This is a genomic window from Segeticoccus rhizosphaerae (assembly GCF_005222685.1).
In the GTDB taxonomy this organism is placed as follows: Bacteria; Actinomycetota; Actinomycetes; order Actinomycetales; family Dermatophilaceae; genus Segeticoccus; species Segeticoccus rhizosphaerae.
On the sequence record NZ_SWMA01000009.1, the window covers coordinates 57672 to 112994 of the forward strand.

The 55323-nt window shown below is 67.4% G+C and carries 54 protein-coding genes and 2 pseudogenes (2 of these 56 running past the window's edge); 28 read left to right on the forward strand and 28 right to left on the reverse strand.

The features are described from left to right. Positions 1-2033: the 3' portion of a tetratricopeptide repeat protein gene (locus FCN22_RS08780; RefSeq protein WP_137121172.1), read on the forward strand. 886 nt of this gene lie to the left of the window's left edge; the window shows 2033 of its 2919 coding nt (coding positions 887-2919); its start codon lies off the left edge, out of view; its stop codon occupies positions 2031-2033. A gap of 644 nt (positions 2034-2677) precedes the next feature. Here FCN22_RS08780 and FCN22_RS08785 read toward each other — a convergent pair. Together FCN22_RS08785 and FCN22_RS08790 are read right to left on the reverse strand one after the other, a co-directional pair. After that, positions 2678-3583 carry a VOC family protein gene (locus tag FCN22_RS08785; RefSeq protein ID WP_137121173.1) on the reverse strand — a complete coding sequence of 302 codons (906 nt, stop codon included), beginning with the start codon at positions 3581-3583 and terminating at the stop codon, positions 2678-2680. A 43-nt stretch (positions 3584-3626) separates the two neighbouring features. Further along, the gene (locus FCN22_RS08790; protein WP_238384619.1) at positions 3627-4082 is read right to left on the reverse strand and encodes a VOC family protein; all 456 of its coding nucleotides are present in this window, start codon (positions 4080-4082) and stop codon (positions 3627-3629) included. Positions 4083-4250: 168 nt separating this feature from the next. Between FCN22_RS08790 and FCN22_RS08795 the strand changes: the two genes are divergently transcribed. Beyond that, positions 4251-5009, forward strand: coding sequence for a trypsin-like serine protease (locus tag FCN22_RS08795; RefSeq protein ID WP_137121174.1), 759 nt, complete (start codon positions 4251-4253; stop codon positions 5007-5009). A gap of 60 nt (positions 5010-5069) precedes the next feature. Here the strand turns inward: FCN22_RS08795 and FCN22_RS08800 are convergent, their stop codons facing one another. Continuing rightward, a complete protein-coding gene (locus FCN22_RS08800) occupies positions 5070-5939 on the reverse strand; it encodes an EamA family transporter (RefSeq protein WP_137121175.1) in 870 nt (289 codons plus the stop codon). Between the two features lie 253 nt (positions 5940-6192). Here FCN22_RS08800 and FCN22_RS08805 point away from each other — a divergent pair, with 253 nt between their 5' ends. Further along, positions 6193-7392 carry an MFS transporter gene (locus FCN22_RS08805; RefSeq protein ID WP_137121176.1) on the forward strand — a complete coding sequence of 400 codons (1200 nt, stop codon included), beginning with the start codon at positions 6193-6195 and terminating at the stop codon, positions 7390-7392. A gap of 354 nt (positions 7393-7746) precedes the next feature. After that, a complete protein-coding gene (locus tag FCN22_RS08810; RefSeq protein ID WP_137121177.1) occupies positions 7747-8172 on the forward strand; it encodes a hypothetical protein in 426 nt (141 codons plus the stop codon). 15 nt (positions 8173-8187) lie between these two features. Here the strand turns inward: FCN22_RS08810 and FCN22_RS08815 are convergent, their stop codons facing one another. Then, the gene (locus FCN22_RS08815; RefSeq protein WP_137121178.1) at positions 8188-8811 is read right to left on the reverse strand and encodes an NADPH-dependent F420 reductase; all 624 of its coding nucleotides are present in this window, start codon (positions 8809-8811) and stop codon (positions 8188-8190) included. A 168-nt stretch (positions 8812-8979) separates the two neighbouring features. On the opposite strand from FCN22_RS08815, the gene FCN22_RS08820 reads away from it, so the two are divergent. Continuing rightward, entirely contained in the window at positions 8980-9600 is a 621-nt protein-coding gene (locus tag FCN22_RS08820) for a TetR/AcrR family transcriptional regulator (RefSeq protein WP_137121179.1), read from the forward strand. On the opposite strand, the gene FCN22_RS08825 is transcribed toward FCN22_RS08820, so the two are convergent. The 4 genes from FCN22_RS08825 to FCN22_RS08840 form a co-directional block, all read right to left on the reverse strand. Continuing rightward, the gene (locus tag FCN22_RS08825) at positions 9583-10611 is read right to left on the reverse strand and encodes a patatin-like phospholipase family protein (protein ID WP_137121180.1); all 1029 of its coding nucleotides are present in this window, start codon (positions 10609-10611) and stop codon (positions 9583-9585) included. The two genes, FCN22_RS08820 and FCN22_RS08825, sit on opposite strands and share 18 nt — an antisense overlap. A gap of 100 nt (positions 10612-10711) precedes the next feature. After that, positions 10712-11638 carry an NADP-dependent oxidoreductase gene (locus FCN22_RS08830; protein ID WP_238384620.1) on the reverse strand — a complete coding sequence of 309 codons (927 nt, stop codon included), beginning with the start codon at positions 11636-11638 and terminating at the stop codon, positions 10712-10714. Between the two features lie 150 nt (positions 11639-11788). Further along, positions 11789-13030 (reverse strand): MFS transporter, encoded by a 1242-nt coding sequence (locus FCN22_RS08835; protein ID WP_137121181.1) that lies wholly within the window; start codon positions 13028-13030, stop codon positions 11789-11791. A 50-nt stretch (positions 13031-13080) separates the two neighbouring features. After that, positions 13081-13566, reverse strand: a complete 486-nt coding sequence (locus FCN22_RS08840) for a peroxiredoxin family protein (RefSeq protein ID WP_162308165.1) — start codon at positions 13564-13566, stop codon at positions 13081-13083. 387 nt (positions 13567-13953) lie between these two features. Between FCN22_RS08840 and FCN22_RS08845 the strand changes: the two genes are divergently transcribed. Further along, positions 13954-14262, forward strand: coding sequence for a GNAT family N-acetyltransferase (locus FCN22_RS08845; protein WP_137121183.1), 309 nt, complete (start codon positions 13954-13956; stop codon positions 14260-14262). 460 nt (positions 14263-14722) lie between these two features. Then, positions 14723-15367, forward strand: coding sequence for an RNA polymerase sigma factor (locus FCN22_RS08850; RefSeq protein ID WP_162308166.1), 645 nt, complete (start codon positions 14723-14725; stop codon positions 15365-15367). Positions 15368-15434: 67 nt separating this feature from the next. Here FCN22_RS08850 and FCN22_RS08855 read toward each other — a convergent pair whose 3' ends face one another. From FCN22_RS08855 to FCN22_RS08875, 5 genes are all read right to left on the reverse strand, one after another. Continuing rightward, positions 15435-15899 carry a DUF5709 domain-containing protein gene (locus FCN22_RS08855; protein ID WP_137121185.1) on the reverse strand — a complete coding sequence of 155 codons (465 nt, stop codon included), beginning with the start codon at positions 15897-15899 and terminating at the stop codon, positions 15435-15437. A gap of 81 nt (positions 15900-15980) precedes the next feature. Further along, positions 15981-16703 carry an FAD-binding oxidoreductase gene (locus tag FCN22_RS08860; RefSeq protein WP_137121186.1) on the reverse strand — a complete coding sequence of 241 codons (723 nt, stop codon included), beginning with the start codon at positions 16701-16703 and terminating at the stop codon, positions 15981-15983. Beyond that, positions 16703-17305 carry a sulfite oxidase-like oxidoreductase gene (locus FCN22_RS08865; protein WP_137121187.1) on the reverse strand — a complete coding sequence of 201 codons (603 nt, stop codon included), beginning with the start codon at positions 17303-17305 and terminating at the stop codon, positions 16703-16705. The genes FCN22_RS08860 and FCN22_RS08865 overlap by 1 nt, the downstream gene beginning before the upstream one ends. A 162-nt stretch (positions 17306-17467) precedes the next feature. Continuing rightward, positions 17468-18025 carry a peptide-methionine (S)-S-oxide reductase MsrA gene (gene msrA / locus FCN22_RS08870; protein WP_137121188.1) on the reverse strand — a complete coding sequence of 186 codons (558 nt, stop codon included), beginning with the start codon at positions 18023-18025 and terminating at the stop codon, positions 17468-17470. A 124-nt stretch (positions 18026-18149) separates the two neighbouring features. Further along, positions 18150-18920: an SDR family NAD(P)-dependent oxidoreductase gene (locus FCN22_RS08875; RefSeq protein WP_137121189.1), complete on the reverse strand. Its 771-nt coding sequence runs from the start codon at positions 18918-18920 to the stop codon at positions 18150-18152. A gap of 270 nt (positions 18921-19190) precedes the next feature. Between FCN22_RS08875 and FCN22_RS08880 the strand changes: the two genes are divergently transcribed. Next, a complete protein-coding gene (locus FCN22_RS08880) occupies positions 19191-19823 on the forward strand; it encodes a TetR/AcrR family transcriptional regulator (protein ID WP_202911483.1) in 633 nt (210 codons plus the stop codon). A 204-nt stretch (positions 19824-20027) separates the two neighbouring features. Here the strand turns inward: FCN22_RS08880 and FCN22_RS08885 are convergent, their stop codons facing one another. After that, on the reverse strand, positions 20028-20495 hold the full coding sequence (locus FCN22_RS08885; protein ID WP_137121190.1) for a hypothetical protein: 468 nt from the start codon (positions 20493-20495) through the stop codon (positions 20028-20030). Positions 20496-20584: 89 nt separating this feature from the next. Here FCN22_RS08885 and FCN22_RS08890 point away from each other — a divergent pair, with 89 nt between their 5' ends. The 7 genes and pseudogenes from FCN22_RS08890 to FCN22_RS08920 form a co-directional block, all read left to right on the forward strand. Next, positions 20585-21664 carry a sigma-70 family RNA polymerase sigma factor gene (locus tag FCN22_RS08890; protein WP_137121191.1) on the forward strand — a complete coding sequence of 360 codons (1080 nt, stop codon included), beginning with the start codon at positions 20585-20587 and terminating at the stop codon, positions 21662-21664. Further along, the gene (locus FCN22_RS08895; RefSeq protein ID WP_137121192.1) at positions 21665-22543 is read left to right on the forward strand and encodes an STAS domain-containing protein; all 879 of its coding nucleotides are present in this window, start codon (positions 21665-21667) and stop codon (positions 22541-22543) included. Continuing rightward, the gene (locus FCN22_RS08900; protein ID WP_238384621.1) at positions 22540-22962 is read left to right on the forward strand and encodes an STAS domain-containing protein; all 423 of its coding nucleotides are present in this window, start codon (positions 22540-22542) and stop codon (positions 22960-22962) included. The genes FCN22_RS08895 and FCN22_RS08900 overlap by 4 nt, the downstream gene beginning before the upstream one ends. Beyond that, complete coding sequence (locus FCN22_RS08905; protein ID WP_137121193.1) at positions 22959-23282, forward strand: phosphatase RsbU N-terminal domain-containing protein; 324 nt, start codon at positions 22959-22961, stop codon at positions 23280-23282. Before FCN22_RS08900 ends, FCN22_RS08905 begins: the two co-directional genes overlap by 4 nt. A 326-nt stretch (positions 23283-23608) precedes the next feature. Beyond that, positions 23609-24001: an ABC transporter substrate-binding protein gene (locus FCN22_RS08910; RefSeq protein ID WP_238384622.1), complete on the forward strand. Its 393-nt coding sequence runs from the start codon at positions 23609-23611 to the stop codon at positions 23999-24001. Between the two features lie 433 nt (positions 24002-24434). After that, complete coding sequence (locus FCN22_RS08915; RefSeq protein WP_137121233.1) at positions 24435-24863, forward strand: Hsp20/alpha crystallin family protein; 429 nt, start codon at positions 24435-24437, stop codon at positions 24861-24863. A 668-nt stretch (positions 24864-25531) separates the two neighbouring features. Continuing rightward, positions 25532-25681 (forward strand): annotated as a pseudogene (locus tag FCN22_RS08920) (IS481 family transposase); the annotation flags it as partial. On the opposite strand, the gene FCN22_RS08925 reads toward FCN22_RS08920, so the two are convergent. Genes FCN22_RS08925 through FCN22_RS08945 form a run of 5 tightly spaced genes read right to left on the reverse strand, consistent with a single transcriptional unit; the run spans position 25678 to position 32442 of the window. Next, positions 25678-26628, reverse strand: a complete 951-nt coding sequence (locus FCN22_RS08925) for a hydroxymethylglutaryl-CoA lyase (RefSeq protein WP_137121194.1) — start codon at positions 26626-26628, stop codon at positions 25678-25680. The pseudogene FCN22_RS08920 and the gene FCN22_RS08925 sit on opposite strands and share 4 nt — an antisense overlap. Next, positions 26625-27239, reverse strand: a complete 615-nt coding sequence (locus tag FCN22_RS08930; protein ID WP_137121195.1) for an isochorismatase family protein — start codon at positions 27237-27239, stop codon at positions 26625-26627. The genes FCN22_RS08925 and FCN22_RS08930 overlap by 4 nt, the downstream gene beginning before the upstream one ends. Before the next feature lie 28 nt (positions 27240-27267). Next, positions 27268-29142 carry a hydantoinase B/oxoprolinase family protein gene (locus FCN22_RS08935; RefSeq protein WP_137121196.1) on the reverse strand — a complete coding sequence of 625 codons (1875 nt, stop codon included), beginning with the start codon at positions 29140-29142 and terminating at the stop codon, positions 27268-27270. 3 nt (positions 29143-29145) lie between these two features. After that, a complete protein-coding gene (locus FCN22_RS08940; protein WP_137121197.1) occupies positions 29146-31227 on the reverse strand; it encodes a hydantoinase/oxoprolinase family protein in 2082 nt (693 codons plus the stop codon). Positions 31228-31236: 9 nt separating this feature from the next. After that, positions 31237-32442 carry a CaiB/BaiF CoA transferase family protein gene (locus FCN22_RS08945; RefSeq protein ID WP_137121198.1) on the reverse strand — a complete coding sequence of 402 codons (1206 nt, stop codon included), beginning with the start codon at positions 32440-32442 and terminating at the stop codon, positions 31237-31239. A 150-nt stretch (positions 32443-32592) separates the two neighbouring features. On the opposite strand from FCN22_RS08945, the gene FCN22_RS22780 reads away from it, so the two are divergent. The 4 genes from FCN22_RS22780 to FCN22_RS08965 all read left to right on the forward strand — a co-directional run bounded on the left by FCN22_RS22780 (position 32593) and on the right by FCN22_RS08965 (position 38855). Further along, positions 32593-33351 (forward strand): GntR family transcriptional regulator, encoded by a 759-nt coding sequence (locus FCN22_RS22780; RefSeq protein ID WP_137121199.1) that lies wholly within the window; start codon positions 32593-32595, stop codon positions 33349-33351. Between the two features lie 182 nt (positions 33352-33533). Next, positions 33534-35858 carry a hypothetical protein gene (locus FCN22_RS08955; RefSeq protein WP_137121200.1) on the forward strand — a complete coding sequence of 775 codons (2325 nt, stop codon included), beginning with the start codon at positions 33534-33536 and terminating at the stop codon, positions 35856-35858. Continuing rightward, positions 35855-37486 (forward strand): hypothetical protein, encoded by a 1632-nt coding sequence (locus tag FCN22_RS08960; protein WP_137121201.1) that lies wholly within the window; start codon positions 35855-35857, stop codon positions 37484-37486. The genes FCN22_RS08955 and FCN22_RS08960 overlap by 4 nt, the downstream gene beginning before the upstream one ends. 124 nt (positions 37487-37610) lie before the next feature. Further along, on the forward strand, positions 37611-38855 hold the full coding sequence (locus FCN22_RS08965) for an MFS transporter (RefSeq protein ID WP_137121202.1): 1245 nt from the start codon (positions 37611-37613) through the stop codon (positions 38853-38855). An 89-nt stretch (positions 38856-38944) separates the two neighbouring features. Here FCN22_RS08965 and FCN22_RS08970 read toward each other — a convergent pair whose 3' ends face one another. The 4 genes from FCN22_RS08970 to FCN22_RS08980 all read right to left on the reverse strand — a co-directional run bounded on the left by FCN22_RS08970 (position 38945) and on the right by FCN22_RS08980 (position 41898). Continuing rightward, on the reverse strand, positions 38945-39691 hold the full coding sequence (locus FCN22_RS08970) for an HAD-IA family hydrolase (protein WP_137121203.1): 747 nt from the start codon (positions 39689-39691) through the stop codon (positions 38945-38947). After that, the gene (locus FCN22_RS08975) at positions 39691-40494 is read right to left on the reverse strand and encodes a sodium:solute symporter family transporter (protein ID WP_274381567.1); all 804 of its coding nucleotides are present in this window, start codon (positions 40492-40494) and stop codon (positions 39691-39693) included. The genes FCN22_RS08970 and FCN22_RS08975 overlap by 1 nt, the downstream gene beginning before the upstream one ends. After that, the gene (locus FCN22_RS22530) at positions 40452-40931 is read right to left on the reverse strand and encodes a sodium:solute symporter family transporter (RefSeq protein WP_274381568.1); all 480 of its coding nucleotides are present in this window, start codon (positions 40929-40931) and stop codon (positions 40452-40454) included. The genes FCN22_RS08975 and FCN22_RS22530 overlap by 43 nt, the downstream gene beginning before the upstream one ends. Before the next feature lie 106 nt (positions 40932-41037). Next, positions 41038-41898, reverse strand: a complete 861-nt coding sequence (locus tag FCN22_RS08980; RefSeq protein ID WP_162308167.1) for a MurR/RpiR family transcriptional regulator — start codon at positions 41896-41898, stop codon at positions 41038-41040. A gap of 82 nt (positions 41899-41980) precedes the next feature. Here FCN22_RS08980 and FCN22_RS08985 point away from each other — a divergent pair, with 82 nt between their 5' ends. Next, positions 41981-43210, forward strand: a complete 1230-nt coding sequence (locus tag FCN22_RS08985; protein ID WP_137121205.1) for a metal-dependent hydrolase family protein — start codon at positions 41981-41983, stop codon at positions 43208-43210. A gap of 2 nt (positions 43211-43212) precedes the next feature. Further along, positions 43213-44388, forward strand: a complete 1176-nt coding sequence (locus tag FCN22_RS08990; RefSeq protein WP_137121206.1) for a metal-dependent hydrolase family protein — start codon at positions 43213-43215, stop codon at positions 44386-44388. Positions 44389-44642: 254 nt separating this feature from the next. Here FCN22_RS08990 and FCN22_RS08995 read toward each other — a convergent pair whose 3' ends face one another. Together FCN22_RS08995 and FCN22_RS22785 are read right to left on the reverse strand one after the other, a co-directional pair. Next, complete coding sequence (locus FCN22_RS08995) at positions 44643-45497, reverse strand: substrate-binding domain-containing protein (protein ID WP_238384624.1); 855 nt, start codon at positions 45495-45497, stop codon at positions 44643-44645. Positions 45498-45602: 105 nt separating this feature from the next. After that, positions 45603-45680 (reverse strand): annotated as a pseudogene (locus FCN22_RS22785) (LacI family DNA-binding transcriptional regulator); the annotation flags it as partial. 124 nt (positions 45681-45804) lie between these two features. Between FCN22_RS22785 and FCN22_RS09000 the strand changes: the two are divergent. From FCN22_RS09000 to FCN22_RS09020, 5 genes are all read left to right on the forward strand, one after another. Continuing rightward, complete coding sequence (locus tag FCN22_RS09000; protein WP_137121234.1) at positions 45805-46539, forward strand: SDR family oxidoreductase; 735 nt, start codon at positions 45805-45807, stop codon at positions 46537-46539. Between the two features lie 76 nt (positions 46540-46615). Next, a complete protein-coding gene (locus FCN22_RS09005) occupies positions 46616-47704 on the forward strand; it encodes a substrate-binding domain-containing protein (protein WP_137121208.1) in 1089 nt (362 codons plus the stop codon). A gap of 28 nt (positions 47705-47732) precedes the next feature. Further along, entirely contained in the window at positions 47733-48515 is a 783-nt protein-coding gene (locus FCN22_RS09010) for an ATP-binding cassette domain-containing protein (RefSeq protein WP_137121209.1), read from the forward strand. A gap of 8 nt (positions 48516-48523) precedes the next feature. Beyond that, complete coding sequence (locus FCN22_RS09015) at positions 48524-49573, forward strand: ABC transporter permease (RefSeq protein ID WP_137121210.1); 1050 nt, start codon at positions 48524-48526, stop codon at positions 49571-49573. Positions 49574-49852: 279 nt separating this feature from the next. Beyond that, positions 49853-50896, forward strand: a complete 1044-nt coding sequence (locus tag FCN22_RS09020) for an ADP-ribosylglycohydrolase family protein (protein WP_137121211.1) — start codon at positions 49853-49855, stop codon at positions 50894-50896. Between the two features lie 544 nt (positions 50897-51440). On the opposite strand, the gene FCN22_RS09025 is transcribed toward FCN22_RS09020, so the two are convergent. Both FCN22_RS09025 and FCN22_RS09030 read right to left on the reverse strand, forming a co-directional pair. Then, positions 51441-51680: a zf-HC2 domain-containing protein gene (locus tag FCN22_RS09025; protein ID WP_137121212.1), complete on the reverse strand. Its 240-nt coding sequence runs from the start codon at positions 51678-51680 to the stop codon at positions 51441-51443. Next, entirely contained in the window at positions 51677-52354 is a 678-nt protein-coding gene (locus FCN22_RS09030; protein ID WP_238384626.1) for an RNA polymerase sigma factor, read from the reverse strand. The genes FCN22_RS09025 and FCN22_RS09030 overlap by 4 nt, the downstream gene beginning before the upstream one ends. A gap of 193 nt (positions 52355-52547) precedes the next feature. Between FCN22_RS09030 and FCN22_RS09035 the strand changes: the two genes are divergently transcribed. Beyond that, entirely contained in the window at positions 52548-53702 is a 1155-nt protein-coding gene (locus tag FCN22_RS09035) for a lactonase family protein (protein ID WP_162308168.1), read from the forward strand. A 128-nt stretch (positions 53703-53830) separates the two neighbouring features. On the opposite strand, the gene FCN22_RS09040 is transcribed toward FCN22_RS09035, so the two are convergent. Then, the gene (locus tag FCN22_RS09040) at positions 53831-54526 is read right to left on the reverse strand and encodes a TetR/AcrR family transcriptional regulator (protein ID WP_137121214.1); all 696 of its coding nucleotides are present in this window, start codon (positions 54524-54526) and stop codon (positions 53831-53833) included. Between the two features lie 52 nt (positions 54527-54578). Between FCN22_RS09040 and FCN22_RS09045 the strand changes: the two genes are divergently transcribed. Then, a protein-coding gene (locus FCN22_RS09045) for an alpha/beta fold hydrolase (protein WP_137121215.1) crosses the window boundary here: on the forward strand, positions 54579-55323 show its 5' portion. Its footprint extends 341 nt past the window's final position; only the first 745 of its 1086 coding nucleotides appear in the window; its start codon is at positions 54579-54581; the stop codon falls past the right edge of the window.

Genomic DNA, 55323 nt, shown 5'->3' on the forward strand with positions numbered 1-55323 from the left:
GAGACATCGTCCGCTACCGGCTGCTCAGCACGGTGCGCGACTGTGGACGCCGCAAACTCGTCGACAGCGGGGAGCTGGACGCGACCGGCTTGGCTCACTTGGAGTACTTCACGTGCCTGGCCGAGGAGTCGGCGCCGCGGCTGACCGGCGAGGGCGTACTGGCTGAGCTTGGCCGGCTCGAGGCAGAAGGCAGCAACCTGCGTGCCGCCCTGAGTTTCGCGCGAGCCAGGGGCGAGCACCTGCTCGGTGTGCGGCTGGCCGCCGCACTGTGGTCACTCTGTTATCTGCGCGGGCTCTACCGCGAAGGCCGTCAATGGCTCGACTGGGCGGTCGAGGTGGGCGGCAACGCACCCGTTGAGGTCCTGGCCGAGGCCCTGCGCGGCAGCGGGACCCTGGCCTTCCTGCAGTGTGACTACGAAATGGCTCAGCGCCGGCTGAACAGCAGCCTGCAGCGTTATCGCCAACTGGATGACAACCAGGGGGTCGCCGAGGTATTGCTCACCCTCGGCAGCGTGGCCAGAGAACAAGGACGATACGCCGACGCACAACGGTTGTACGCCGAGAGTCGGTACCTGGCCACACGCCGGGGCGACACACGCGCGGTGGCTCGGTCGGACAACTACCTTGGCTTCGTCGCATGGCTGCAAGGCGACCTCGACGGCGCGGACGAGCTGTGCGCCAGCACGGGGCCGCTCTTCCAGTCACTGGGTGACACCGAGGGTCTCGTCTGGTCTCTGTTGAGCCGCGGCGTCGTGGCGCGGTATCGAGCCGACCTCACATCCGCGACGCGGCTTTTGACCGAATGCCACCAACTCTCACGAGGGATCGGCTATCGCGAGGGAGTCGCATGGTGTCAGCACCAACTCGGGCTCGTGGCGTGCAAGCAGGGACGACGTGATGAGGCTCGCGATCGACTACTCGAGGCTCTCAAGGGCCACCGCGAGCTCGGTGACCGCTGGCGGACTGCTGCTGTCCTCGAGGACCTAGCGGCAACGCTCGCGGGCACGGGGCCCGAGCGAGCCGCTGCTCTGCTCGGTGCAGCGACCGCTTTACGTCAGGACATCGGCGCACCGGTCGCGCCGGTCGAACGCGACGATGTAGCCGTTACCACGTCCACACTGGCCCGCGGCCTCGGCGGCCGGTTCGCGACAGCCCTGGAGGCTGGACGAGGGCGCCGGCTGGACGACCTGCTCGACTGCTCACGCGGCCTGCTGCCGCTGCCCGATCGCTCACCGGATCCACCTCCTTCGGAGGCCGATGAAGCCGACGAGCCCAAGGACGACGTCCGCGTCGACCGTCGACGCCTGGACGTCCAGGCGCTCGGGACCTCGCGTGTGCGGATCGCTGGACATGACCTTCCCTCCTCCCAGTGGTGGTACGCCAAGCCGCGCGAGCTGTTGTTCCTCCTCGCCGACGGCACCCCACGCACCAAGGAGCAGCTCGGGCAACTTCTGTGGCCGGAGGCCCCGTCCCATCAGTTGCGCAATGCACTGCACACCGCCCTGCGGGACCTGCGCCGTGCCCTCGAAGAGCCCCAATGGTTGGTATATGCGCAAGGGGTCTACCGCTTCGACGCGCGCGGCCAGTGCCGCTACGACGTCGCAGAATTCATGGATGAGCTTCGAGCGGCGCGAAACTCGAAGGACGAAGCACAGCGCCGTCATTTGCGCCGAGCGACCGACCTCTATGCCGGCGACTTCCTTCCCGGCAGCTCTGCCGCCTGGGTGCTGTCCCGCCGCGACGAACTGAGCGGGCGAAACCGCGCGGCACTGTTGGCCCTCGGCCGGCTGCTGCTCGAAGCGCACCTCCTTGGCGAAGCCGCACCGGTCTATCGCCGAGCAATCGCCTTCGACCCGTTCAACGAGGACGCCTACCGGGGGCTGATGACCGTGCTGGGGCAAGCGGGCGAACGAGCCCGCGTGGCGCAGCTCTACCGAGACCTCACCGAACGACTGCACACCGAGCTCGGCGTCGCGCCCGGGTCCGCCACCACTGCGCTCTACCGGAAGTTCACGGCGAACCCGACGCGCTAGGCGCAGGCTCCCCGGCGTTTGCGCCTGCGGCCCCGGCATCTTCCCCCGCGGTGAGGGGCAGGCTTCTGTCACCACCAGCCAGGAGGCCCGATGACGAGCCAACACCATGCACACGTCCCTGCGTCAGGCGCAGTTCCGCAGACTGCCGACCGCCCCTTTGCAGACCAGCACTCACCTGCGTGGCAGGGCCGCGGAACTTCACAGGCGAAGGCACACCATGAACCTCACCAGTGAGCCCAAACGGCCCGGCAGGATCACGTGCGGCGTTGCCGCGGCCCTCATCACGTTCATGAGCGTGGGGGGCTCCACGGGAACGGCTCACGCCCACAGCAGCGGCCCCGAGGCCACCCGCGCGCACAAGCTCGCCCATCTCCGGCAGGGCGGCGGCGCGCGGCTCTTCCACAGACCAGACCCGGAGCACCTTCGTGGCCCACGCTTACTTCTTGGCGCCGACGACCACGCAGCGGCCATGACCTACGTGCTCCGGCTCGAACTGGACCCCCTCCGCCCTTGAGCCACCTGACTCTGATCCGGGTGCCACTCGGGGCCGATGTTGGGCCCGTGCTCGGACAGCGCCTCGATTTGGGCGCCAACCTCGGTGGCCGCGCAACGTCGACGAAGCGGTCCACCGCTGCGTGGCGCTTTCAGCGACTCAGCGACCCGTGCCCGCTCGGCCCTCCGGGAGCAGGGAGTGTGCGTGGCCTGCTACGGAGTCGCGCGTTCGCGAATGCGATCTCTGCACCGAAAGCTTGGTCCGGGGGGATCACGATGCGGTGGGGAGAGTCCTCGAACGGAATGCGCTCTGCGGCGAGTTGTCGCCCCGTCGCGCCGAGGTCAGGAACACTGACAGTGAACCCGGTGAATCCGGCGAGCCGGTTCTGCCCGGCCGTCGACTCGAGCTCGAGGCGGCCGCCGTGCTCGAGCCCGTAGAGACGTCCGTCGTCCGACGGCCGCCCACCCGTGAACACCCGCAAGAAGCCGGAGTGGTCGGCCGGGTGCTCGACGCGCAGGCAGACGCCGGAGACGTTCGTGGACCCGTTGCCGTGGCGCTGCAGCGGTGGGCTCCAGAACGCCTCAGGATGGTGCTGCTGGCAGACGAAGAAGGAAGCGTGCCGCAGCCGCTCGTCGGTGGCGAACGCGAGGGTGAACGCGACGTGGGTCTCGGTCCCGTCGGCTGCGCGGCCCGAGCGCTCGAAGGTGAACGGCTGATAGTCACCGATGCCCTCGCGTGCGTAGTCGGCCGCATCCGCCTCCGCGTCGGCACTGTCGAGGGCGACCATGGCCAGACCCTGACGTGTGGACAGGTAGTCCCGGATGAACTGTCCGAAGCTGAACGAGTGTGGCGCGTGCGCAGGGATGAGTTCGGCATCGGCGACCGTGATCAGCTCGAGAAATGACGACGCGAACTGGATCACGTGGTTCTCCGTGCCCCACGGGTGACGGTTGCGTGCGCCGACCTGGAAGCCCAGGCGGTCGTAGAAGCCCGCCGCACTGTCCAAGTCGTGAACGGCGAGGACGAGGTGGTCAATGCGGCGGGGATGGTTTGTCATCCGGGTGTCCCTCTCAGGTCGAGGCGCCTGCGATGCAGACTACCTACTCCGCCTCGGAGGTCCCCGGCGTACGGCCCGGCTGAGCCGTGTTCGGGCCGAGCTCCTCGAACAGAGTGAGGTGCACGCCGCCGGGAGCGTCGAGGCGCGCGTTGAGCCAGGCCCACGGCGTCGGTGTCGGCGGCGCGACCACCCTCGCACCACCGCCGACGGCCGCGGTGGCCGCCGCCGCGGCATCATCGACCTCGAGCGCGAGCCGCAAGTGCGGCGAGACTCGCCGGCCGACCTCGACGTCGTCGATCATCTCCACCTGGGCGGTGTTGGCGATCTCGAGAGTGGCCCGGCCAGCATCGAGGATCGCGACCTGCGCGCCTGCATCGCCGGTGTACGCCTCCTGCTCGGACATGCCCAAAACGTCACGGAAGAATCGCAACGTCCCCTCGTAGTCCTCGGCATGGATCACCAATCGCAGCTGTTTCACACCGGTGTTGTCATCGCTCACGACAGCTTCAACTCCGGCCCGCTCACGAAACTTCCGACCCTCAGGCTCGGCTGCGGCACCCGAGGGTGGGCGCACACAGCGCGTCGTCCTTGAATGGGGCCCGCAGGAAGAATTGGCGTGGCACCCGACCTCTGGCGCGAACGGCCGCTACCCGCCATGATGTCTCGCATGATTCGACGCCTCGTCATCGGAGCCACCAGCCTGGCCTGCCTCACCGCGACAGCCCTGCCGGCGGCTGCCATCACCAACGGCCACCCGGACGGGAACGGCCACCCCAACGTCGGAGGACTCGTCGCAGAGCAGGCTTACTCGGACGGCACCTGGACTTACTGCTCGGGCACGCTCATCGCGCCGAGCGTGTTCCTCACAGCGGCACACTGCGGCGAGGGCGAAGGCGAGCAGGTGCGGATCACGTTCGACACGGCATACCAGGACGGTGACCCGGTGTATGCCGGGACCTTCCACGCCGACCCGCAGTACACCCACCAGCAGAACGACCCGCACGACATCGCCGTGGTGACGCTCGAACAGCCGGTGACCGGCATCACCCCGGCGCAGTTGCCCAAGGCCGAATCGCTGTCCCGCCTCAAGCAGGGACAGGAGTTCACCTCCGTGGGCTACGGCGCCTATGAAGTGACGAGCGGTCCCGGCGGCCACGGCTATCTCTACAACGACGTGCGGATGGTGACCAAGGGCAGCCTCGACGCGGTCAACAAGGCTTGGCTGCGCCTGTCGATGAACCCCGCCACGGGCGACGGCGGCACCTGCTACGGCGACTCCGGCGGACCCAATTTCCTGGGCGACACCGACCTCGTGGCGGCGACCACGATCACCGGCGACGCGATCTGTCGCGCCACGAACGTCGACTACCGCCTCGACACGGCAAGCGCACGGGCGTTCCTCTCCGACTACGTGACGCTGCCCTGAGGTCGGGAGCGAAGCACCGGCGTGGGGCAAGGTAGCGCCACGCACGTTTGGCCTCGATCGTCATCCGGAGACCACCATGAGGCCGATCCCCAGCAGGACCGCGCCCGCGCCGATCACCTTGCGCACCGGATCCGACTCCTTGAACAACCACCACGCCAGGAGCGAACCGATGACGATGCTCGATTCTCGCACCGGCGCGACCAGCGAGACGGGGGTCGTGCGCATTGCCTCGAGCACCAAGATGTAGGCCAGAGGTGAGAGGACCGCGACCACACCGACCTGCCGCCAGTGCCGATGCAGCACGGTCCCGAGCCTCGACGTGTCGTGCCGGTGAAGTCCGATACTCAGCATGGCGGTCTGACAAGCGCTGCCGAACGCGAAGTAGGTGACGGGCAACAGGGCCAGGGACGTCATCGCGTGGTCGTCCCACAGCGTGTAGCCCGCGATGGCGGCCCCTGTCAGGACGCCCCAACGCACGCCGAGCATGGCGCGATGTCGGTCGGGGCCGCCGCGACCACCGGTCACGACGACGATGCCGAGCAGGATCGCCAAGGCGCCGAGCACGCCGGTCCGCCCTGGCCGTTCATGGAGGGCGGCCAGGGCAGCCGCCATGGTCAGGAGAGGACCGACGCCTCGCGCGACGGGGTAGACGACTCCGAGGTCGGCCCGGTTGTAGCCGGTCTGCAGCGCCAGTTGATAGACGATGTGAACCGCCGCAGACACCAGTGGCCCGAACAGCAAACCCCAGGACCACGGCCATCCGGCTCGAGCCAACAGGGCGATACCGACCGGCACCCAGAGCAGGGTCGACCAGAGGTCGTACCACCACACGAACAGGTAGCCATCACCGCGAACCCCTTTTGCCGCGACATTCCAGAGCGCGTGACAGATGGCAGCCGTGAGGACCAGAGCGAGCGCGCTACCGCTCACTTCTGGGCCACCTGCAAAGCCATCTGCATCGCCTGACGGAGATTACCGTCACATCCAGTTGGTGGCTCTCGAGCAGGACACGGTGCTGCGACGAGATGGCGCTCGCGTTCGACCGATGACCAACTGTGCCGTGGATTCACGCTTATCCGGGCCGGACGATGGGACAGTTCGCAGGCCTGAGAAGATGCAGCGTGCCCTGGCGCCTCGACTTTGCTCTGTGCGACAGTCGGGCGGCGGATGACTGGGGCTCCCGATGCTAGCGGGCTACCGCGCCGCGTTCCGCGCTCCGGGAACGGTCGCGTTCTGCGCTGCATCGTTCGTGATGCGCATGCCCATTGCCATCTATCCGATCGCCTTGGTGCTGATCGTCTCGGCCCGCACCGGAGAGTACGGCTTCGCCGGCCTGCTCACCGGCGTCTACGTCGCCGCGAACGGCGTCGGGAACCCGGTGCTGGCCCGTCTGGTCGACCGGTTCGGCCAAAGCAGGACCCTCGTACCCGCCTCCGCGGTACACGTCGTCGCAACGGTCGCGCTGGCAGTGTTGATCGAAGCCGGGTTCCCGCAGTGGTCCTTCGTCGGACCGACCGCCGTCTCCGGCTTCTCCTACCTCGCGGTCGGGTCCTTGGTGCGGGCGCGCTGGTCGCACGTGTGGGGCCGACGCCCCGAGCTCAGCACCGCATACTCCTTGGAGGCCACCCTCGACGAGCTGATCTTCACCACCGGGCCACTGGTCGCCACCGCCATCGCCACCACGCTCGATCCGGTCCTGCCCCTCTTGCTGGGTGCGCTGCTGGTGTCGCTCGGCGCCGTGTGGCTGCGCGGCCTGCACAGCACCGAACCCCCGGTGCACGACACCTCGAGTGCGCGGTCGGGCTCCGCGATGCGGACCCGCGGCATGGTGCTGCGCGTGGCCGGGGCCGTCGCCATGGGAATGGTGTTTGCCAGCGCCGAAATCATGATCGTGGCGTTCTGCAGCCAGCAGGGACAACGCGCGCTCAGCGGGGCGGTGTTGGCCTGCCTCGCACTCGGCAGCGCAACCGCCGGCTTCATCTACGGCGCGCGAGCACGCATCGCTCCGGTACTTCAGCGGTACCGGCGACAAGCGATGCTGCTCGGCGGCCTGCCGATCCTGTTGTGGCTCGCGCCCAACGTGCCTGCGCTGGCGGCATGCGCCTTCGTCATGGGGCTCGGTGTCGCCCCTACGCTGATCACCGCCACCGAACTGGTGGAACGCACCGTCGACCGGTTGGTCCTCACCGAAGGACTGGCCTGGCTGGTGACCGGTCTCAACCTCGGGTACGGCGCCGGATCTGCGGTCGTCGGCCAGGTCGCCGACACCCACGGCCCCCGGACCGGGTTCCTCGTCGCCGTCGCCGCTGGGTTGCTGGTCGCGCTCAGCGCCGCACTGCTCCACACCCGGCTCACCAATCCAGTTGCCACGGCCGCCGACTGACGTCGGTCCCCTCCGACGAGCAGGAGCCGGCCTCGTCCTGGCAGGCGAAGAGCTCAGGAGCCGTATGGCGTTCCCCTGCCAGTCCTGGCGAGGAGCTCGATGCTGGACAGGAAGTGGTTCCACGCGGCCACTCAGTCGTCCCAGCAAGCCAGCTGGGGTGTCAGGCCAGCATGCCGAAATCGAAGCTCGGTGCCCTGGCCCCGTGGCCGGCTGTCGATCTCGATCGTCGTGCTCCTGTGCCAAACTCAGCTTGGTTAGGGTACGGATCGAAGCAGTCCTCGTCGCGCTGACCGAAGCCGAACGGAAGCGGTTGGCAGCCGCGGTTCCGCTGCTAGAAAGGATTGCGACCGAGCTATGAGCAATCGCTGGACTGGCCTCGAACCTGCCATCAGCGCGTTCCTGGATGACTTCGACGCCCGCGCTGGTGACCCCGACGGCCGCCCGGGCGAGCTCTTCGCCCCCACCTTCCTGGCTCTGGATCCACGCTACGCGGTGGCGATAACAGCTGAGCAGTTCGCTGCCTCGCTGCCTGCTCGCCGCACGATGTTCGCCGATGCGGGTGTGCGGGACGTGCGGCGTCGGGACGCGCGCCAGCTGCGTCTGGACGACCAGCACGTTCTGGTGGCGGGAGAATGGGCTGCGGAGCGTGACAGCGGGACCGTCGAGCTTTCCTCGACCCTTCTGGTGAGATCCGGTCCGGACGGATACCGCGTTCTCCTCTACTTGAACCACCACGACATCAGCGCGCTTCTCGCCACCCCGAGGGCCGAAGGCGTGTAGCGGGGACCCGTCTACTCAGGCGGGCAGTTGAGTGATGCTGAGGGCGAAGTCAAAGTTCCCCACTCCATTGTTGGCGAGGCCCACCGTGAGCACGCCCGCTCCTTCCAGCCAGTGCGCCATCTTCAGGCCGCCGACGTCCAGCGGGCGCAGTCCGAGGCTCTCGATGAACGTCTCCACACTTGCCTTGGCCTGCGCATCGTCGCCGGCGAGGAAGACATCGGGCTGACCCTTCTCGAGGACCTGACGAAAGATGGTGTTGAAGGCCTTCACCACGCTGGCGCTGGCCGGGGCCGCCTTGGCGGCTTCCTGCGCGATTGAGGTCTGCTCACGGTGGGCCAGCCCGTCGAACGTGGCATTGAATGGATTGCTGATGTCGACGATTACCTTGCCCGCAAGAGCGTCTCCGTAGTGGGCAACGACCGGCACGACACCGTCGGACAACAAGGCCACGATGACGATGTCCCCGCGCGGGGCGGTGCCCCACTCTCCCGTCGTGGCGCCGCCGCCGAGAACCTTGGCCAGGTCAGCAGCCTTGGACTGATCGCGGCCCATGACTTCAACGGTGTTGCCGCCTGCCACCGCCAGTGCGCCGATGGTGCGGGCCATGTTCCCCGTGCCGATGATGCTGATGTTGCTCATGAGATGTCCTGTCCGGGTTGTGGGTTGTGCGGTTTGGCTGGCGGCCGTGGCGCAGGTGATGAGCTCTGAACTTTATGTAAACTGCTCTGTGTGCTTACGCTATCGCTTGGAGGGCCGGGGCGCAAGCTATGTACACCGATCGTTACCCACTTGGGGTAGCATGCAGTCATGACGGAGTTGGAGAAGGGGCCCAAGGGCCGCCGCCGCGGTCGAGGCGCCCGCGAGCGCATCCTCAGCGCGTCCCAGCAGCTGTTCCGCGAGCAGGGCATCAACCGCACCGGCATGGATCAGCTTTGCGCGGAGGCCCAGGTGTCCAAGCGCACGGCCTACCAGCACTTCACCGGCAAGGATGAACTCGTCGCCGAGTACCTGCGCCGGTTCGACCCCTCCGTTCTGTCCGGCGTGTTCGACCGCACCGACCTCACACCCCGCGAACGGCTCCTCGCCGCCTTCGACATCCCGCGCGCCACTCCACTGTGCCCCTACATCGCCGCCGTCGTCGAACTCCACGACCCCCAGCACCCTGCGTCCCAGTACGCGCGCGACTACAAGAAAGCCGTCGCCACGCGGCTCGCCGACACCGCCCGCGAAGCCGGCGCTGCCGACCCTGAACGGCTCGGCGAGCAGCTCGCGCTACTCATCGACGGGGCCGCGGCCCGCACCCGGGTCCTCGACGCCGACGCCTTTCCCACCGCCGCCGCCATCGCCTCCGCCCTCATCGACAACGCCATCCCCGCGACAGCCTGCGATGACCAGCGACGGGAGCAAGCGTCAGGGCGCATCAGCTAGCCCGGCGGCTGCTGTGTCTGGAGAACGGTAGGTCGCGACGTATCGTGCGAAGTCCCAGCCCGGCTGGCTGTCATCGCCGTCCAGGAACGTGCGGGCTGCGTCCTGGCCCGAGGCAAACAGCGCTTGCTGGGTGTCATGGTCGAGGGAGAAGTCGGTGGAGCGCACTCCGAGCGTGTCCACGAAGATCGTCCGCGCCAGGGTGCTCGGCTCGTCCAGGTGCAGGTGGTCGAAGAACCCGGTCATCGTCGAGACCATCGCCCGCGTCATGCTGACCGCCCCACGCACCGGCGGTTCCTGCTGCGCCAAGGCGTTGGCACGTGCCGACAGCTTGATGCCGAACGTCGGCCACCGCGGCGGCACACCATCGGTGCGGTCGAAAACATCGACAGGGAAGTTCGACAGCATCCCGCCATCGACCAGCCACGTGTCCTCACCGGTCGTCTCGTCGCGCAGCTTGACCGGTTCGTAGAAGAACGGGATGGACATCGATGCCCGAACCGCGTCCACGACCGGGACGTCCGAACACGGCATGCCGAAGATCGGGTAGTCCCACGGCAGCCGGCGCAACCGGCGGTGGGACAGGTCGGAGGCCATGATCACCAACCGGTAGGCCCGTTCGGCCGGCAGGTCGCTTCCAGGGTCCTCAAGGAGCAGGTCGGCAAACGTGCGCACCCCATGAGCCGCCAGCGTGTCACCCAGCCAAGCTCGCAGGTACTCCCCCTCATAGATCCCGGACTCCAGCAGCAATGAGGTGGCCTTCCCCAGCGGACCCAGCCGGTCCAGTGGGCTCTCGTCCCGGAAGCTCTCGTAGTCCAAGGAGCGCATCGTCTCCTCGAGTTCGGCGGCGGGAAGGCCGGCAGCCACCAACGCCCCGACGATCGCCCCGGCCGAGGTGCCCGCCACCTTCTGGAACTGATAGCCGCGTTCGGCAAGCATGCTGATGGCCCCGACGAGGGCAATGCCCTTGACACCGCCACCCTCGAGAACCAGATCAGCGTTCAGACCGGTCACCCCACAACGGTAGAACCGCCACGCGACCACGTCCTCAGAATCGTGGAACAACGTCACTTCGGGCCATCGGGTGCTGCCGCCGGTGGATCGACCCTTCGCTTCAGTCGGTCATGGCGATGACCAGCTTGCCCCTGCGCCGGTCGGTCGAGTTGACCGCTGTGACAGCCTCGCTGATGGGCACGACCTGGCCGATGTTCGTGCGGATCCGTCCGTCCCTCACGCGCTGGGCGATCTCACGCAGCTGGGCAGGGACGGACTCGACGACGAAGTCGACTGCGCGTCCGTCGGCCGGGCGCGCCTCGACCGGACCGACAACCGACACCAACACTCCGCCGGGCCGAATGATGTCGGCGGACTGCTTCTGGACATCGCCGCCGATGAGGTCGAAGACCAGGTCGACCCCGCCGACGTCCTCGATCGCATCGTTTTCCAGGTCGACGAACTCGTGAGCTCCGTAGTCGAGCACCTTCTGCCGGTCACCAGCACGACCGGTGCCGATGACGTAGGCGCCGAACTCGCGTGCGAGCTGGGTGACCATCGTCCCGACCGCGCCCGCGGCGCCGTGAGCCAAGACGCTCCGGCCGGCCTGCAGGCGCCCGTGGTCGAACAACCCCTGCCAGGCGGTCAGGCCAGAAATGGGAAGGCTCGCGCCGACCGTGACGTCCACGTCGCCCGGCAGCGGGGCGAGGTTGCGGGCCTCGACGGCGACAGACTCGGCGAGGGTCCCGTCACGGTGCCAGTCGGTGATCCCGAACACCCGCTGTCCCAGCGTCAGCCCCGTCGTCCCGTAGCCGAGCGCAGTCACCAGCCCAGCCATCTCGTGCCCGGGGATGGAGGGCGCCCGGTCACGGCCTGCACGGTCGGTCCACGTGGAAGGCCACTCCATCTCCGTCGGCAAGAACCCCGACGCATGCACCTGGACGATGACATCGTTGATGGCCGCCGGCAGCTCGGGTCGTTCAGTCAGCGTCATCCCGGCCAACCCAGCAGCCTGGTCGTTCACCACGATCGCCTTCATGGAACTCATCTCCTTTTGGTAGGTGCCTCTTGTTGTGAGTTGGTGCTTCGAGAAGGTCAGCGCTTAGGAGAACGCCGAGGATGGTCTCCTCCAGTGTCGCGCCGTGGATGGTGTTCACGTGGCCAAGTGAACGTCGCCCCAGGGTGCCGTTGGCGTTTCTCACAGCGTCGTTTCTCGGTGCCCGAACGACTCAGAGCGCCCCTTTTGGGCCTGCTCGGTCATGCCGGGCGCGCGTGCCGCGACGACAGTGAAGGCGGTGGCGGCGAGGGTGAGGCCGCCGTACCCGAGTGCGATCGTCGGCAATGACACGATGCCGGTGAGCCCGCCGGCAACGAGGCTCGGGAAGGCTGCGCCGCTGTAGGACAGCAGGTAGATGATGCTGAAGATGGGGGCTCGGTCCGGCACCGTGCTGCCGAACAGGAGCCCGCGGACCGTGGCGCTGATCGCGACCCCTTGGCTGGTTCCGGCGAGGACGGTAGCGGCGATAAACAGGAGCAGCCGGCCGAAGGAGATGGCCGTGATGATGCCGGCGATGGCCACCAGGAACGCGAGCATGCCGATGCGCTGCGCGTTCGCCGGTGCGAAGCGCCCTGCGAGCGGGGCACCGAACGCGCTGGACGCCATGTACGAGGCGAACACCAGGCCGAGCGCGAGCGGGCTTGCGGTGTGCAGCTGGTCTTCCACGACGGCGGGCACCAGTGCCTGGTAGAACGACCCCATCGCCCAGGTGGCCAAGAACACGGCCGACGCCGCGGGAACCAGGTGGGTGACCCGGGCGGGCAGGCGCACCCGAGGCCGCAGAGACCGCCAGCCCACCGTCGGGTTCACGGTCTCGGGGCTGACCGCGATGAGCCCAGCAACCACGACGAGCAGGGCGCTGATGACGACGTAGACCAGCCCGCGCGGCCAGGGACCGAACTCGACGAGGGCGCCTGAGCCGACTGCGCCGACGGCAAGGCCGAACATGGGTCCTTGGCTGGAGGCGACCGAAGCCAGCCACGCGGGCCGCGCCGGTGCCGTGTCGACGATGTATGCGGTCACTCCGGTGCTCGCGATGCCGGAGCCCACGCCCATCAGCAGCCGAGCGGCGACGAGCGTGCCCAACTGGTGTACATCCAGCAGCATCAGGCAGCCAAGCACGACAAGGACCAGGCTTGCGATGGCGGTGTGTCGTCTGCCCCAGTGGTTCGACAGGCGCCCCAGCAGCAGGAGTGCCGCGATGGTGCCCAAGGAGTACGCGACGACGGCCAGCGACACTCCCTCGTTGGTGAGGCCGTCCTGACTCCGGTAGATGTTGTACAGGGGCACCGGGGCAGCGTTGGCGGCGAACGAGATCGCCAGGGCGGCGATCGCAGAACCGAACGCCAGCCGGTGGCGCTCGGTCGATCGGGTCGTGTCCATGGCAGGTGTCGGCGTGCGCAAGGGGCCGGGAGCTTGGCGCGCTCGGATGCTCATGACGCTGTGGCCCCGTTCTTGTCGCGACGTCTGTTGACGAACCCCGACACGTCGGCCGGCCCAAGCCGGCCGATGGGGCCCGAGGAGTAGAGCGAGAGCATGATGTTGCCGTCGGTGTCGAGCACGAAGCCCGAGGACTGGAAGAACGTCATGTCGGGGTCGGTGTAGCACTCGAGAGCCTTGGCGACCTTCGGGACGTCGGCCTCGCAGCCGACGGCGAAGGGGATGTGCAGGTCCTGCACCGTCTGCCGTGCCGTGGCGCGGGAGTCGGCCGACAAGGCAACGGTTGTGATGTTCTCAGCCATGAGCAGGTCGTGCCGGGTGGCGAAAGACCGCAGCTGTCCCACGCAGTACGGGCACCACGCGCCCCGGTACACCAGCACGACGGCGTAGCCTCCCTGCGTCGCAGCGGGAAGCACCAGCTCGTCCCCTCCCGGCGTCGGCAGTGACAACTGCGGAAACGGCGAACCATTCGGCAACATCGGTGACCTCCAGCTGCTCGGTGCTGTCCCACTTGCCATGACGCCCTCGTCGACGTGCCCCGACCTGCTGACTCCGTCGAGGCTCGGCCCCACGCCAGACGCTGAGGTCGCGGGCGGTTCGTGGGCTGACGTGGCGTTGGTGCCCGCTGTGCTGATCGTCTTACCGGGCCCGTCAGCCAAGAGAGGTCCGCATTCACCGGCATTGACGGAGGTGACACGTGCCACTACAGCGGAGGGATGGAACGGTGATGCACCCGGGGAGAGATGGCCCGGCCGGCGAACACCAACCCCGCGGACGAGGCGGGCTGCCCTGCCGCTGAGCTGGATTGGATGGCTGGACAGGTGCGCCTCGCGACGATGACGGTCAAAACGGTTGGAGGAGACCCGATGGATGTGACGGTAGTCGACAACAAGGCGCTGTCCCGGTACGAGGCTCGCATCGGCGAGACGGTGGCCGGCTACAGCGTGTACCAGATCACGACCTCGATCATCATCATCGAGCACACCGAGGTGGATCCCGCCTACGAGGGTCAAGGAGTTGGCGGTGCGCTGGTGCAGGGAGCGCTGGACGACATCCGCGACCAGGGTCAGCGCAAGATCCTGGCGGTGTGCCCCTTCGTGCGGAGCTGGCTGGGCAAGCACCACGAGTACCGCGACCTGGTCTACGGCGTGGCACCGAGCCGCGTCACCGACTGACCTGCCCGGCGGCGGACCATGACCGGGTATGCCGACTGGACACCACCGTTCGCCAGGGTGGCCGTCGACAGCGTCACCTCTCACGACATCACCGTCGGCGTGACCGGGACGACGCCTTGAGGGGCGGCAGGCGGTGCTTCCCGCTCCGCACGGACTGAACCTTTCGGTCCAAACATGTCGCAGCGCGACAGCGCGGGCCCCCGGCGTGGCGGGCTTCCGACAGAACGCAATGTGAGCCCATCCACGGAGTTGACACAGCCCACCAAACCAGTAGTTTTGGACTATGCAGTCCTTTACCTTCGTAGCTCCGCACCCCAAGTTCGAGCACGTAGCCCCGTCAGGTCACGGTGCCGTAATTGGACTGAATAGACCAGTTGAACAGAAGGCCCCGGGCGCTGCCCGCACATTGGCTGACGAGCACGGACGTGCAAGGACGAACAGCACGCGGCCCTGCGGGGACGTGCAGGACTCCTCGAGCGTTGACCAGGAGCGCACGCGGGACAACGCGCGGTGGACGGCGGCGCTCACCCAGCCAGGGCCCGCCCGAGAGCGCGCCGCGGACGCCCTGTACACCTATCTGCTGCGGGCTGCACGCAGCGAGATCGGGCGTCGCTCAGACATTTCGCGACTGTCCGGCGCGGAACGGGACGACTTGGCCCACCAAGCGGCGGCGGATGCGCTCGTGTCCATCATGAGGCGCATCCCGGACTTCCGCGGCGACAGCAAGTTCACCACGTGGGCCCGAAGTTTCGTGACGTTCGAAGCTCGCGTGAAGATCCGCCAGCACAATCGCCGCAGCCTCGTCCATGGGTTGAACTCGCAAGACTGGGACCGCCTGCCCTGCCCCCGCGCCAACACACCGGAGGCCGAGGCCGAGGCGATCGCCTTGAAACAGGCGGTCATGTCAGCCATGGACACCTCGCTGACCGAGCGACAGCGTCACGTGTTCCTCGGCGTGGTGGTGCATGGTGCGTCGATCGAACAGCTCGCCACCCAGCTCGGGTCCAACCGCAATGCGATCTACCAGCTGATGTTCCACGCCCGCCGGAACCTTCGCCGTCACCTCGCTGAGCGAGGTTTCGTTCACGGGCTGCCGAGCCTGTAGCCCGCAACTCCCCCGGCCGAGTCATCCGTCGGTCGCCCCGCCTCCTGTACCGGCCGCGGGCGGGCGGCTACTCCTCGAGTTCGAGGTCGTCCCGGATGATGTGCACGGCCGCTTCCTCGGCGGAGGCACCGGCTGCGTCGATCCCGATGTCGTGGGCCCAATAGTCCGACCGAGCGTCGTTGTCGTCGACGTCATGGGCCAAGAGACGGCCGGCGCGTGCCGCCCCGACCTGATCGTCGATCAGCTCACCGTCGGTGTCGCTGGTGTCGCCCAGGCCGTCACCGTCGTCCTGGGTCAGCGAGGTGTCGGGCACCTCACGGGCAAGGCGCTGGTCGAGCGACTCGTGCCCGGCCGCCTCCCTCGCCGTCACTCCCCAGTCGAGGGAGCCCCGGGCGCGGCCGGGGGGTGAGTACCCGGTTTCGACGTCGTCGCCGTCGAACTCGTCGTCGTCCCAGCTCTCCTGGGGCCGCAGCAGCCCGTAGTCGCCGGCGTCCGTGGCGGAGATTCCGTCGGAGTCAAAATGAGGTGTCATGGCTGTTCCCCTTCGTGTGCCCGCTTGGATTCGAAAGCTTCACCCGCGCCCCGCCGCGGTCGGGGGTCCGGAACTGGCGGGTCATCCGGACGGGCCGAACCGTTCCACGCGGATGTCGTACGCCGGTACACCCAACGAGTCGAGCAGCATGGTCGCGGCATCGCAGAACGCTGGTGAACCGCAGACGAACGCCTGCTGACGGACATGGACCATTGGCGCGAGGTCCTCCATGGTCAACCGGCCTACCCCTCGGGGATCGCCCGGCGGGGCGGTGCGCGTGTACGCCACGCGGGTGCGGGGGCCCGTGATCTCGTCGGCGTAGTACAAATCTCGCGGTGACCGTGCGGACACGACCAGGGTCATGTAGTCGGACCGGCCTGCAGCTCGTGCTGCCCGCAGCATCGACATCAACGGGGCGACGCCGCTGCCTCCGGCGATGCCGAGGATCGGCGCGGAGACGTCCCAGGCGAAGTGACCGCCAATGGGCCCGCGGATGTCCACCATGTCGCCAACGTCCACCCCGTCGTGCAGGAACGTCGACACCTCTCCCCCGGGCAACCTCTCGACGGTGATCTCGAGAGGTTCCTGGCCTGGTGGCGACGCGGCCGAGTACGCCCGCTGCGCGTGGTACCCGTCATCGGCCGTCAAGCGGATGATGAAGTGCTGGCCGGCGACGAAGTTGTGTGGGCCAGCGACGTTGAGCTGGAATGTCTTCGCGTTCGGTGTCTCCTGGCGCACCGCGACGATCGTCGCCAGTTGCCACGGCTGCACGGGAGGGATGGCCGTGGAGACGAGCCGGTCCATCAGTCGCCTTGGTAGCGCTGCTCGAGCCACGGGTCACCCCGGTCGTGGTAGCCGCTCCGTTCCCACAGGCCGGGCTCGTCGTGGTCCATCAAGGTCAGGCCGGAGACCCACTTGGCGCTCTTCCAAAAGTAGAGGTGCGGGACCAGCAGACGGGCCGGGCCGCCGTGCTCCACCGGCAACGGTTTCCCGTCGATCGCCCAAGCGACCCACGCCTTGCCCCCGGTCACGTCGCTCAGGGAAAGGTTGGTGGTGTACCCGGTGTGTGAGCGGGCCATGACGAAGGTGGCCTCCGGTCGGGGGCTGGCGAGGTCGAGCAGCGTGTCGACTGAGACGCCGTCGAACGTCATGTCGAACTTCGACCAGGTGGTCACACAGTGGATGGCGCCTTGGTATGTCGACGGCGGCATCTTGTGCAGGTCCGCCCAGGACCACGTCTGGGTTCGCTCAACGAGTCCGTCGATCGTGAACGTCCACGTGGCGGTGTCCAGCCGAGGTGTTGGCTCGTAGCTCAGGACCGGCCAGCCGTCCCCCGTGTTGTACTGCCCGGGGGGTAGCCGGGGGTCGCTGCGGTCGCGCCGGGTGAATCCTCGCGTGACTGGCATGGATTCCTTACCTGCCTTTCGTCGTCGGGGTCAGGACGGGCACGGTTTGCGCGCTCATCTCGACGGTTCTCCTTTGGATGTATGACCGTGTCCAGCGCATCCGTGTCCGCGTGCTGGGTTGCGTCCGGTGCGCGCCGACGGAGCCTTCTCGGTTGCCAGGCCCTATGCCGGGGAATGCGCGCGTCTCGGCAGCTTCCAGCCCGGTCGGACAAAGTGACACGTGTACCCGTGCGGGACGTGCTGCAGGTAGTCCTGGTGCTCCGGTTCAGCCTGCCAGAACGTGGACGCGGCCGTGACCTCGGTGACGACGGGGCCAGGCCACAGACCGGACGCGTCGACGTCGGCGATCGTCTCCAGCGCGTCGGTGCGCTGCGCCTGGTTGGTGTAGAAGATGGCCGACCGGTAGCTGGTGCCAAGGTCGTTCCCCTGACGGTTCAGGGTTGACGGGTCGTGGATCTGGAAGAAGAACTCCAGCAGTGTCCGGAACGGCAGCACGTCGGGGTCGAACTCGATTTCGATGGCCTCCGCATGCCCGTCGTGGTTTCGGTACGTCGGGTTCGCCACCGTGCCGCCGGTGTACCCGACCCTGGTGCGCAGCACGCCCGGCATCTTGCGGACGAGCTCCTGCATTCCCCAGAAGCAGCCGCCGGCCAAGATGGCCACCTGGGCCTTGGGGTCGGTGGTCGCAGTGGGGTCCGCGCCTGCACGGGTGGTCGTCATGCTTGGTCCTCCTTGACTAGGGCGAGGCCGTCCTGGTGTCCGACCCCGTGGTCTGGTGCCGATGTCAGCCAGCGCTCGTGGCCACCACCCGTCGCTGCTGCACAGGCCAACGCGGCGAGGCCGCTCAATTGCGGCCCGCCATGATGCCGCCGTCGACGTTCACGATGCTTCCGGTCACCCAGCTGGCGTCGTCGGAGAGCAGGTACGCCACGGCGGCTGCGATGTCCTGCGCGGTGCCGATGCGGCCCAACGGGTGGATGCTGTCGAAGGTGTGCAGCGTGTCGTCGAGGCCGTCCTTGGGCAGGAAGCCCTCGTACAGGGGCGTGGCGACCACTGCCGGTGCCACCGCGTTCACCCTGATGTGCTCGCCTGCGAGCTCGATCGCCAGGTTGCGCGTCAGAGCGTGCAGGCCGGCCTTGGCCATGGAGTAACCGGATGAGGGAGTGGCCGCCAGGGCCTGGTGCGCCCACATGGAGCCGATGTTGACGATGGACCCGCCACTGCGGGCGATCATCAGCCGAGCCACGCCCTGGGTCAGGAAGAATGTGCCGCGGTTGATGTCCATGTAGGAGTCGTAAGCGGCCAGGTCGTAGTCGAGGAAGCCCTTGGGGATGAAGAACCCGGCCGAGTTCACCAGCATGCTGGTATCCGCGTGGTCGCGTGCGATGGCCTCGACCATCGCTTCGACCTGAGCCGGGTCGTTCAGGTCACCGGCGAAGGTCGCCACCTGACCACTGCCGCCGAATGTCTGGACTGCCTCGTCCAGTTTGGCCTGGTTCCGTCCGACGAGGACAGCGGAGCCGCCCTCTGCGACAACGGTGACTGCGGTGGCCAACCCCATGCCGCTGCTGCCGCCAGTGACGACCAGCTTGCGCCCTACGAAACGGTCAGACATTGCTGTAACCTCCGGTTGGTTTCCTGTCGCTCCATGTGTGGAGGCAGTCTCTTTCGTTGCATGAAGCTGTGGAGGTAGGTGCCGAGCGGAGGCTGTTCCTTACCGTGCTGATCCGATTTGTCCGCGGCTGTTGCATGAGCGGAGGTCGACGTGCCCCACGCCGCTTCGGGATGGGCGCTGCCCCTCCCGCTGGGGTGGGAGCGTGGAATTGTAGTGGACCGGGTGGTCAGGCCCTATGCGAGTGTCGTGTCCGGCGGATATGGTCTTTACGTGCCCGGTGACCAGGGTCAGAGACCCCCACGACTGACAGCGCGAGGTGCAGCCACGCGCGCCCGCATCCTGCAGGCGTCCGACGAGCTCATCCGGGTTCACGGGGTCAACCGCACCCGTCTTGACGATGTGAGGGCGGCCACCGGCTCCAGCAAGTCCCAGCTCTACCATCACTTCCCCGACAAGGAAGCACTCGTGGCGGCGGTCATCGCCCGCCGGGCGGAGGCCATCCTCGAACGTGAAGCTGCCCTGCTCGGTCGCGTTGACTCCATGCGAGGGCTCGAACGGTGGCGGGACGCGGCCGTAAATCGCGTGCAGCTGCGTCGCGGGGCGCACGGCTGTGCCCTGGGATCGCTGCTCAGTGAGCTGGCCGACGAGGACGAGGGAGCACTGACTGCTTTGACGGAGCACTTCAACAGCTGGGAGATGCTGATGAAGGGTGCGCTGGACCGCATGCGGGCCAGCGGGGCGCTGCGACCGGACGCGGACACCGGGCGCCTGGCCACCGGGTTGATGTCCGCCTTGCAGGGCGGATACCTGCTGTCCCAGGCGGCGCATGATGCATCCCCGATGGAGGTGTCGTTGAACATGGCGCTGGAACACATCGGTTCGTACGCCGAAAAGGCCGCCTGAGGCCGCCGCGGGCGCCCGTTAAGTGGTACCCACTTCAGGTCACATTTCGCACCGCGGCCGCCGAGCGCCGAGGGGCTGGGCTCATTCCGGCCGCTGGGGGGCCGGCGGGGCTGCGTTCGTCGTTGTCCAAGGCCCATCTCTCCACGTACGCCAGCAGCAGGATGAGCCCAAGTCCGATGATCGGGGTCAACAGCACCACGGCGATCATGTTCGTTGCGCCCCGGACAGGGGCATCACGTTGGTGCGTTCGGTCCGCTGGCCACTCTCTGAGTCCGTGAAGGGTAGGCGGACTTGACCCACCTGCACTTGGAATCCGAGCAGGTTGACCTCCAACGGTCCGACGAGCACGGTGCCAGAGGCCTCGTTGCTGTGTCCTTGAGGTCGCTCATCCATCTCGATGGTGACCGGGAGCAGGCACCGGGTGCTGGCGAGCCCGAGGCGCTGGCCGGCTGCGTCATACAGCGTGCCGCTGACGACCGCCAGGCATCGCAGCCTTGAGCCTTGCAGTGAGCAGTGCATGACGCGCAGCCAGCCGTTCATCGATCCGGGCGTCAGGTCAGGTGCCGTGAACGTGCCGCGCACCGGCACTCGAGGCCGACTGGCGCGACCGCCCCCGGGTCCCCCCACCGGACGAGGGGTCCGAGAGGGCCGGCGAAACTGCAGGACGGTCATGGGTCGCTCCTTGCCGTTGAGTGCGCTGTCACCCATGGAGACGCCAACGTCGGAGGTGCATGACGCGCCTAGGCGGGTATAGGGCACCCATGAGCTCCGGGCCGTCAGTGGACGGCAGCGCCCAGAACGCCGGCCTTGAGGCGGTCGAGCGGGTGCTGCCTGTCGTGCGACGGGTGGTGGGTGCCCGGGTGTCGGACCCGCATCTCGCCGAGGACCTGGTGCAAGAGACCCTGCTGCGGATCATGACCGCTTGGGACCGTATCGAGGCCAGCATGGTCGAGCCGTACGCGATCGCCACGGCCCGCAACGTGGTCGCCACCATGTGGAGGGACCGCGACCGCGAAGCCCGCAACCGGCATCGCGCCTTGGACCTGTCCACTCCCGAGGCGCCGGAGGATCAGGTTGTGCTCGGCGAGGAGCAGGCGGCGATCTGCGAGGCGTTGGGCAGGCTGGGGGAGCAGGAGCGGACGCGGCTGCTTGCGCACGAGGTCTCCGGCCAGGACACCCGCAGCCTGGCGGCCGAAGCCGGGTCCTCGGCGGGTGCGGTGGCGGCCCAGCTGCACCGCACCCGCGCGCGGCTTCGTGTGGAGTACCTGTTGACGATGGAGCCGGGACCGCCGCCAACCGAGGACTGCCGCCCGGTCCTGCTAGCGCTCTCGGGCGGAAGCAGGCGACGACAGCGGGACCTGGGCGTGGGCCGCCACCTGTTGGGATGCGATTTCTGCGCCCGCGTTGCGGAACCCTTGCTGGGCCGCGCCGAAGCCCGCGAAGACGAGCTGCGGGTTCCCGTGCAGGGCGACGCGGACATCGTCAAGGCCAGGCAAGCGGCCCGCGAGGTGGCCGCCAAACTTGGGTTCGCCAAGACCCAGACCACCCTGGTCGCCACCGCCGTCTCCGAGGTTGCACGCAACATCGTCCGCTTCGCGGGTCGCGGCGAGGTGCTCGTCGAGACCTTGAGCGAGCCCCGAGCAGGGGTGCGCGTGGTGGCGCGTGACGCCGGCCCGGGCATGACCAATCCGCAGGAGGCGCTGGCGGACGGGTTCAGCACCTACAACGGGTTGGGCCTCGGGCTGCCAGGGGCGCGTCGGCTGATGGACGAGTTCGTGCTCGTATCCGAGCCGGGACGCGGCACCACAGTGACCATGACCAAATGGTTGGAGGAGGACTAGATGAACGACGAGAACCGGCCCCAAGGGGACGTGGACGAGGACCAGCTGCTGCCCCAGTTGGTGGCGCACCTGCGTGAGCATCGGGCGAAGCTGCGTGATGAGTGGGCCAGCCGTATCCGTGAGGCCCACCTGCTCGAGGCGATGTCGGCCCAGGAGATGGCCGCGGAGACCACCTCGGTGTACGACAACTACGTCGAGGTGCTCGAGACCGGCAGCGTCGAGGCGCTGCAGCACTATGCGCGCGACCTGTCCGAGCGCATCATTCCCCGGGGCGTGGAGACGCACGAGGTTGTCGGCATAGTTTTACTGCTGCGCGACGTCCTGGCCCGGTCGCTGTTCGAGAAGTACCAGAACGACTTCGCTCTGCTCAACCGCGTCCTGGACGCCTACGAACCCGCCGCCAACCGGATCGCCAACACGGTGGCCGTCAGCTTTGTCGAGGAGCGCGAAAGGGTGATCCGTCAGCAGCAGGACGCCATCCGCGAGCTGTCCACTCCGGTACTGCCGGTTCGTGAGCGCCTGCTCATCCTGCCCATCATTGGCTCCTTGGACGGTGAGCGTGCTCGCCAGCTGACCGAGCAGCTGCTCAACGGCATCCGCACGCACCGAGCCAAGGTGGTGGTCATCGATATCACCGGCGCACCCGACGTCGACCAGACGGTGGCCAACCACCTGGTCCAGACGGTGGACGCCTCCCGGTTGATGGGCGCCAGCGTCATCATCACCGGGCTTTCCCCCAAAATCGCCCAGACCCTTGTGACCATCGGTGTAGACCTGAGCAAGATGAACACCATCGGCGACCTGCAAGGCCGATTGGAGGAGGCCGAGCGGCTGCTGGGCTACCACGTCTCCACTGAGGAGGGCATCACCAGCTCGTGAGCGACACCGGACCGGCCCTCGTCTCGATCCTGCGCCAAGGCTCCTACCTCGTGGCGTCGGTCCACACTGCGCTCGATGACACCCAAATGCTGCGCTTCCAGCACGACCTGGTGGAGCGCATCGGCACGGACCGGGCTACTGGTGTCATCATCGACGTCGCCGCACTGGATGTTCTCGACTCCTTCGGCTCGATGACCCTGCGCCGGATCGCCGAGATGGCCCGACTACGCGGCGCCGAGACGGTCATCGTCGGCATCCAGCCGGACGTGGCCTTCGCCATGGTGCGCCTGGGCATGGGCCCGGGCGAGGTCCCCACCGCATTGGACCTCGAAGAAGGTCTGACTTACCTCAACGGACACCGCGACGGCCAGCCTGGCTCGGCTGACCGACCACCCCGCCGGCCGCAGCGGCGGCCGTGACCAGGCAGCCGGGTCATCACGAGGACCTGCGCCGCGACTACCAGGTCGCCTTCCTGCGCTATCTCGACCACGGCGAGGAGGCAGCCCTGGCCGACGGCTACGACCTCGGCCGCCGAGCCCTGCGCGACGGCGTTGCCCTGCTCGAGGTCGCCCGGGTCCACCATGACACCGTGATCGAAGTGCTCAGTGAAGCCTGCGTGGACGCGGTCGCGGTGGCGACCCGCGCCTCCTGGTTTCTGTTGGAGGTACTGGCTCCGTACGAGATGAACCGGCGCGCCACCGCACCCCGACACCTGCCTGACGCCAAGCCGAGAACGTAACCGGACGCGGCAGTCGCGGTCGCATGACGCAGCGACGTTGACGTTCATCCGCCCACCCACGGGGGACAGACCACGCTGGCGCGGCCCGGTCGCCTCAACCCTCGCGTCATCGGTCGAGCACTGGGGGGTCTTCACGGGTACCAACCGCCGATCGGCGGACGACCAAGGAGTGGGAAATGACTTTACGCACCAAGCTTGTCTCAACCGGGACGACCATTGCACTAGCCGTCGCCTTGGGTGTCGTACCGGCCGCGGCGTCAGCACAAGCCGCGTCACCGGCACCACAGGCATCCGCGACAGCTCAGGCAGCCGACGCAGTACTCCCCGTGACCGGCACCCTTCAAGACGGCAGTACCTTCACCGGACAGCTCAGCAACCTGTCGACCTCCGTGGTCAACGGCGTCCTGCAGCTGTCCGGAACCATCACCGGCACCGGACTGCCAACGGCTGGCACCACCTTCACGGCGCCCATCCAGGACCTGACCGCCGCAGGCACAGGGTGCTCGGTCCTGGACCTCGACCTTGGCCCGCTCCATCTGGACCTGCTGGGACTGGTCGTCGACCTGGCACCGGTGCACCTCGACATCACGGCCGTCCCCGGCGCTGGAAACCTGCTCGGCAACCTCGTCTGCGCGGTCGCAGGCCTTCTCGACCAGAACGGCCCGCTGACCGGTGTCTCGGCGCTGCTCAACCGGCTGCTGACCGGACTCGGGCTCTAACCCCTGCCATCACATACGCGGTGGCGGCGCGGCGCGCGCGCTCATGTCGCGCCGCCACCGTGCACATGAACCAGTTCCGGCGAACGGTGTAACTGGGCGCAAACCTCCGGGGTGCGCATGGTGTTGCGCGTCCATGCCGACCATCTCGGCCGCGACCGAGATGGCGTACACGCCCCGGTCGGGACCGACCCGGCTCACCGGGCGTCCCCGGTTTCCGGACCCCTCGGGGCGCGGGCCCCAGGTGGTGGCCACCTCCCGCGTGCTCATCGCCGGCACCTGGCCGGTCCGTCCGACGCAGTGGTCCTTCCACAAGCTGGTCATGGTGCTCTTGCCCCAGAATGTCGCGAGTGCTATAAGAGATCTATGGCAGCCACCAGAGGTTCAGGTGGCTGAGACTGCTTCATCAGGAGGGAGTGGTTTACCAATGGCTCAGATGATCATGCGCACCGACCCGTTCCGGGACCTGGACCGGCTGACCCAGCGGGTCTTCGGCAACGGCACTTTGGCCCACCCCGCGGCGATGCCGATGGACGCTTGGCGCGACGGCGAAGTCTTCGTGGTCGAGTTCGACCTGCCCGGAGTCGCCGCCGACGCGATCGACCTGGACGTGGAGCGCAATGTGATCACCGTGCGCGCCGAACGCCCTGCGCGGGAAGACACCGAGGACCTGATCGCCGCCGAGCGGCCGCGCGGCACCTTCAGCCGGCAACTGGTCCTGGGTGACAACCTGGACACCGAGCAGATCAGCGCCGACTACAACGCCGGAGTGCTCACCTTACGGATCCCGGTCGCCGAACAGGCCAAGCCCCGCAAGATCCAGATCTCCGACACCGGCCGGGACCGGCAGGCCCTGAACGCCTGAGCGCGAGACAGCCTCATGGCCATCGCAGCCGACGCCCACTGGTCTCTGCTCGCGTCGCCGGCTCGCCGCCCGGGACGGGCCGGCGGCGCGGGCAGAGACCCACACCCCAGGCCCCGGCAGCGGGGGCAGACAACGCTCACCTCCGCGTCTGCCACCACCGACCCGCCAAGCCACCCACGACCCGAAAGGCAGGTGATCGCCACCGGTGACCCGTCCCAATAGAGGCGGCTGCCCGCCCGACCCGCACGTGTAACCAGCAAGCGCCCGACGCACACCGCGCGGCGACCGCCCCCACGGGGAACCCCTCGCGGGTGCGGCGGCACCCCCTCCCGGGCCGTGGTCCCGGCCCGTCCTCTTGGGGCTGGGACCACGGTCCCGCCAGCGCCATCCCGCGGCTACGACGCCGCGGACAAGACCACCAGGAGCCTCGTCGACATGAGCAGCGAACGGCAGGCGGCAGCCGGCGCGCCAGAGCCGGTCCCGACCGAGCAGGCCCGACTAGAGCAGATGAGCTCGCGCGCCCTGATCGGGCAGCTGGCCGTGCTGAATGAACGACTCACCTCAGAGACCACCGCTGGCGGATACCGGCCCCTGCCCGGACGCTCCATGCGGATCGCCTCACTGACCCGACGCATCCGCCTGACCGAAGCCGAACTGGCCCGCCGCACGCCCACGCCCGGTTCTATGAATCAACACAGCAGCGCAACACCACACTGCCCGGCTGGCTCCACTTCTACAATCACCACCGAGCCCACTCCGCAATCGGAGGCCAGCGACCCATAACCAGGTTGACCAACGTCCCTGGACATCACACCTAGGCGATGGGCGGATCAGCCGAAGGGAATGCCCCAGCCCGCAGCAGGGCGCCTGGTAGTGGCTTGCCCAGCCGTCCCTCCAGCCACTCGACCGCTTCGGTCAGTTCTGTCAGATCCAGCCCGGTGCGTATGCCCATTCGGTCGAAGAGGTAGACCAGGTCCTCGGTCGCCACGTTGCCGGTCGCGTTCGGAGCGAACGGGCAACCGCCGGTGCCGCCGATGCTCGCGTCCAGGACCGTGACGCCAGCATCGATCGCGGCCGCGGCGTTGGCGACGCCTGTGTGCCGGGTGTCATGCAAATGCAACCGCAGAGGCATACCGGCTTCGACGAGTTCGGCGGCCAGGCCCACTCGGGTCGTGACGTCCGAAGGCACCGCCACGCCGATCGTGTCAGCCAGCGCGAGTTCGTCAGGTCCGGCGTCGATCACCCGCCGAAGTATCTCGCCCAGCCTGTCCAGGGACACCTCGCCCTCGAACGGGCAGCCGAAAGCCGCACCCACTGTGACGGTGGTGAACAGTCCCTGGTCGCGGGCTCGCGACACCAGGTCACCAGCCACGCCACATGCCGCGGCAGTACTCATGCCCTGGTTACGTTGGCAGAACGCATCCGTGGCCACGACCACGACGTTTACCTCGCGTATGCCGGCCTGGACCGCACGATCGAGGCCACGAGCGTTCATCACCAGCCCGGCATAGCGGACTCCATCCTCTTGAGGCAGCGCGGCCACCACTTCCTCAGCATCGGCCATCTGCGGGACCAGGCGCGGGTGCACAAAACTGGTAGCTTCCACCCGCCGAGCGCCGGCACGGACCGCTCGCCGGATCAGTTCGACCTTGTCTGCCGTGGAGATCAGCACGTCCTCGTTCTGTAGGCCGTCGCGCGGCGACACCTCGCACACGACGACGTCGCCGCGGTCCGGGAGATCCTTCGTGACGGACTCGGCGTTCATGTGGTCTCTTTCAAATACGCAACTGCAGTCTGCTCGTCCAGCACCTCGGCATACTTGGCCTGCAGGTCGTACAGGTTCGCCTCGTGTGGGCCGTCGTCTCGGTCGGCGACCGCCTCACGGACCACCAGCGGCACGAACCCGTATTGCAACGCGTCGACTGCGCTGGCCCGCACACATCCACTGGTGCTGACGCCCAGTACGACGACGGTGTCGACGCCGGCCGATACCAACGTCGAGGCCAAGGACGTGCCGAAGAACGCGCTGGCGTACTGCTTGACCACCACCAGTTCACCGTCGGCCGGAGCCACCTGCGGCATCAGCTCGCTCATCGGCCCCGGGCCGATGAGCTGCGCCAGCCCACCCACCTTTCGCAGGAAGACACCGGCGTCCACACCCTTCGGCCCGTACTCCACTCGAGTGTGCACCACCAGCACACCTGTGGCACGTGCCGCAGCCAGGACCCGGCTGGCCGAGTCGAGGCAGGACGTCGATGGCAAGCAGAAGGGGCTCTGCTCATCGAAGTACGCCCGCATCATGTCGATGGCTAGCACCGCGGGGCGGCGGCCTGGGATGAGGCGCCCGGCGAATCCATCGGCGAACGACGAGTCCATTGAGCATGCTCCTCGAATGTCGGAAGGCTTAGAGCGCCGGCGCCGGGGGGTGTGGGGCAGGCAGGCCGGTCTCCTCCTCGCAGCGAGCCAGGATCGTCTCCAACGGGGGGCCCATGTTGAAGGTCGGCAGCGGGTCAGGCCTACCGGAGCGCAGCTCCGCGCGAAGTTCGTCGGTGGCGGCGTCGTCGACGTTGCCGTCGTCGTCGCAGACCACGCCGTACCGGCGCGCTCCGTAGCTGGTGACCAGCCCCCGACGGACTTCCAGCGCGACAAGTTCGGGGTCTCGAGCCAGTGGATCGCCCCAGCCGCCGCCGCCCCAGGTCACGAAGTGAAGGACGTCATCGGGGTAGACCTGCACGTCTATGACCTTGCTCGCGATGATGTCGGTGCTCCCGTCCGCCCGCACGATCCACTTACGGCCGCGCGTCCCGGGTTCGCCCCCGTTGACCCCCCACGGGTAGGTCAGCCAGCGGTCGTCGTGGATCGCGATGGTGCCGGCCTCGAGGAACCGATAGGAGACGTCGACGCCGTTTCCGCCCCGATGCAGCCCGGCTCCGCCGGTGTCGCTGATGGTCTCCCAACGGTCAATTCGCAACGGGTAGTAGGACTCGAGATACTCACAGGGGATGTTCACGAAGGAGGGCCACAGTGAGTGGCCGTCCGGACCGTCGCCGATCGGCCGGCCCGGGATTCCGCCGAAGCCGATGGAGTAGAGCTGGAACCACTCTCCCTTGCGGTCTCCGGAGCTGTAGTTCCCGGAGAACATGAAGTGCGGAGACGAGGAGAAGCCGGCAGCGTTCAACAGGTCGGGGTTCGTCTGCCCGAGCAGACCGCCGAACAGGTCGAAGACGCGTCCGATTCCGTGGTTACGGGCATTGAGTGCCGCCGGATATTTCGGCTTCCAGAACGACTCCTCGGGGATCTTGACGTCGACCAGCGGGTAGAAGCCGTCATTCCACAGGATCTGCGGATCCGCGACGGTGATCATGTAGATCCCGAAGAACATCCGCATCAGGTTCTCGTTGATGAAGTAGTTGATGGGACCGGCTGCCTGGGGGCTGCTCCCGGTGAGGTCGATGAGCACTTTCTCCCCGGTCCGGGTCAGGCTCATCTTCAGTTGGTAGGGCCCGTAGCCGACGCCGTCGTCGCAGATGTAGTCGGTGAACGAGAGCGTCTCGCCCTCCTTGAAGACCATCTGCAGCAGCGTCTTCATTGCTCGGTAGTTGCGATCGAGCAGTGCGTCCAATGCCGAGGTGTAGGTGTCGGCGCCGAATCTCGCACACATCTCCTGGACCCGACGCGAGGCGGTGCGGCAGGCGGCGACCAAGCCGTTGAGGTCGGCGCGGTTCCAGTCCGGCTTGCGCACCTGGTTGAGGATGATCCGCAGCGAGTCCTCGGCCAGCTCGCCGGCCTTGTAGATCTTGAACGGCGGGATCACCACGCCTTCCTCGAAGATGGTGCGGGCATCAGTGGGCATCGACGCGGGTGTCTTGCCGCCGACGTCGGACATGTGGCCGAACATCGACGACCACCCTACGATGCGCCCCTCGAAGTAGATCGGCATCACGACCAGCCAGTCGTTGGCGTGGCTGATCGCCGCACCACACGAGTACGGGTCTGAGGTGAGCAGAACATCCCCTTCTTCGATGTCCCCTTCGAAGTTCTCCAAGAAGTCGGGGATCGAGAGCCCGAACTGCCCGACGACCATCTTTCCCTCGGGATCACCGATGAGCGGGAACTCGTCGTGCTGCTCGCGGATACCAGGCGACAACGCGGTTCGGAAGAGGACCTCGTCCATCTCGTACCGAGCGTTGCGCAACCCGTTTTCGACCAAGTCGAGAGTGACGAGGTCCACCTCCACCGGCATCAGCGGTTCGGTCGCGGTCTGGATCAAGCGCGCCATCTCTCAGCCCTCCTTGCTCTGGTCGGTGTCGTTGGGCCGGATGAGCAGGCTCCCGCTGGGGTGCACGGTGGCCGTGTGCCCGGGAAGCACCAGCGTCGTGGAGTCCATCTCGGTGATCACCGCAGCACCGTGCACCACGTTGCCCGCCTGGAGCCGGGCACGGTCGTAGATGCCGGCCTTCACCAGCGCCCCATCAACCCAGATCTCGTGATCTTCCCGCCGAGCGGCCACGGGATCGGCGCCGCCCTCGGCCAGCGTGGCTGCGGCGAAGTCAGGGCGTGGCCCACTGACGGTTGCGCGCACGGTCACCAGTTCCTGCTCGTTGCGCAAGAGAAACGAGAACAGGCGCTCGTGCTCGGCATCGAAGGCCGCCCTCATGCTGTCGAGCCCGGCGCCGGTACCGTCGAACGCGTCGATGTCGATGATGACTGGAATCTCGAAGCCTTGACCGTGGTAGCGCACGTCGGCGGCATAGGTCACCTGCTGGTCGCCGGCGTCGACACCCTCGGCGTCGAGGGAGACCCTGGCGGTCGCCGCCAGCTCGTCGAGGATCTCGCGCAGACTGTCGTCGGTCAGTTCGCTGAACCGGCGAACCAGCGTGCGCACGGACTCGTCACGCAGGCCCGTGGTCGCGTCACCGAGGGCGCACAGGACGCCTGGGGAGGGCGGGATGATCACCGGCCACGAGCCGGTGAGCTGGCCGATCGCGTTGGCGTGCAATGGGCCGGCGCCACCGTAGGCGACCAGAGCGAAGTCGCGGGGGTCGAATCCCTGTTGCACCGACACGAGCCGAAGGCCCCCGAGCATGTTCTCGTTGACGATGTCGATGATTCCCTCGGCCGCTGCCTCGACCGAGTCGAGTCCGGTGGCATCGGCGATCGCCTTGACCGCCGCATAGGCGGCGTCTCGATCAAGCGTGATCTCGCCCCCGGCAAGCTCGGTCGGAAGGTATCCCAGGACGACGTTGGCGTCAGTTACGGTCGGGTCGGTCCCACCCGCCGCGTAGGCCGCCGGGCCCGGGACGGCCCCGGCGGACTGAGGGCCGACCCGCAGGGCCTGGGTCAGCTCCGGCACGTGTGCGATCGATCCCCCACCCGCTCCCACGGTACGTACGTCGACCGAGGTCGCGCGCACCGTCAGGTCGGCCACCGTGGTCTCACGACCGATGCGTGGAGTCAGCCCCTGCACCAGGGCGACGTCCGTCGACGTGCCTCCCATGTCGAAGGTCAGGAAGTCCTCGTGTCCGGTTTCCTCGGCCACCCACACGGCTCCCGTGACACCGCCCGTTGGCCCCGACATGAGCATCGCGACCGGGTTGTCCTCCGCAGATCTGGCCGAGACGAGGCCCCCGTCACTGCGCAACATGTACAGCCTGCCGACGACTCCGGACTCGTCGAGCTGCGACTCGAGGTGCGCCACGTAGCTGGCGACCTGCGGCTGCACATAGGCATTGGCCACGGTCGTGATCGCGCGTTCGTACTCGCGCAGCTCCGGCAAGACTGATGAGGACAGCGACACCCGGATGCCGGGTAGCTCCTCAGCAGCGATCTCGCCGATCCGCTGCTCATGCTGCGGGTTCGCGTAGGAGTTGATCAGGCACACAGCCAACGCCTCGATGCCATGCTCGCGCAACCGGCCCAGTTTGGCCCGCACGTCGTCCTCATCGAGGACTGTGACAACTTCTCCGTCGCTCCCGACGCGTTCGCGCACCTCGACGGTGTCCTCGAGCGAAGCCAGGGGCTCCGGTTTGGGCCAGATGATCCAGCCTGCCAGGCCTCCCGGCACGAAGGAGCGGGCGATCTGCAGCACCTGACGGAAGCCGTCCGTGGTCACCAGACCGACGCGGGCTCCCTTTCCCTCGAGGATCGCGTTGGTGGCAACCGTGGTGCCGTGCAGCAGGGAACGGACCTGGTCGAGACTCACCCCCGCGTCCTCACACACTCGTTTGACGCCCCGAAGAACACCGACCGACTGGTCCTCGGGTGTCGAGGGCGTCTTCTCTCGGAAGGTCTCTCCGGTGTCCTCATTGATCAACAGGAGGTCGGTGAACGTGCCACCCACATCAACGCCAAGCCGGCAGGACATGCTCTCTCCTCAAATGATGCCGGAGGACCGCAAGGACGTCATCTCGCCGTCACTCATCCCCAGCAGGCCGTGGTAAATCTCTTGGTTGTGCTCTCCTAGCCCGGGCCCCACGTGCCGCACAGCTCCCGGCGTCTCCGACAGGCGTGGCGCGACGTTGTGCATCGCGAGTTCACCAAAATCCGGATGGGCCAACCGCACGATGGCCTCACGAGCCCCGAAATGCGGGTCAGCGAACATATCTTTGGCCTGAAAGATCCGACCCGCGGGAACGCCTCCGGCGTGTAACAACTCAAGCAGATCATCGGCTTGGATCGTCGACGTCCACTCCGCAATGAGGCCATCCAGTTCCTCCATGCGCTGCCCTCGGGCGCTGTGCGTGGCATACCGGTCGTCAGTAGCCAGTTCGGGGCGCTCCATGACCGCAGCGAGACGGCGAAACACGCTGTCCTGGTTCGCCGCTACCAACACCATTTCTCCATCAAACGTTGGATAGACATTGCTCGGGGATACATTGGGCAAGGTCGCGCCGGTCCGTTCCCGCTGGTAACCCGCGATCTGCCACTCTGGCAGCATTGACTCCATCATCGACAACACCGCTTCGTAGATCGCCGAGTCCACAACCTGACCGCGTCCGCTGCGCTCGCGTTGGTGCAGCGCCACCAGGGTGCCCAAGCACGCAAAGACGGCAGCCAGAGAGTCGCCCAGAGATATCCCGGTACGTGCCGGCGGCCGGTCCGGATCTCCAGTGACATAACGGATCCCACCCATTGCCTCACCGATCGATCCATAGCCGGCCCGCTGCGAGTAGGGGCCCGACTGGCCGTAGCCGGTCACCCGTGTGATCACGAGCCGGGGGTTGATCTCCCACAGTTGTTCCGGCGCCATTCCCCACCGCTCAAGCGTGCCGGGCCGGAAGTTTTCAACCAAGACATCCGCCGAAGACAACAGCTTGCGGACAATGTCCTGTCCCTGCTCGGTCCGGAGGTTGGCCGTCACCGATTTCTTGTTCCGGGCGACGACCGGCCACCACAGGGACTTCCCGTACGGCTTCTCCCTTCCCCACTGCCGCATCGGATCGCCGCGGCCAGGATCCTCGACCTTGATCACCTCAGCGCCGAAATCTCCGAGGAGCTGCCCGCAAAACGGCCCAGCCAGCAATTGGCCGAGTTCCACGACTCGCAGGTCGTCCAGAGGGAGTCGCTGCGGATCTGTCATTGGCTGCTCGCTTTGGCATCAGACACGCCACCACGGTTTGGCACTCCGACGGGCGTCTATCAGTGGAGTGGCTCAATGCCGAACCTAGATGTACCCAGTTCACAAAGTCAAGAGATTGCATGCAACCTCCGCCGGGTGGATGCTGGAGCCATGGGGAATGTGAGTCCACGAGGTCACGCCTCCGACGCAGGTCAAGCTGCCGAGCACGCGTACCGCTGCATCCGCGAGCAGATCCTCTCAGGGGAACGCTCGGGTGGAGAGTGGCTGCGTGAAGACGGACTAGCAGAGAGCATCGGCGTGAGCCGGACCCCCGTACGAGAAGCACTCAGGCACCTGGCCGCCGAAGGGCTGGTGCTGTACCAGCGGAACCGTGGCGTCCAGGTCCAGACTTGGACCATGTCCGACCTCAATGAGATCTACGGTCTGAGATCGCTGCTGGAGCCATACGGTTGTCGGCTGGCCGCTACCACCGGTAGGGCCGATCTTGAAGCACTCTCCGCAATGAACAGCGACATGGAACACGCCGCAAACGCAACGCAACCCGACCTCGACAGGGTCACCGAGCTCAACAACGACTTCCACCGGTTAATCATTGATGCGTCCGGGAACGCGCGACTCGGGGACCTGGTCACGTCAAACCTTCAGGTTCCTCTCGTGCGTCACACCTTTTCCCGCTACTCCAGGAGTTCCTTGCAACGGAGCATGGCCCACCACCGCGAACTAGTGGACGCCCTCCGAGCTGAAGACCCCGATTGGGCAGAGTCCGTCATGCGCTCCCACGTGCACGCAGCCTGGTCGGTCATGCGTCGCTATTTTGACAAGTCCGGGCCTGAAGCAGCGACTGGCCAATCACTCGAATCGCCCAACCAGCCCCCTCCAGAAGAAGCGGCGGCTGTCCCCGGGTCCTAGTCCGATCATGGCTCGTTGTATACGACATGGCCTGGAGCGACGATATGGCGCGTCGCCAGGTCGGTGGCTTGATCGCTCCCCTTGCCGGCAGGTTTCGGGTATCACCGCAGGAGGTCATCCACTCTTTGTGTGTAGCGTGCCCGGTACTCCGGCACAACGTAGCTACGGAGGAGTTTCGCATCATGGCCACCAAGAAGTCCGTACCGTCAGATGTCTCGCTGGTCACTGACGTAGATCCCCAGGCGCCGCCGCCAATGGTCGAACTGTCGCCCACCGGCGTCGCGACACCGCTCAGCTACGACGTTCCCGAGCCGATGTCCTACAGCGGCCGCAACTACATCACGCTCAGCTTCGGTGACGAGGCCGACCCATTCCTCGATCCGGCCAAGGACCCGAGGACGGTACTGGCGGCCGGCGCGCCGGCGGCACTTGCCCAGGCTTCGGCCGCGACGACCACGGGACCGGCGCGGAGGCCGCTCTCACTGACACATAGCGCGCTGAGGCCGACCGCTCCGATGCTTCCGCCCGGCGGGCGCACGAACCCTCCCGACCCTCCGGAACCGCCAAAGATCGTCGTGCTCATCGACTCACCGGCGCCAGGAAGCACCGTTCACAGCACCGGCCAGAGTGTGGGGCTGCAGCTATCGGGCCATTGGAGGGCGTACGGCTACCTCGGCACCCCGTTGATCAGTGTCAGCGACGGCAACGGCAAGGCGGTGACCGCAACGGTCGGGGCGTCCGGCACGTGGACGGCACCGCTGACCCTCGCCACCGCAGGCAATCACGTCCTCAACGTGATCGGAGTGGTCGAAGGCGGGACCTACCGCGGCCACCGACTGACCGGCCGCGATGCGGCACAGGCCACCGTCACGGTCGTACTCGACGACGGGGGCGGTGGCGGGGGTGACGTCCACACGGTCCCTACCGTCGTCGTCGCCAGCCCGCGCCCGCAATCCGTGGTCACAGCCCCAGACGGCCAGGCATCCGTCGTCGTGTCAGGTACGGCGAGCGTCACTCCCGCGGCCGCCCTCACCATCGTCGTCACCGACTCGGTCTCCGGGGACAAGCAGCAGACATCCGTCGCGGCCGACCAACCCGGATTCAGTCTCACGATGCCACTGTTGGGTCTTGGCAAACACAATCTCACCGTCGACGTGAGCAGCGCCGACGGCGGAAAGGCGTCGTCGACGGTCTCCGTGACGTTGTCGACCCAACCGGCGAGCGTGCGCATCCTCAACAAGTTGATGATCGTCGAAACGCTCAACCTCACGTCCTACCTCGGTGCGTATGGCGCCGGACGACTGTTGAAGACGTTCTCGCTGCTCGCCGGTGAGAAGACGACGATCAGCATGAAGAGCTACCGCAACGACGTCGACACGAGTAAGCAGGCCGCGAGCATCCTCGATTCGACCGCCACCGACGCGCAGTCCGACTTCGAGGACATGGTCAGCCAAGAGCAGACCGACAAGGCTTCCGAGGCGCAGTCCTCGTCGTTCAGTATCGGCGCCAAGGCATCCGCGTCGTGGGGCTTCGGGAGTGCCAGCATCGATGCGAAGTACAACGGTGCTGCGAACTCGGCGCGCGAGGAAGCGGTCAAGAACGTCGCGAACGCGACGCGCAAGCACGCGCTGAAAGCGTCGACCAACCGCAGTGTCACAGTGAACACCGAGACCGCGTCGACGCTCACCACCACGGAAGACGACTCGACGATTCGTGAGATCGCCAACATCAACGTGGCGCGCACGCTCAACTACGTGTTTCGGCAGATGAACCAGGAACACATCGTGATCTATCACCTCACCAACGCGAGGGTCGGTTACTACACCGAGGACATCGTCCTCGATGCCAGCGGCAAGGCCCAGCACGACAGCGACGGCAACATCGTTATTTCGAAGAACTACCAGGAGTGCACGCTGCCGGAGGTCGGCTCACTGCTCAAGCAGACCATGCGGCCTGAGTACGTCGACAAAGTCCACGAAGCGATCGTCCATGCGCTCAGCGGGATCCCGGACTACCAGGACACACTGCAGTCGCTGGTCGAGACGGCCACGCCGACCGACGACTCCGGCGAGTTGGTGACCGGCGCGGCGTACCTGCGGGTTGTCCGCAATCTCCACACGGTGTTCAAGGATCCGTACAGCCCGTTTCAGGTGCAGGTGCCGGGCATCGTGCTGGCGTACGACCACATCGTGCAACGCACTGATGGCGTATTCGTCGAGGCGATCCTCGGCCAGGGCGATGCGCTCGACCCGTACAGCCACGGCCTGCAGGACGCGGCCATCGCTGCCAAGAATGCGCCGATCGCGCAGGCAGCTCTGGCCTCGACCCTCGTGACCGGTCACGACACGCCAGGCGCCGACATCTACCGCAAGGTGTTCTTCGCGCAGAGCGACGAACCGCAGACCACCTCCGCTGCCACGACTTCGGCCGCACCCAGCAGTAGTGCCGTGCATGGGCACGTCGCCACGACGGCGGATGGGCGCAGCAAGAACGGCGTTCCCACGTGAGTACGCCCGCTGTGGCGGAGGCTGCGGCCGGCACCCCTTCAGCCGCCGCGCCGACGGGGGCCCTCGTCGACCTGCCACGCGGAGCGGACGTCACTCCCGTCGATGCCGCCGCAAGCGGCGCCGAGACGTACACCGCCGACGGCGGAACCCCTGGAGGAGACGCTGGGGCGCCCGACCCACCGACTGAGGCGGCACGACACGCCGAGGACCACGCCGTACTCGCCGCAATCGTCGACGACGTCCGTGCCCACGTCGGCGGACCGGCGACGCAGAACCCGATCGCCGGCACCGACGACCGGTTCCGGGCGCAGCTCATCGCTGCCGTCGGCCGCATCTTCGACGCCGTCGGAGCCGTCGTCCTCGATCCGGTGGCGGGCTCACCCTCCTCCCCTGCCCTGACCGCGCGCCGCGCCCTCGGCCTGGGACCGAAGGACGCCATCCCACCAGACGCCGCGACTCAGCTGCTGAGCCGGACGATGAGGACCTCGGACCCCTACGTGGTCGACTCTGTGCTCGATCGGTTCATCTCCTTGTCGGACGACGTGCGCACGTCGCTCTACGCAAGCGATCCCGACGCCAGCGACGCGATCGTCCGCGCCACCCTTGCAGACCTGGAGCAGGGAGACTTCCCGAAGCCTGCTCTGCGCGAGGAGGCCTCCGGGCAGGTCAAAGTGGTATTCGGCGAGCGGTACCGCGAGGCGCTGCGGGCGACGCGCAAACGTTTCCGCAAGGCATTGGGACGTACGGCAGAGCCGGACCCGCAGAAGCGTGCCCAGGACGGGCAGCTGGCCCACCAGATCATCATGGCCGAGTATTGGGAGGCCCACCAGGGCCATGACATCATCTTCGACACCCACATCTGGGATGCGGGGACGGAGTCGCTGCAGTACCTCAGCGACGTCGCGGCAGGTAACGCGCGCATAGCGGCAGTCCGCGACGCCCTGGTCTCGACGGTCACCAACGCTGTCGGTCAACCCGACATTCTCGACCTGTCCGACAGCACGGTCTACGAGATCAAACCGATCACGCAGATCTATGAGGGGGCGGCGCAGCTGGGTGGGAGATATCTGTACTTCCTGAACGCGGTGGTCTTCGGGAGCACCAAACTCTCGGAGCAGCTGATCGCGGCGCTCCTCCCGGGCGGCGGAAGCTCGTGGCCACCGCCGACGAAGTTCCAGCCGTACATGCCCGGGATGTGGCGGCCGTTGCCGATCACCCCGTTGCCGGACGGTCGGCTCATGGCCACGGCCCTTGCCGCTCCCGGCGTCATCGTCTACCAGATCTTCGGCGAGCGGAAGAAGGGTGAGAACTCCCCCAGCGAAGCAGAGCTGAAACTGATCGAGACGTTCGCGCTGGCGGCGCTGGCAGCGATTGCAGCAGGCAATCTCGCGATCGCGCCTGACGCCGACGTACTCGACGGGGAACACGTGATCCAGAGCCCTGTGACACGCGCGCCGGTCTACCTCGACGAACTCCGCCAGCTGATCGGGCTCACCCTGGATGTCGCGGCAGGCGCCTCGGTGGCAGTCCTGCTCGCCCAACTGGTGACGACGATCGAGCTCGGCGAGTTGTTCGCCGGAACTGCGGCCACGCTCGAAGCTCTCTTGGGCCTGCTCCTGCTCGCCTGAAATTCTCGTAGAGTGCCCACGCGAGCGCCACCGGACATCAGCAACGCCGACAAGCACTCCTTTAGCTCCTCCGGGCGGCCAAGCTCCTCGTGGGGGCGGACCGGCCCAGTTACAGTGTCGGTCCATGATGCCGCGACGGGTCCCGCCCCTGGTGTGGACGATTCTCGGTTCCAGCGCGGTGACCACGCTCGGCGTTTTACCCGTGTTCCTCCTCAGCTCGCAGTCCGTCTTCGTACGGGAGGACTTGGGCTTCGGCGAGACAAGGTTCGGCATCGCCGTCAGCGTCTTCTTCGCCTCCGCAGCCGTAACGGCGCTCCTGGGCGGCAAGCTGGCGGACAGACTGGGTCGACGCACGTGCACGCTGATGTCCGGGCTCCTGGGTGCTGCCGGGTGCTTCGGTGTCGCCCTCGCCCCGACCTGGCCGGCACTCCTGGTCGCCCTGATCGTGACGGGCGTTGCGAACGCTGCCTGCCAGGTGACCTCCAACCTCACCATGGCCCGAGCCGTCCCCGTGCATCGACAGGGGCTCGGCTTCGGCGTCAAGCAAGCGGCCATCCCGCTGTCGATCGTCCTCTCCGGTCTGGCGGTGCCGCTGACGAGCGACACCATCGGCTGGGCGGGCACCTTCGTCATCACTGGAACAGGTGGCGTCTGCGTAGCCCTGGCCGCTCTGCGGATCCCGGTCAGCGGACCACGGACGACCCTGCGGGCGCAGCCTGACGATCAGCCGCCTCGCGGGGCTCTCCTGCTCACGATGGGTTCCATCGCACTCGGCAGCGCGGCCGCCAACTCCTTCGGCGCCTTCATCGCCTCATGGGGATTCGAGGTGGGCCTGACGCCGAGCCAGGCCGGCGTACTCATGGCCGTCGGCAGCGGGCTCAACATTCTGGCCCGGTTGCTGTCTGGGCACCTCGCTGACCGGCGCTTCGGACGCAACCTGCCGCTGGTGGCCACCCAGATGGTCATCGGCGGCCTCTGCCTGGCCGCGATGACCCTGGCCACGCCCGCCGCACTCGTCCCCGCGACGCTGGTCGCGTTCGCTGTGGGATGGTCCTGGCCGGGTCTGCTGCTCTTCGCGGTCGTGCGGATCAGCCGTGACGCTCCGGCTGCGGCGTCCGGCATCGTGCAGGCCGGCGCTTTCGTCGGAGGCGCAGCCGGACCCGCGATCTTCGGCGTCGTCGCTGGCGCCGCTGGCTACCGGGTCGCGTGGTCCACCGCCGCCATCGCCTTCCTGCTCGGCTCAGCAATGATCATGGTGGCTCGACGGGCCTTCGTCGCCGACCTGATCCGCCGCCCACCCCATCGCCAGATCGGCTACGGCGGCGGCCGACACCACCCTCGACACCTCACGGACCCACAGGACAGCTGAGATCGGCTGGCCCTGTGAACGATTGAGCGTGCACACGCGCTGACTGACCGGTCGTCACGCCGTAGAACCGCCCCACTCCGGCCGACCCGTCAGTTGCAGCCTTCGGCCGCCGCTGCCTCAGCGAAACTCTTCATCGACGTGAACTCAAGGTCATACCTCCACTCTGCCCGCGGCTGGGGCGTGGCGCCCCAGCCTGGCCGGTGATGGCGCCTGTTGATCCAGACCGACGGGAAGTGGTGCCGTTTCGCCGGGACGTGGTCGTGGAATAGGCTTTGCGCCACGTGAAGCACTCGGTCGCCGGCGATGTCGAGGTCTGCCAGCGTCGTCCGCAGCGCGTTGAAGTGGTTGTCGGCAGGTTTGTAGGCCCCGACGTCCTCGGCAGTGATAATGGCCGCGAAGGAGCCGTAGAGCCGCTGGTTGCTGGCTACAAAGCCGGCGCGGTGCACGTTCGACAGGATGATGAGCTGGTAGTGCTGCTCTAGCCGGGCCAAGGCTTCGGCGGAATCCGGAAACGCTGGCCAGTCCGGAACGGACTGGCCCAAACTGTGCGCCCACCCGTCCGTGACCGCATGCCCGAGCCGGTCGCCGGTGAGGCGGAAGGCCTGGGCGAGCACGTCCGGGTAGAGCATCTCAGGGTGGTCCCGTTCGACGGCGGCCTCGTTGTCTGCGTAGGCCCGGAGCAGCGCCTCGTCGTCGGCGGGAAGCCCGGTCTCGTCGGCCCAGGCGCGCAGGACCGACCCGATGCCTGCCTCCCAGTCGATCAGCGTCCCGTAGCAGTCAAAGCTCAACGCCTGGAAGGAGCGCAGATCGAGCTCCTCGCGTTGTGGGCCATTCATCAGACCGGGTCCGGCACACGCTCATCGAGGCTGCGAACGGTCCGGTCTGGCATGACCAGGCTTCCCGCCACCAGGGCGATCAAGGCGACCGGGAGGGAGATGAGCACCGAGTTCAGGTCGTAGGGCTGGTCGAGCTGTTCCCAGGTGATGGTGACGACCACGCCCAGGACCATCGCGTGGACGCGCAGGCGCTTGGCGTCATTCAGCTCACGGCCCATGAGTCGCTGCACGACGTCATACACGATGTTGCCAGCGCCGGAGAGCAGGAACGAGGAGCCGGTGGTGATGATGAAGGCCAACGCGCCTGCGAGGAGCAGACCGCCCATGATCGTGGGCAGGTAGTCCCGGCCGGCCAGCGACAGGATTGCCGTGTCAGGCGCGATCTTGGGCAGCAGCACGACGGCTGCCGATCCCAGCAGCGCGACCGGGATGGTGACCAGGAAGCTCGAGAAGAAGAATCCGGCCGTCGACTTCTTCGCCTCCGACTCGTCGCGTGAGGCGCCGAGCCGCTGATACATGTTCTGGTCGGCGAGGATCAGCAGGAACAAGGGCAGGAAATATCCCAAGAGCTGCAGCCAGGACAACCCGCCGCTGAAGGTGCGGTGGGTCTCCGGCATGCCGTTCCAGTAGTCCCCCGCGCCACCGATGTCGCCGCCGAGGATCAGGGGCAACGCGATCACCAGGCTGAGGACGATGACGAGCGCAGACGCGAAGTCGCTCCAGGCCACCGACTTCAGCCCACCACCAAAGGCCAGGAACATCACCAAGAGGGCCACCACGATGGCTCCGCTCTGTGGGGACATCGGCGTGATGACGCTGAGAATGTAGCCGCCACCGGTGAACTGATAGGCGGTGATGCCGGTATAGGCAACAGCGTGATGGCCGCCGCGATGACCCGCACCGCCAATCCGTAGCGCTGCTCCAGCAGCTCCGGGACGGTGTAGGTCGAGTGTCGACGGACCCGCTTGGCGACCACGTACAACACCACGATGCCGACGGGGGTCCCGGCCAGGAAGAAGATGGAGGCCAAGGGCCCGTACTTGTACGCGAAGCTCGCGCCGCCGATGATCGTGCCCGAGCCCACCCAGGTGGCCAGCAGTGTCCCGATCATCACCGGCCGGGGCAGGTCGCGGCCGGCGAACACGTAGTCGTCGCCGGTGGACATGACCTTCGAACGGCTGAACCACAGGCCGATGCCGACCATGAACAACAGGTACAGCACAAGGATGGTGACGCGCACGGGCTCCACTGGGGACCTCCGACGGTCAGGGGGTGGCCCAGCGGGCCGGGTCACCCGCTATGAAACCGCCTCAGGCCACAGATTGCAATAGATGTTGCAACCCGTCTCACGCATTGGGGTCGGGAAACAGCCCGTAGGTGCGCCACAGCTCCTCGACACGGTCGCTCGCCGCTGCCGCTCGGTCGGCGTCGAGGTCGACCATGTAGGCGATCAGCGCCTGCACCAGGGTCGTGGCCGCGACCAGGGACGGGAACATGCCGACTCCCTCACTGGGCATCATCACCACCTTGTCGGCCAGGTCCTGGTGTGCTCGGTCACTGATCATGATGATGGTCGCGCCCCCGGCCTTCGCAGCCCGCACCGCGTTGAAGATCTCCTCGGGAGTCCGCCACACGTGGAACACCACCACGGCATCGCCCTCACCGAGCAACGACACCGCATTGAGCAGAGCGGTGCCGCCGGTGCGGTGCAGCCGCACGTCGTGCCCGATGGTCGACGCCAGGTGCGCCAACTGAAGCCCGGGCGCGGCAAAGCTTCCCGACCCCAGCACCAGCGTGACCTTCGCGGCAAAGATGGCCGTCGCGGCCTCCGCCACCTTGGCCTCGTCCAGGAGCGGAGTCAGGTCGTGGAGGTTCTGCAGGTCTCGACGCAGCGTCGCGTTCGCAAGGCCGTCGCCGCTGGGACTGTGCTCCGTGAGTACCTCCGCCGCGGTCAGCCCAGCCAGGTAGCGAGATCTGACCTCGGAGCGCAGGGCCGGCCACCCGCTGAAGCCCAGCAGCTGTGCTGCGCGGACCACCGTGGCGACGTTCACCTGCGCCAGCGCCGCAGCGGCAGACGTGGAGGCGTAGGAGAGTTGGCGTGGGTGGGTGCCGACCATGACAAGCACCTTGGACACGCCCCGGCCAGCGGGGCGGCCACCGAGTCGTGACTGCACCCAAGGGGCCATGGTCGAGGGTTCGTGGTTCATGACACCATCCTGCAACATCTATTGCTGTACGGCTCGATTCCTGCAACCATGCCCACGACGACGCCGTGTTGAAAGAAAGACTATGACGCCCCAGCTGTTGGTCCTGAGGTCCGGTTCGGTCTGCGATGTGGCGGCCGGGCAGTCCGCTCCTCGGGACGTGCTCATCCAGGAGGGGCGCATCGTGGAGGTCGCCGAACGGGTCAGCGCCCCCGCGACGGCCACCGAGGTGGACGCAAGCGGACTCCATGTCGTGCCGGGCCTGATCGACGCCCACGTCCACGTGACGGCCGGCAGCGCCGACCTGGGGTCACAAGCCGAGGAGTCGGCGAACTACGTCGCCGCGCAGACGAGCACCATCCTGGCCGGAATGCTGCGCCGCGGCTTCACCACCGTTCGTGACGTCGGCGGCGCCGACTACGGCCTGGCCGCTGCCGTGGACGAGGGCCTATGGGCCGGGCCGAAGGTCCACTTCGGCGGAAAGGCGCTCTCCCCCACGGGCGGGCACGGCGACCTACGCGGCCCCGGCCGACAGGTCGCCGACAACCACGCCTGCTGCCCCAACATCGCCACAGTCTGCGACGGGCTCGACGAGGTGCGCCGGGCGGCGCGAAACCAACTGCGCACCGGCGCCCACCACATCAAGCTGATGCTGTCCGGCGGGGTCGCCTCCCCCACCGACCGGGTGGACTCGATGCAGTTCTCCACCAGCGAGATCGAAGCGGCGGTCGAGGAAGCGGCCAACGCCAACCGGTACGTCACCGGTCACGCCTACACGGCCCGCGCCGTGAACCGCGGCCTGCGACTGGGTGTGCGCTGCATCGAACACGGCAACCTGATCGACGACGAGAGCGTCGCGCTCTTCGTCCAGCACGACGCCTACCTCGTGCCGACGTTGGTCACCTACGAGTACCTGCACTCCGAGGGCGCCGAAGCCGGCCTCCCACCGGCGAGCCAAGCCAAGGTCGCCGATGTGCTCGAGGCCGGGCTGCACGCGCTCGACCGCGCCGCCCGAGGCGGCGTCAACATCGCCTTCGGCACGGACCTGCTCGGCAGGATGCACCGCCACCAGAGTGACGAGTTCCGCATCCGCGGCCAGGTGCAGTCGGCCGCCGACGTACTGCGCTCGGCGACGATCACCGGCGCGGCGCTTCTGGGCCGAGAGGGAGAACTTGGCGTCATCGCCGAGGGCGCAATCGCCGACGTCTTGCTGACCGACGGCAACCCGCTGCAGGACACCGAAGTCCTCGCCCAACCAGACAAACACCTGCGCATGGTGATCCAGGACGGCCGAGTCGTCCACGAACAGGGCTGAGCATGGCGCTGGTGCTGGCCGGTGGTCTCGTCTGGGACGGAGTCACCGACGAGCTTCGCCCAGCGGACGTGGTCTGCCACGACGGGCTCATCGAATCCGTGGCACCCCACGGCGCGGTACGCGCCACCGGCGAGGACGTGACCCTCGATCTCGCCGGGGCGACCATCATGCCCGGCCTGATCGACGCGTACGTCCACCTCGTCTGGGACGGCAGCACCGACCCCGTCGCCCAGGTCGATCACGACGGCGAACAACTGACCGTCGTCCGCGCCGCCGGCCACGCACGAGCACAGCTGCAGGCAGGCATCACCACCGTGCGCGATCTGGGCAGCAACTGGGACATCGCGATCACCCTCGCGCGAGCGGTCGACCGTGGCGCGCTGGACGGGCCCACCATCATCGCGTCGGGGCGCACCGTGATCATGACGGGCGGCCACGACCCCTTCTGGGGCATCCCCTGCGACGGCACCGACGCCGTGATCCACGGCGTCCGCACCCAGGTCGCCGCCGGCGCCGGCGTGATCAAGACCGCCGCAACCGGCGGCGCCTACGGTCAATCCGCCGGCGAGGAAGTCGGGGCCAGCGAGCTGACGTATGACGAGCTGGCCGCCCTGGCCCATGAAGCCCACCGCCGCGGCCGCAAGGTCGCAGCGCACGCACTGGGCACCGACGGCATCCGCAACGCGGTCAACGCCGGCATCGACACGCTCGAGCACGGCGTCTTCCTGACCGAGGACATCGTCGAGTCCATGGCGAGGCAAGGCACCACGCTGTGCCCCACCGCCGCGGTCTACCAGATCATGGCCGACGGCAACGCACCCGCATACGCCGTCGCCAAGGCCAAAGACGTGGTCGCCGCACACGAGCACAGTGTCCGGATGGCCATCGACGCTGGGCTGCCGATCATCGCCGGCACCGACGCCGGCGCCCCCGGCATGGCCCACCCCAGCCTCGCCTCGGAGATCCAGGCCCTGATCGGCTACGGCCTCAACCCCCTCGCGGCACTGAAGGCAGCTACCTCCACCGCCGCGGACGCACTCGACCTCCCATCGGGACGCGTCCAAGTGGGCGCGCCAGCGGATCTGATTCTCCTCGACGGAAACCCGCTCGAGACCCCAGCCGTCGTCCAAAGCCCCTGGGGCGTCGTGCGACACCAACATCTCGTCAGACACGGCTAGGGCGGTAGCAGTTCCTCGAGCGGTTCTCCGCCCATGATGCGATGTCGCAGTTCGGGTTGAGCGGCACCTGACTCCTCACGCCCGGCCACGACGTCGGCGGCAGCCGGAGCAGACAGGCACCGGGCTCCGTTGTCATCGCCGTCCACGATGACACCGATCCCACCCGGGCGAGGAGCGCCGCACCCGTCACGGCGCCCTACGGCGAACCCGCTGGAACATCTCTTCGGTTCCCAGCCCGGGCATGCTGAGAAGCGTCACATTGTTCGTGGCAGTTTGGCAGGCAGATTGCTACGAACGGACGACTCACGCACCACCAGTTCCGCTGGCAGGACGGTCGAACGAGCTGGCATGCGGGGCTCTTGGATCGCTCGGCGCAGCAGGCCGACGGCTGCGCGGCCCAACAGGTCCAGTGGTTGGCGCACTGTGGTCAGCTGGGGCCGGCTGGCCGTCGCCAACACGGTGTCGTCGAATCCGGTCACGGCAACCTCATCGGGCACCCTGATTCCACGCTGGCGTAGACACTGCACAGCTCCGACGGCGATGAGATCGTCGGCACAGACCAGGGCGTCGGGCAACTGTTCGTCCTGCCCGGATCCCGCCTCCAGCAACCGACGGGTGGCCTCGTACCCCCACTCGATCGAGAACTCGCCGACGAGGACCCGTCGTTCGACGCCGGGATCTGACGAGCGCAGGTGTGCGACGAACGCCTCCAACCTCTGCCGCGCCGTCGAGATCTCGAGGCCCGCCGTGATGTAGGCGTACCTCCGGTACCCCTGCTCTCGAAGGTGGCGCAGGATCCGGTTCACGCTGTCGACCTGGTCAACCCCCACGAAGTACCCGCTGCCGCCCACCGTCTGGCGGTCGATCTGGACCAGTGGCAGACGATCAGCCGTGAAGGCAACCGCCTGCCGGCTCGCGATCCGATCGCAGACGCTGATGATCATCCCGTCGATCTGGTGGTCGACCAGGCGCCGCAGAGCGTCGGCCTCCTGTGCCACGTCGTTGCCCGAGTCGCAAAGGAGGAGGGTAAGGCCGACGCTGCGGGCCTCCGTCTCGACCGCCTTGATCACGGCGGGGAAGAACGGGTTCGCGATGTCGGGTACCACCATGCCGATCGTCTCGGTCGTCTGTCTGCGCAGCCCCCTCGCCAGTCGGTTGGTGCTGTACCCAAGGCGTTCCGCGGCCGTCCGCACCCTTGCGGCGAGCTCAGGGTCCACCCGGCGATCCGAGCCCGACAGAACACGCGACACGGTTGCAACAGAGACCCTCGCCGCCGAGGCGACCTCACGCATCGTGACCAAGACACCAGAGCTCTTCGAAATCGGAAACAAGTTTCCGAGCGGGCACCATTGTCAGAAACCCCTCGGCTGTGCTACCACAAAATATAGCGGGAAACCGATTACCCAGGAAGTGTTCATGAGCGCTCAACCACTGGCGGACCGCGTCGTACTCGTCACCGGCGCCACCTCGGGCATCGGTCGGGCCTGCGCCAGGGCGCTCGCCGCGGACGGAGCACGCGTCGTGCTTGGCGGCCGACGCCAGGAGCGCCTTGACGAACTTGTGGCGGACCTGGGGGACGAGCGATGCATAGGCGTCCGGATGGACGTCAGACGACCCGCCGATGCGCGACGGCTCGTGTCAACAGCTCACAAGAAGTGGAACAGGGTCGACGCGCTCGTTCTCAGCGCGGGCATCGGAGCTTACGGCAGCATCCTGGACCACACTGACGACCTGGTCGCGACCATGATCGACACCAACATCACAGGCACGATCTGGCCTATACGTGCGGCGCTACCGCAACTCTTGGCCAATCCCAGCGGCGGCGGCGACATCGTGATCATCGCCTCGGTAGCAGGACTCCGCGGCGGCGCGAACGAGGCCGTTTACGCCGCAACCAAGTTCGCCCAGATCGGCCTCGCCGGCGCGGTGGACCGGGAACTAGCCCCTCAAGGAGTGCGAGTAACGAGCATCTGCCCGGCCGCCACCCGAACCGAGTTCGCACTCGGGCTCGGACGCACAGCCGATACCCCGGGCCAAGAGGACTGGCTGACACCTGAAGACGTAGCAGCCGCGGTCATCACCACGCTGCGCCAACCACGACACATGCGAACCCAGCTCTGGAGCATGTGGAGCATGGCCGAAACGGGCTGACCGTGCTTCTGCGACGCATCTCCAACTCGTCACCGGATGACTGGTCCGGTGGCATGCCATCAAGAAGGTGTCAAGCATGACGTTACGACGAAGGGTCCCAATCTGGCTGGCCGCCGCTTGCGGCACAAGCTTGATCCTCAGCGCGTGCGGAGGTAGCTCCCCCTCCAGCTCGGCGACCAACGGCACCACCGGCGGAGGTACCGGGGGGAAGCAACTGGTCTACTTCATTTTCAACGGCTACACACCGCCCTACTTTGCGCCCATGGCCAAAGGAGTACAGGACGCCAGCAAGCACTTTCCCGGCCTCAACATCAAGATCCTCGGCGCGAACGGATCGGCATCGACCGAGATCAACCAGATCAAACAGGCACAGGCGGCCGGTGCCAAGGCGATCATCCTCAACGCGATCGACGGCTCGGTCACCGGTGCCGCCAAGCAGGCCTCCAGCTCGGTCCCGATCATCACGATCGACCGCGACGTCACGGACCCCAGCGCGCGCATCGCCTTCATCGGCGACAATGACAAGAAACTCGGCAAGCAGCTGGCCACGAGCTGCATCCAAGGCCTGACCTCCTCCGGGCTGAAGAAGCCCTGGCACGTCATCGATCTGCAGGGTACGCAGGGCGCGAGCACCTCAGTCGACCGTGAGGCAGGGATCCAGACCGTACTGAAGCCTCTGGAAAAGAAGGGCGACCTCTCCGTGCTCCTCAACCAGTCGGCCGACTTCGCCACAGACAAGGCGCAAACCCTGATTTCCGAGTCGCTGGCGAAGTCCACGAACGTTCAGGCTGTCATCGCGAGCAACGACGCCATGGCCCTCGGGGCGATCAACGCGCTCAAGTCCCACAACATCACCGCTGGCAAGCAGGTGATCGTGTGCGGCGCAGACGCCCAGCCGGAAAGCCTCGCCGCGATCAAGTCCGGAACCCAATTCAGCACTGTGACTCACGCGCCATACGTGGAAGCCTTCTGGGCCGTAGAGGCGATCGACGCCTATCTCACGAAACAGACCAAGCCGGACGCCAATCGCTACCCCAACGGTGTGGTGCTGTTGCCCCAGGTGGTCGTGACCAAGAAGAACGTGGCGAAGGTAGGCGCCTGGGGCACCCCGCAGACCGTGTCTGCCCTGCCCTATGGCGGGTTCAAGTCCTACCCGGCCGGATGAGCGAACGCACCAACAGCGAAAGCACTCAATGGACGCCACCGACCTCTCACCTCAGCACCCTGCCGCCGGGGTACCCGTGTTGTCTGTGCAAGGTCTCGTCAAGCGCTTCGGGGCGGTGACCGCCCTGGATGACGTCAGCCTCGAAATCCACGAGGGCGATGTACTGGGAGTGGTTGGCGACAACGGGGCCGGCAAGTCAACCTTCCTGTCCCTGCTCAGTGGCTACCTCCAGCCCGACGAAGGCAGCTTTCGCTACCGCGGCAAGCCGGTGCGGATGAGCTCCCCTGCACAGACCCGTCAAGCGCTGGGTATCGAGATGGTCTACCAAGACCTCGCCATGGCCCCGGACCTCACGGTCTGGCAGAACTTGTTCCTCGGCGCGGAACTCGGCCGCTACGGGATGCTCCGTCGGCCGCTCATGAGGCGGCGTGCGCGCGACGTACTCGCGCGCATGAAGACCAAGATCGAACCAGATTGGCCCGTCAGCGAGCTGTCCGGAGGTGAGCGGCAACTGGTCGCCGTGGCCCGAGGTCTCCTCTTCGACCGGGACATCATCTTGCTGGACGAACCCACGGCGAACGTCTCTGCCGCCAAGTCTGACGACGTCCTGGACACGATCCTCGACCTACATGCCCGCGGCAAGACAGTCGTTCTCATCAGCCACCGCCTTGAGGACGTCCTCGCTGTGTGTACCCGCATCGCGATATTCGTGAACGGACGGCTCGAACACGTCCTGGACAACACGGACATAAAGGTTGCCGACCTGGTTCACCTCATGTTCGGCGGCAGTCCGGCCACAAGTACCGGATGAGACCACGTATGCCGTTCCCCCACCTCCCTCGCGTCTCCGGACCACGCGGGCCTCTCCGAGCCGCAACGAATCCCAGGGACGCCCGTCTACGCCATGCCTCCCGGCTGATCCTGGGTCGCGAAGGCAGCATCCGCAGGCCGGTTGGATTCCTGATCATCGCCGCTGTCATCGCCACCATCATCACTCCAAGTTTCATCCGCCCGGCCAACCTCAACGCGTTGCTCGTCGGCTCAAGCTTCCTCGCCGTCGTGGCGGTCGGCGAGGCGTTCGTAGTGATGGTGGGATCGATCGACCTGGGGGTCGAGAGTCTGCTGGCGTCCTTCGGGATGGCCGTGGCCTGGCTAACCGTCTTCCACGCAGTACCCACCGGACTCGCGATTCTCATCACCCTGTTTGGCTCCATCGTGGTCGGCCTGATCGTCGGGGCACTGGTTGCGAAGGTCCACATTCCCTCGTTCGTCGTCACCCTGGGCACGTACTGGGGCTTCCGCGGGATCGCCTTGCTTACCAACGGCGGCGCCTACATCAGCCCTGCCAGCCGCAACACGGCGCAGACCTCGTTCGGCTTCGCCGGTGTCGCAGGCTCGACAGGCGGGATCTCCAACCTCATCATCATCGCGGTCGGGATTGTCATCGTCGGGCAGTGCATCCTGTCCTTCACCAGACTCGGCTTGTGGCTCAAGAGCATCGGCTCGAACGAACTAGCGGCGCGACGGGTCGGCTTGAGGGCGGACTGGCTCAAGATGAGCGTGTTCGCCATCTCGGCGCTCTTGGCGGCATGCGCCGGGATCATGATCACGGCGTGGCAGGGGTCGATCTACCCCAACACCGGCGAGGGCTACTCGCTCGAGGCGATCGCTGCGGTGATTCTCGGGGGAATACCCTTCACAGGCGGACGGGGATCGATCGTTGGCGCTGCGATCGGGGCGCTCATCCTCGGCATCATCAACGACCTCATCGTGCTTCTCGGACTGCCCGCGCTCTACGAGTACATCTTTGTCGCGATCGTCCTCATCGTCGCCGGTCTACAAGCACGATCCGACGCGCTGGTCAAGTAGTCCCGTTGCAAGAGTGAGCCCGATCAGCGCCTCAGCGGGAACGTCGTCGAGCGGTGTGCTCGAAGTTGCGCCCTACACGAACTCCGGACCTGCAGGGTGACGGCCACCCGTGGTGACTCGGGTGATGCGCGCCACGGCGTCGGCGATGTGCTTCTCTGCGTGAAGAACGACGGCGCCCTGCGCTGGCGCCAGGCGCCTTACCTGCGACTCGTCCGGCTGACCGGAGGTTCTGTCGGTAGCCGCATATATCGTCAGGATGACGAGAGAGAGGTGGTTCGGATGAGACTGACGCCGACACAGATTGACAGGGCCAGCGGTGTGCTGCTCGGCCAAGCCTGCGGGGACGCGCTGGGGGTGCCGTACGAGTTCGCGCCTGCCCTGGCCGCCGACCAGGTGCCCCGGATGACCGGTGGCGGGCTGGGCGGGTACGCCCCGGGTGAGTGGTCCGACGACACCCAGATGGCGGTGTGCATCGCCGAGGTGACGGCGACCGGGTCGTTGCCCAACAGCGATGCTGGCATGAGCCGCATCGCTGACCAGTTCCTGCGCTGGCTGGACTCGGCTCCCGCGGACATCGGGGCCCAGACCTCCACCGTGCTGCGAGCCACGCGCCAGCAGGCGGGTGGCGGGGACTACGTCGCGATGCTCGACGCCTCACGAGCCCTGCACCAGCGAACCGGCCACACCGCTGGCAACGGCGCGCTGATGCGCACCGGCATCATCGGCGTGGCCCGACTGGAGAGCCGCGACCTGACCGCCACCGCGGCCCGAGCCGTCGCCGAACTCACCCACTGGGACCCGCTCGCCGGGGACTCCTGCGTGCTCTGGACCGAGGCGGTGCGGCTCGCCGTGACCGACGGGGTGCTGGACCTGCGCTCCGGCCTGGACCTCGTGCCCGGACCGCGGCGCACCAGCTGGGCCCGGTGGATCGACCAGGCCGAGGAACGCGAGCCGGCCCACTTCACCCGCAACGGGTTCACCGTGACAGCTTTGCAGGCCGCGTGGTCGGCCATCGTGCACACCGACCACCGCGACGGCGACCCCGCCCACCTGGTCCGGGCCTTGCACGCGGCCATCCGCATCGGCCACGACACCGACACGGTCGCCGCGATCACCGGCGCACTGCTCGGCGCGCGCTACGGCGTCTCCGCGATCCCCTTGGGTCTGCGGCGCACCGTGCACGGATGGCCGCACCTGGGCGCCCGCGACCTGGTGCAGCTGGCCTACCGGACCGCCCTGCAGGGACACGTCACGTCTGGACCAGGCCGCCCGACAGATCACCACACCGCGCTGCGCGTGCCGCAGATCGACGACCTCTTGTGAAAGCGGGCACACGCATGACCACCGACATCCAATCCGCCGCCCTTCTCGCCAAGCGGATCGACACCGCCCGCGGCATGATGCTCGGCCCGGCCCTCGGAGACTCCTGGACACGCCCCCACTCCCCCGGCCAGCTCCGGCCCGCTGGCGCGGCCACCCAACTGACCTGCGCCACCGTCCACGGGCTGATCCGCTCCCTCGAACACGCCGGCCGCAACCTACCGCTCGAATTCGAGCACACCACCTTCACCGCGCTGCAGCGGTGGGCCACCGCCCAGCAGATCCCCAGCACCCGCCCCAGCCGCGCCCCGGAGCCCTGGCAGGCCACCACGCCCGGCTACACGCAACGGCGGGGCAGCGCCCCGGCCACCGAGCGCGCGCACGAAGTGCCCCACACCACCGACGGCAGGCGAGTCCTAAGCTTCTCACTGCCCGAGGCCCCCGTCGGAGGCAGCTTGGCGGACTTCACATGTCGCTGCTCGGGCCGTTGTCCCGGCCAGCTGCGTAGCCTGCCTGAACTTGAGCGGGTGAGCACGAAGATGCCGGGTCAGCGCTCGCGCCAGCCCCGGAACGCGGCCAACAGATGGGTTCGCGCCTGCCAGGACAGGTCGTCCTCGGCGACCTGGCCCGCAGCTTGGATGACCTGGCGGAACTGGTCGACGTACGTCCGACATCCTGAGCAGAGGGCCAGGTGCTCCTCGAAGCGGCGGGCGGTGAGCTCGTCGAGCTCGCCCTCGAGGTAGTCGGTCACCAGCTCGACGAGCTGCGCACAAGTGATTGCAGTCATGTTCGCTCCGTTCGCGCGGCGTGGCGCCTGCTGAAGTAGCCCTCGACCTGCTGGCGGACGAACGCGCAGGCACGGTGCAGCAGCACGCGCTGATTCCCTGGTGACAACCCCAGAATCTCGCACACCTCCTGCGGTTTGCAGCCGTCGACGTCCCGTAGGGCGATCACGACCCGTTGGCGCTCGGGAAGTTGCATGATCGCCTCTCGGATCACCCGTTCGGCTTCCCCGGACAGGGCCGCGTCCTCCGGTGACGTCCAGGGCGCGGGAAACTGCCGCCAGCCGCCGGGAAACGGCTCCTGGGGTCCCTGGAAGCGCGCCGGGTCCACGGTGGGGCCGGCGTCGAGATCAGCGGTCAGCGCGGAGAACGGCACCGTCCGCCGATCCTTGACCCCTTGGGTTCGGGCGACGTTGAGCAGGATCTGGAACACCCAGGTACGCAGCCGGGCCCGGCCCTCGAAACGGTGCAACCCGCCCAGCACCGCCATCCAGGTCTCCTGCAAGACGTCCTCGGCGGCCGACCCGGAGGACACGTGCAATCGCGCGAGCCGCAGCATGGCCGGCGACCAGGCATCAACGATCTCTGCGAACCGACGCTCGTCACCGGCCAGCAGTGCGGCAACGAGCTCGTCGTCGCTGCGTGTTCGGGGATCATCGGCACCAGCCTGCTCACCCACTCGCCCACTCTATGCCTCAGCAGATCCGGTCTAGTCGTCCGCGAACAGTGCCGACGACTCCCGCCTACGGGACTGCCGCGCGGGCGGGCAGTGATCTCGGTGTAACGCCCGGAGGCCGAACCGAGACTGACCAGTCAGCGTGGCTCACCGGAACCCGCGGCACACCATCCACACCGCACGGAAAGCAATGATCATGAACAAGCCAACCCGCAGCATCGTCGCCTCAGCATCCCTGGTCGGGGCGCTGAGCCTCGTATTCCCGGCGGGCGTCGCATCGGCAGCATCCCCGCAGGCGCAGGTGTCCTCCACACGGCATACGGTCATGATCCAGACCAACTCCCTGACCGGCAACCGGATCGCGGTCTACGACCAGGCGCCCGACGGCACCCTGACCCGCGCCGGCAGCTACTCCACCGGTGGCCTCGGCGGCCAAGCCTCTAACTCCGTGGCCGACTACCTCGCCTCACAGGGATCGCTGGTCTACAACGCCCGCCAGCACACCCTGCTCGCGGTGAACGCTGGCAGCAACACCCTCTCCGTGTTCAAGGTCCGCGGAGACCGGCTCACCCGCCGTCAGGTTCTGCCCTCCGGAGGCAGGTTCCCGGTCAGCATCGCGGTGAACGGCGACCTCGTCTACGCGCTCAACGGGGGCGGCGCCGGAACCGTCGCCGGCTTCCGCCTGAACCACGGCCGCCTGCGCCACATCCACGGCTCGGTCCGCCACCTCGAGCTTGCGAACACGACCCCGCCGAACTTCCTCACCTCGCCCGGACAGATCGGATTCACCCCAGACGGACGGAACCTGCTCGTCACCACCAAGGCGGCAACGAACAGCATCGAAGCCTTCCGAGTCACCCCACGCGGTCTGCTCTCGGAACATCTCGCGAGCACCGCAGCGTCGACACCGGTGCCGTTCGCCTTCACGTTCACTCCCAACGGGCACCTCGTCGTCGCCCAAGCCGGCAACAGCACGCTCGGCACCTACGCGGTGCACCCCGACACCCGCCTCACCCCGATCGGCTCCCTCAGCGACGGTCAGCAAGGGCTGTGCTGGGTCACCCGCATCCAGAACCACTACTACGTCGCCAACGCCGGCAGCAACACCATCAGCGCGTACACCGTCTCGCCCCGTGGCATCCCGGCACTACTCGGCAGCACCGGTGTCGTCGCAACCACCGACGCCGGGCCCATCGACATGGCTGCCTCTCCCGACGGACAAACCCTCTACGCCCAGGCCGGCGCCGCCGGACGCATCGACACCTACCGCGTCAACCGCGACGGCACCCTGACCCGCATCGGCAGCATCTCAGGGCTCCCCACCGGCATCGAGGGGATCGCCGTCCACTGAGCGTGGCCCGACAACGGGCCGCCACCGGCGCCGGCGGCCAGGCCCGACCGTACTTGTGCTGGAGGAGAGGGACCGGACTACGACGTGTCCGGGCCGAGGTGGCGACGACAAGGCCGTACCGTCGGTTGTCAGGTCCGGTCGACACCAGTCGCGTTCCCCCGTCCACCCGGTCCGCGCGGGGAAAGGACGCCTTCGATGAAGTCGCCGGTGAGCTCCTCAAAATGGCGGAGGGTTTCATCGGGTAGGTCACGCAGCGGTCCCTCGCCGGTGAGCACCGCCAGCCCATGGACGGTGGACCAGATGGGGTATTCGACGCCGGCGCGCCGCCGCCGGTTGAGCACCCGGGCGTCGGCCAGTTCGTCCAGCACCGCGCGAAGTTGATCGAACGGCATGGGAACTCGGCCGGTGCCGCGGTCGGGGCCCTCGTAGTCATGCTGAGGAGGGAGCGCGAACGCGGTCGCGAACAGTCCCGGCTCGGCGCGGGCGAACGCCAGGTATGCCCGGCCGACCGCGCGCAACCGGTGACGTGCTGCGACTGGGTCGCCATACCTACCGCGCACGCGGCCGACGGCAGCGGCCATGCGTGCGGCGAGTTCTCGCATGGCCGCCGTGCAGACCGCGGCGAGCAGCTCCTCGCGATCGGCGAAGTGCCGGTATGCGGCGTTGGGCACCACCCCCACCCGCCGGGCCACTTCCCGCAGGACGACGGCGTCCGGGCCTCCAGCTCGCGCCAGTTCGAGTCCTGCGCTGACCAAGCCGTCCCGGACGGCACCTCGAGGATGCCGCCGGGCTGTGGTTCTCCCACCGGTTGATTCGCTGTTCATGTCGACAAACTAGTGGACAGCGTCCACACAACCGAAGCCGGAGGAGACTCTGATGGACAGGACCAAGATCCCAGTTGAGACACGACCGGGACATGCGCCGGTGACGGCGGCTGAGTGGTTCGCCGGCGGGCGGCGGGTCTGGTACGACCCGGCACCTGCGCGCGTCCCGACCGGGAAGCAGCGCGCTGCGGCTCCCGACGCGCTCAGGGTTTTCGAGCGCATCACCGCTGCGGCGCCGGGAACGGACCAGGACGCCGTGTGGCTGACGATGCTCCCCGGGTTCCCGGACGGGTCCTACGGCTGGGCGCAAGTGGATCGCCTGCTCGGCGGTGATCTCGCCCCGCGGTTGTATGTGGAGCCAGTGGGGAAGGGTGACTCGGACAAGCCCCGGGACTACCGGTACTCCACTTACGAGCGGGCAGACCTGGTCCAGGCACTGTGGCGACACCATGGCGTGCGCCGGACCGTCGTGGTCACCTTCGACTACACCTCGTTGGCGCTGTTGGAGCTGCTGCGCCGCCAGGCGGAACGGACCTCTTCCGGCGGCACCGCCGGGACGGTGATCGTGGCCGCGTTCATGATCAATGGTGGCCTGTTCGCCGACGCGCACAGCCACCCGTGGCAGGGCACGCCGCTACTGGCCAGCCCGCTTGGGGCGCTGGGGATGCGGCGGTGGCAGAGCTCGCCACGCGCCTTCGCCGCTTCCATGCTGCGGGCCCGGATGTACTCGCGCGGTTACCGGCCCGGTCCGGAGGAGCTCAGCGAGCTGTGGTCGGCGATCACCCGACGGGAGGGAG

What these genes read in the sequence shown, in the direction of transcription:
- FCN22_RS08785 (WP_137121173.1), bottom strand. Translation starts at nt 3,583, where the DNA reads ATGACAAACCATCCCCGCCGCATTGACCACCTCGTCCTCGCCGTTCAC.
- FCN22_RS08795 (WP_137121174.1), top strand. Translation starts at nt 4,251, where the DNA reads ATGATTCGACGCCTCGTCATCGGAGCCACCAGCCTGGCCTGCCTCACC.
- FCN22_RS08805 (WP_137121176.1), top strand. Translation starts at nt 6,193, where the DNA reads ATGCTAGCGGGCTACCGCGCCGCGTTCCGCGCTCCGGGAACGGTCGCG.
- FCN22_RS08810 (WP_137121177.1), top strand. Translation starts at nt 7,747, where the DNA reads ATGAGCAATCGCTGGACTGGCCTCGAACCTGCCATCAGCGCGTTCCTG.
- FCN22_RS08815 (WP_137121178.1), bottom strand. Translation starts at nt 8,811, where the DNA reads ATGAGCAACATCAGCATCATCGGCACGGGGAACATGGCCCGCACCATC.
- FCN22_RS08820 (WP_137121179.1), top strand. Translation starts at nt 8,980, where the DNA reads ATGACGGAGTTGGAGAAGGGGCCCAAGGGCCGCCGCCGCGGTCGAGGC.
- FCN22_RS08830 (WP_238384620.1), bottom strand. Translation starts at nt 11,638, where the DNA reads ATGAGTTCCATGAAGGCGATCGTGGTGAACGACCAGGCTGCTGGGTTG.
- FCN22_RS08835 (WP_137121181.1), bottom strand. Translation starts at nt 13,030, where the DNA reads ATGGACACGACCCGATCGACCGAGCGCCACCGGCTGGCGTTCGGTTCT.
- FCN22_RS08840 (WP_162308165.1), bottom strand. Translation starts at nt 13,566, where the DNA reads ATGTTGCCGAATGGTTCGCCGTTTCCGCAGTTGTCACTGCCGACGCCG.
- FCN22_RS08845 (WP_137121183.1), top strand. Translation starts at nt 13,954, where the DNA reads ATGGATGTGACGGTAGTCGACAACAAGGCGCTGTCCCGGTACGAGGCT.
- FCN22_RS08855 (WP_137121185.1), bottom strand. Translation starts at nt 15,899, where the DNA reads ATGACACCTCATTTTGACTCCGACGGAATCTCCGCCACGGACGCCGGC.
- FCN22_RS08860 (WP_137121186.1), bottom strand. Translation starts at nt 16,703, where the DNA reads ATGGACCGGCTCGTCTCCACGGCCATCCCTCCCGTGCAGCCGTGGCAA.
- FCN22_RS08865 (WP_137121187.1), bottom strand. Translation starts at nt 17,305, where the DNA reads ATGCCAGTCACGCGAGGATTCACCCGGCGCGACCGCAGCGACCCCCGG.
- msrA (WP_137121188.1), bottom strand. Translation starts at nt 18,025, where the DNA reads ATGACGACCACCCGTGCAGGCGCGGACCCCACTGCGACCACCGACCCC.
- FCN22_RS08875 (WP_137121189.1), bottom strand. Translation starts at nt 18,920, where the DNA reads ATGTCTGACCGTTTCGTAGGGCGCAAGCTGGTCGTCACTGGCGGCAGC.
- FCN22_RS08885 (WP_137121190.1), bottom strand. Translation starts at nt 20,495, where the DNA reads ATGACCGTCCTGCAGTTTCGCCGGCCCTCTCGGACCCCTCGTCCGGTG.
- FCN22_RS08890 (WP_137121191.1), top strand. Translation starts at nt 20,585, where the DNA reads ATGAGCTCCGGGCCGTCAGTGGACGGCAGCGCCCAGAACGCCGGCCTT.
- FCN22_RS08895 (WP_137121192.1), top strand. Translation starts at nt 21,665, where the DNA reads ATGAACGACGAGAACCGGCCCCAAGGGGACGTGGACGAGGACCAGCTG.
- FCN22_RS08915 (WP_137121233.1), top strand. Translation starts at nt 24,435, where the DNA reads ATGATCATGCGCACCGACCCGTTCCGGGACCTGGACCGGCTGACCCAG.
- FCN22_RS08925 (WP_137121194.1), bottom strand. Translation starts at nt 26,628, where the DNA reads ATGAACGCCGAGTCCGTCACGAAGGATCTCCCGGACCGCGGCGACGTC.
- FCN22_RS08930 (WP_137121195.1), bottom strand. Translation starts at nt 27,239, where the DNA reads ATGGACTCGTCGTTCGCCGATGGATTCGCCGGGCGCCTCATCCCAGGC.
- FCN22_RS08935 (WP_137121196.1), bottom strand. Translation starts at nt 29,142, where the DNA reads ATGGCGCGCTTGATCCAGACCGCGACCGAACCGCTGATGCCGGTGGAG.
- FCN22_RS08940 (WP_137121197.1), bottom strand. Translation starts at nt 31,227, where the DNA reads ATGTCCTGCCGGCTTGGCGTTGATGTGGGTGGCACGTTCACCGACCTC.
- FCN22_RS08945 (WP_137121198.1), bottom strand. Translation starts at nt 32,442, where the DNA reads ATGACAGATCCGCAGCGACTCCCTCTGGACGACCTGCGAGTCGTGGAA.
- FCN22_RS22780 (WP_137121199.1), top strand. Translation starts at nt 32,593, where the DNA reads ATGGGGAATGTGAGTCCACGAGGTCACGCCTCCGACGCAGGTCAAGCT.
- FCN22_RS08955 (WP_137121200.1), top strand. Translation starts at nt 33,534, where the DNA reads ATGGCCACCAAGAAGTCCGTACCGTCAGATGTCTCGCTGGTCACTGAC.
- FCN22_RS08965 (WP_137121202.1), top strand. Translation starts at nt 37,611, where the DNA reads ATGATGCCGCGACGGGTCCCGCCCCTGGTGTGGACGATTCTCGGTTCC.
- FCN22_RS08970 (WP_137121203.1), bottom strand. Translation starts at nt 39,691, where the DNA reads ATGAATGGCCCACAACGCGAGGAGCTCGATCTGCGCTCCTTCCAGGCG.
- FCN22_RS08975 (WP_274381567.1), bottom strand. Translation starts at nt 40,494, where the DNA reads ATGTCCCCACAGAGCGGAGCCATCGTGGTGGCCCTCTTGGTGATGTTC.
- FCN22_RS08980 (WP_162308167.1), bottom strand. Translation starts at nt 41,898, where the DNA reads ATGAACCACGAACCCTCGACCATGGCCCCTTGGGTGCAGTCACGACTC.
- FCN22_RS08985 (WP_137121205.1), top strand. Translation starts at nt 41,981, where the DNA reads ATGACGCCCCAGCTGTTGGTCCTGAGGTCCGGTTCGGTCTGCGATGTG.
- FCN22_RS08990 (WP_137121206.1), top strand. Translation starts at nt 43,213, where the DNA reads ATGGCGCTGGTGCTGGCCGGTGGTCTCGTCTGGGACGGAGTCACCGAC.
- FCN22_RS08995 (WP_238384624.1), bottom strand. Translation starts at nt 45,497, where the DNA reads ATGGTGGTACCCGACATCGCGAACCCGTTCTTCCCCGCCGTGATCAAG.
- FCN22_RS09000 (WP_137121234.1), top strand. Translation starts at nt 45,805, where the DNA reads ATGAGCGCTCAACCACTGGCGGACCGCGTCGTACTCGTCACCGGCGCC.
- FCN22_RS09005 (WP_137121208.1), top strand. Translation starts at nt 46,616, where the DNA reads ATGACGTTACGACGAAGGGTCCCAATCTGGCTGGCCGCCGCTTGCGGC.
- FCN22_RS09010 (WP_137121209.1), top strand. Translation starts at nt 47,733, where the DNA reads ATGGACGCCACCGACCTCTCACCTCAGCACCCTGCCGCCGGGGTACCC.
- FCN22_RS09015 (WP_137121210.1), top strand. Translation starts at nt 48,524, where the DNA reads ATGCCGTTCCCCCACCTCCCTCGCGTCTCCGGACCACGCGGGCCTCTC.
- FCN22_RS09020 (WP_137121211.1), top strand. Translation starts at nt 49,853, where the DNA reads ATGAGACTGACGCCGACACAGATTGACAGGGCCAGCGGTGTGCTGCTC.
- FCN22_RS09025 (WP_137121212.1), bottom strand. Translation starts at nt 51,680, where the DNA reads ATGACTGCAATCACTTGTGCGCAGCTCGTCGAGCTGGTGACCGACTAC.
- FCN22_RS09035 (WP_162308168.1), top strand. Translation starts at nt 52,548, where the DNA reads ATGAACAAGCCAACCCGCAGCATCGTCGCCTCAGCATCCCTGGTCGGG.
- FCN22_RS09040 (WP_137121214.1), bottom strand. Translation starts at nt 54,526, where the DNA reads ATGAACAGCGAATCAACCGGTGGGAGAACCACAGCCCGGCGGCATCCT.